At 53.2% G+C, this 57,671-nt stretch carries 51 protein-coding genes and 1 riboswitch (2 of these 52 running past the window's edge); of the genes, 6 read left to right on the plus strand and 45 right to left on the minus strand.

Annotation, left to right across the window (positions count from 1 at the left end; translation table 11 throughout):
* The 9 genes from CHM34_RS04800 to CHM34_RS04840 form a co-directional block, all read right to left on the minus strand.
* A protein-coding gene (locus tag CHM34_RS04800) for a hybrid non-ribosomal peptide synthetase/type I polyketide synthase (protein ID WP_094263434.1) crosses the window boundary here: on the minus strand, positions 1 to 8,449 show its 5' portion. It extends 698 nt beyond the left edge of the window; only the first 8,449 of its 9,147 coding nucleotides appear in the window; its start codon is at positions 8,447 to 8,449; its stop codon lies beyond the left edge, outside the window.
* Between the two features lies 1 nt (position 8,450).
* The gene (locus tag CHM34_RS04805; protein ID WP_094263435.1) at positions 8,451 to 9,638 is read right to left on the minus strand and encodes an acyl-CoA dehydrogenase family protein; all 1,188 of its coding nucleotides are present in this window, start codon (positions 9,636 to 9,638) and stop codon (positions 8,451 to 8,453) included.
* A gap of 1 nt (position 9,639) precedes the next feature.
* Positions 9,640 to 9,894 carry an acyl carrier protein gene (locus CHM34_RS04810; protein ID WP_094263436.1) on the minus strand — a complete coding sequence of 85 codons (255 nt, stop codon included), beginning with the start codon at positions 9,892 to 9,894 and terminating at the stop codon, positions 9,640 to 9,642.
* Positions 9,895 to 9,919: 25 nt separating this feature from the next.
* A complete protein-coding gene (locus CHM34_RS04815; protein WP_094263437.1) occupies positions 9,920 to 10,969 on the minus strand; it encodes an HAD-IIIC family phosphatase in 1,050 nt (349 codons plus the stop codon).
* Positions 10,970 to 10,984: 15 nt separating this feature from the next.
* On the minus strand, positions 10,985 to 11,842 hold the full coding sequence (locus CHM34_RS04820; RefSeq protein WP_094263438.1) for a 3-hydroxyacyl-CoA dehydrogenase family protein: 858 nt from the start codon (positions 11,840 to 11,842) through the stop codon (positions 10,985 to 10,987).
* Entirely contained in the window at positions 11,839 to 12,570 is a 732-nt protein-coding gene (locus tag CHM34_RS04825) for a thioesterase II family protein (protein WP_094263439.1), read from the minus strand. The genes CHM34_RS04820 and CHM34_RS04825 overlap by 4 nt, the downstream gene beginning before the upstream one ends.
* Positions 12,563 to 13,612: a BtrH N-terminal domain-containing protein gene (locus CHM34_RS04830; protein ID WP_094263440.1), complete on the minus strand. Its 1,050-nt coding sequence runs from the start codon at positions 13,610 to 13,612 to the stop codon at positions 12,563 to 12,565. The genes CHM34_RS04825 and CHM34_RS04830 overlap by 8 nt, the downstream gene beginning before the upstream one ends.
* Before the next feature lie 208 nt (positions 13,613 to 13,820).
* Positions 13,821 to 15,395: a serine hydrolase domain-containing protein gene (locus tag CHM34_RS04835; RefSeq protein ID WP_094263441.1), complete on the minus strand. Its 1,575-nt coding sequence runs from the start codon at positions 15,393 to 15,395 to the stop codon at positions 13,821 to 13,823.
* Positions 15,376 to 19,881 carry a non-ribosomal peptide synthetase gene (locus tag CHM34_RS04840; protein ID WP_094263442.1) on the minus strand — a complete coding sequence of 1,502 codons (4,506 nt, stop codon included), beginning with the start codon at positions 19,879 to 19,881 and terminating at the stop codon, positions 15,376 to 15,378. Before CHM34_RS04840 ends, CHM34_RS04835 begins: the two co-directional genes overlap by 20 nt.
* A gap of 364 nt (positions 19,882 to 20,245) precedes the next feature.
* Here CHM34_RS04840 and CHM34_RS04845 point away from each other — a divergent pair, with 364 nt between their 5' ends.
* Positions 20,246 to 20,956 (plus strand): 4'-phosphopantetheinyl transferase family protein, encoded by a 711-nt coding sequence (locus CHM34_RS04845; RefSeq protein ID WP_094263443.1) that lies wholly within the window; start codon positions 20,246 to 20,248, stop codon positions 20,954 to 20,956.
* Positions 20,957 to 21,107: 151 nt separating this feature from the next.
* Positions 21,108 to 22,370 (plus strand): MFS transporter, encoded by a 1,263-nt coding sequence (locus tag CHM34_RS04850; protein WP_094263444.1) that lies wholly within the window; start codon positions 21,108 to 21,110, stop codon positions 22,368 to 22,370.
* Between the two features lie 186 nt (positions 22,371 to 22,556).
* Here CHM34_RS04850 and CHM34_RS04855 read toward each other — a convergent pair whose 3' ends face one another.
* The 24 genes from CHM34_RS04855 to CHM34_RS04975 all read right to left on the minus strand — a co-directional run bounded on the left by CHM34_RS04855 (position 22,557) and on the right by CHM34_RS04975 (position 46,278).
* Positions 22,557 to 23,888 (minus strand): 5'-deoxyadenosine deaminase, encoded by a 1,332-nt coding sequence (locus tag CHM34_RS04855; protein ID WP_094263445.1) that lies wholly within the window; start codon positions 23,886 to 23,888, stop codon positions 22,557 to 22,559.
* A 78-nt stretch (positions 23,889 to 23,966) separates the two neighbouring features.
* On the minus strand, positions 23,967 to 25,136 hold the full coding sequence (locus CHM34_RS04860) for a M20 family metallopeptidase (RefSeq protein ID WP_094263446.1): 1,170 nt from the start codon (positions 25,134 to 25,136) through the stop codon (positions 23,967 to 23,969).
* A 1-nt stretch (position 25,137) separates the two neighbouring features.
* On the minus strand, positions 25,138 to 25,749 hold the full coding sequence (locus CHM34_RS04865; protein ID WP_240511872.1) for a DUF1989 domain-containing protein: 612 nt from the start codon (positions 25,747 to 25,749) through the stop codon (positions 25,138 to 25,140).
* A 15-nt stretch (positions 25,750 to 25,764) separates the two neighbouring features.
* On the minus strand, positions 25,765 to 26,448 hold the full coding sequence (locus tag CHM34_RS04870) for a cyclase family protein (RefSeq protein WP_094263447.1): 684 nt from the start codon (positions 26,446 to 26,448) through the stop codon (positions 25,765 to 25,767).
* Between the two features lie 6 nt (positions 26,449 to 26,454).
* Complete coding sequence (locus CHM34_RS04875; protein ID WP_094263448.1) at positions 26,455 to 28,275, minus strand: adenine deaminase; 1,821 nt, start codon at positions 28,273 to 28,275, stop codon at positions 26,455 to 26,457.
* Entirely contained in the window at positions 28,256 to 28,561 is a 306-nt protein-coding gene (locus tag CHM34_RS04880) for a EutN/CcmL family microcompartment protein (protein ID WP_094263449.1), read from the minus strand. Before CHM34_RS04880 ends, CHM34_RS04875 begins: the two co-directional genes overlap by 20 nt.
* A 15-nt stretch (positions 28,562 to 28,576) precedes the next feature.
* Complete coding sequence (locus tag CHM34_RS04885; RefSeq protein WP_141201632.1) at positions 28,577 to 29,305, minus strand: hypothetical protein; 729 nt, start codon at positions 29,303 to 29,305, stop codon at positions 28,577 to 28,579.
* Positions 29,306 to 29,314: 9 nt separating this feature from the next.
* Positions 29,315 to 29,602, minus strand: coding sequence for a BMC domain-containing protein (locus CHM34_RS04890; protein WP_439116313.1), 288 nt, complete (start codon positions 29,600 to 29,602; stop codon positions 29,315 to 29,317).
* Positions 29,603 to 29,622: 20 nt separating this feature from the next.
* Positions 29,623 to 30,063, minus strand: coding sequence for a BMC domain-containing protein (locus CHM34_RS20340; protein WP_094263452.1), 441 nt, complete (start codon positions 30,061 to 30,063; stop codon positions 29,623 to 29,625).
* 20 nt (positions 30,064 to 30,083) lie between these two features.
* Positions 30,084 to 31,013 carry a hypothetical protein gene (locus CHM34_RS04900; RefSeq protein ID WP_094263453.1) on the minus strand — a complete coding sequence of 310 codons (930 nt, stop codon included), beginning with the start codon at positions 31,011 to 31,013 and terminating at the stop codon, positions 30,084 to 30,086.
* 18 nt (positions 31,014 to 31,031) lie between these two features.
* On the minus strand, positions 31,032 to 31,295 hold the full coding sequence (locus CHM34_RS04905) for a BMC domain-containing protein (RefSeq protein ID WP_094263454.1): 264 nt from the start codon (positions 31,293 to 31,295) through the stop codon (positions 31,032 to 31,034).
* 15 nt (positions 31,296 to 31,310) lie between these two features.
* Positions 31,311 to 32,651 carry a UbiD family decarboxylase gene (locus CHM34_RS04910; protein ID WP_240511873.1) on the minus strand — a complete coding sequence of 447 codons (1,341 nt, stop codon included), beginning with the start codon at positions 32,649 to 32,651 and terminating at the stop codon, positions 31,311 to 31,313.
* Positions 32,648 to 33,211 (minus strand): UbiX family flavin prenyltransferase, encoded by a 564-nt coding sequence (locus CHM34_RS04915; protein ID WP_094263456.1) that lies wholly within the window; start codon positions 33,209 to 33,211, stop codon positions 32,648 to 32,650. The genes CHM34_RS04910 and CHM34_RS04915 overlap by 4 nt, the downstream gene beginning before the upstream one ends.
* 69 nt (positions 33,212 to 33,280) lie before the next feature.
* Entirely contained in the window at positions 33,281 to 33,862 is a 582-nt protein-coding gene (locus CHM34_RS04920; RefSeq protein WP_094263457.1) for a cysteine hydrolase family protein, read from the minus strand.
* A gap of 170 nt (positions 33,863 to 34,032) precedes the next feature.
* Positions 34,033 to 35,454: an allantoinase AllB gene (allB, locus tag CHM34_RS04930; protein WP_094263459.1), complete on the minus strand. Its 1,422-nt coding sequence runs from the start codon at positions 35,452 to 35,454 to the stop codon at positions 34,033 to 34,035.
* 57 nt (positions 35,455 to 35,511) lie between these two features.
* Complete coding sequence (locus tag CHM34_RS04935) at positions 35,512 to 36,849, minus strand: nucleobase:cation symporter-2 family protein (RefSeq protein WP_094263460.1); 1,338 nt, start codon at positions 36,847 to 36,849, stop codon at positions 35,512 to 35,514.
* Positions 36,850 to 37,024: 175 nt separating this feature from the next.
* Positions 37,025 to 37,405 carry a Na-translocating system protein MpsC family protein gene (locus CHM34_RS04940; protein WP_094263461.1) on the minus strand — a complete coding sequence of 127 codons (381 nt, stop codon included), beginning with the start codon at positions 37,403 to 37,405 and terminating at the stop codon, positions 37,025 to 37,027.
* A gap of 273 nt (positions 37,406 to 37,678) precedes the next feature.
* Positions 37,679 to 38,074 (minus strand): glycine cleavage system protein GcvH, encoded by a 396-nt coding sequence (gene gcvH / locus CHM34_RS04945; protein WP_094263462.1) that lies wholly within the window; start codon positions 38,072 to 38,074, stop codon positions 37,679 to 37,681.
* Positions 38,075 to 38,168: 94 nt separating this feature from the next.
* Positions 38,169 to 39,098 carry an L-serine ammonia-lyase, iron-sulfur-dependent, subunit alpha gene (sdaAA, locus tag CHM34_RS04950; protein WP_094263463.1) on the minus strand — a complete coding sequence of 310 codons (930 nt, stop codon included), beginning with the start codon at positions 39,096 to 39,098 and terminating at the stop codon, positions 38,169 to 38,171.
* A 5-nt stretch (positions 39,099 to 39,103) separates the two neighbouring features.
* Positions 39,104 to 39,613 (minus strand): serine dehydratase beta chain, encoded by a 510-nt coding sequence (locus CHM34_RS04955; protein ID WP_094263464.1) that lies wholly within the window; start codon positions 39,611 to 39,613, stop codon positions 39,104 to 39,106.
* A 17-nt stretch (positions 39,614 to 39,630) separates the two neighbouring features.
* On the minus strand, positions 39,631 to 40,881 hold the full coding sequence (gene glyA, locus CHM34_RS04960) for a serine hydroxymethyltransferase (protein ID WP_094263465.1): 1,251 nt from the start codon (positions 40,879 to 40,881) through the stop codon (positions 39,631 to 39,633).
* Between the two features lie 162 nt (positions 40,882 to 41,043).
* A riboswitch (glycine riboswitch) is annotated at positions 41,044 to 41,147 on the minus strand.
* Positions 41,148 to 41,219: 72 nt separating this feature from the next.
* On the minus strand, positions 41,220 to 41,708 hold the full coding sequence (locus CHM34_RS04965) for a helical membrane plugin domain-containing protein (RefSeq protein WP_094263466.1): 489 nt from the start codon (positions 41,706 to 41,708) through the stop codon (positions 41,220 to 41,222).
* 173 nt (positions 41,709 to 41,881) lie between these two features.
* The gene (gene fdhF / locus CHM34_RS04970) at positions 41,882 to 44,839 is read right to left on the minus strand and encodes a formate dehydrogenase subunit alpha (RefSeq protein ID WP_094263541.1); all 2,958 of its coding nucleotides are present in this window, start codon (positions 44,837 to 44,839) and stop codon (positions 41,882 to 41,884) included.
* A 581-nt stretch (positions 44,840 to 45,420) separates the two neighbouring features.
* On the minus strand, positions 45,421 to 46,278 hold the full coding sequence (locus CHM34_RS04975; RefSeq protein WP_094263467.1) for an alpha/beta fold hydrolase: 858 nt from the start codon (positions 46,276 to 46,278) through the stop codon (positions 45,421 to 45,423).
* Between the two features lie 211 nt (positions 46,279 to 46,489).
* Between CHM34_RS04975 and CHM34_RS04980 the strand changes: the two genes are divergently transcribed.
* Positions 46,490 to 46,696, plus strand: coding sequence for a DUF1657 domain-containing protein (locus CHM34_RS04980; protein WP_094263468.1), 207 nt, complete (start codon positions 46,490 to 46,492; stop codon positions 46,694 to 46,696).
* Positions 46,697 to 46,775: 79 nt separating this feature from the next.
* Here the strand turns inward: CHM34_RS04980 and CHM34_RS04985 are convergent, their stop codons facing one another.
* Genes CHM34_RS04985 through CHM34_RS05010 form a run of 6 tightly spaced genes read right to left on the minus strand, consistent with a single transcriptional unit; the run spans position 46,776 to position 50,433 of the window.
* Complete coding sequence (locus CHM34_RS04985; protein ID WP_094263469.1) at positions 46,776 to 47,462, minus strand: DUF421 domain-containing protein; 687 nt, start codon at positions 47,460 to 47,462, stop codon at positions 46,776 to 46,778.
* 20 nt (positions 47,463 to 47,482) lie between these two features.
* Positions 47,483 to 47,833 (minus strand): stage V sporulation protein AE, encoded by a 351-nt coding sequence (gene spoVAE / locus CHM34_RS04990; RefSeq protein ID WP_094263470.1) that lies wholly within the window; start codon positions 47,831 to 47,833, stop codon positions 47,483 to 47,485.
* Entirely contained in the window at positions 47,830 to 48,849 is a 1,020-nt protein-coding gene (gene spoVAD / locus CHM34_RS04995; RefSeq protein WP_094263471.1) for a stage V sporulation protein AD, read from the minus strand. The genes spoVAE and spoVAD overlap by 4 nt, the downstream gene beginning before the upstream one ends.
* The gene (spoVAC, locus tag CHM34_RS05000; RefSeq protein WP_094263472.1) at positions 48,850 to 49,332 is read right to left on the minus strand and encodes a stage V sporulation protein AC; all 483 of its coding nucleotides are present in this window, start codon (positions 49,330 to 49,332) and stop codon (positions 48,850 to 48,852) included.
* A gap of 18 nt (positions 49,333 to 49,350) precedes the next feature.
* A complete protein-coding gene (locus CHM34_RS05005) occupies positions 49,351 to 50,208 on the minus strand; it encodes a DUF421 domain-containing protein (RefSeq protein ID WP_094263473.1) in 858 nt (285 codons plus the stop codon).
* 18 nt (positions 50,209 to 50,226) lie between these two features.
* On the minus strand, positions 50,227 to 50,433 hold the full coding sequence (locus CHM34_RS05010; RefSeq protein WP_169713593.1) for a DUF1657 domain-containing protein: 207 nt from the start codon (positions 50,431 to 50,433) through the stop codon (positions 50,227 to 50,229).
* Positions 50,434 to 50,833: 400 nt separating this feature from the next.
* Here CHM34_RS05010 and CHM34_RS05015 point away from each other — a divergent pair, with 400 nt between their 5' ends.
* Entirely contained in the window at positions 50,834 to 51,259 is a 426-nt protein-coding gene (locus CHM34_RS05015) for a YhcN/YlaJ family sporulation lipoprotein (protein WP_094263475.1), read from the plus strand.
* Positions 51,260 to 51,735: 476 nt separating this feature from the next.
* A complete protein-coding gene (locus CHM34_RS05020; RefSeq protein WP_094263476.1) occupies positions 51,736 to 53,070 on the plus strand; it encodes a tetratricopeptide repeat protein in 1,335 nt (444 codons plus the stop codon).
* Between the two features lie 106 nt (positions 53,071 to 53,176).
* Here the strand turns inward: CHM34_RS05020 and CHM34_RS05025 are convergent, their stop codons facing one another.
* The 3 genes from CHM34_RS05025 to CHM34_RS05035 form a co-directional block, all read right to left on the minus strand.
* Positions 53,177 to 53,527: a hypothetical protein gene (locus CHM34_RS05025; RefSeq protein ID WP_094263477.1), complete on the minus strand. Its 351-nt coding sequence runs from the start codon at positions 53,525 to 53,527 to the stop codon at positions 53,177 to 53,179.
* Between the two features lie 128 nt (positions 53,528 to 53,655).
* Positions 53,656 to 54,813, minus strand: a complete 1,158-nt coding sequence (gene sat / locus CHM34_RS05030; RefSeq protein ID WP_094263478.1) for a sulfate adenylyltransferase — start codon at positions 54,811 to 54,813, stop codon at positions 53,656 to 53,658.
* Complete coding sequence (locus CHM34_RS05035; RefSeq protein WP_094263542.1) at positions 54,810 to 55,622, minus strand: phosphoadenylyl-sulfate reductase; 813 nt, start codon at positions 55,620 to 55,622, stop codon at positions 54,810 to 54,812. Before CHM34_RS05035 ends, sat begins: the two co-directional genes overlap by 4 nt.
* Positions 55,623 to 55,805: 183 nt before the next feature.
* Between CHM34_RS05035 and CHM34_RS05040 the strand changes: the two genes are divergently transcribed.
* Positions 55,806 to 56,246, plus strand: a complete 441-nt coding sequence (locus CHM34_RS05040) for a YtoQ family protein (RefSeq protein WP_094263479.1) — start codon at positions 55,806 to 55,808, stop codon at positions 56,244 to 56,246.
* 179 nt (positions 56,247 to 56,425) lie between these two features.
* On the opposite strand, the gene CHM34_RS05045 is transcribed toward CHM34_RS05040, so the two are convergent.
* The 3 genes from CHM34_RS05045 to CHM34_RS05055 form a co-directional block, all read right to left on the minus strand.
* Positions 56,426 to 56,740, minus strand: coding sequence for a spore coat protein GerQ (locus CHM34_RS05045; RefSeq protein WP_094263480.1), 315 nt, complete (start codon positions 56,738 to 56,740; stop codon positions 56,426 to 56,428).
* Positions 56,741 to 56,752: 12 nt separating this feature from the next.
* A complete protein-coding gene (locus CHM34_RS05050; protein WP_094263481.1) occupies positions 56,753 to 57,175 on the minus strand; it encodes a cell wall hydrolase in 423 nt (140 codons plus the stop codon).
* Between the two features lie 97 nt (positions 57,176 to 57,272).
* A protein-coding gene (locus CHM34_RS05055; protein WP_240511874.1) for an amidohydrolase crosses the window boundary here: on the minus strand, positions 57,273 to 57,671 show its final stretch. The gene runs 1,209 nt beyond the window's last position; the window shows 399 of its 1,608 coding nt (coding positions 1,210–1,608); its start codon lies off the right edge, out of view; it ends in the stop codon at positions 57,273 to 57,275.

Genomic DNA, 57,671 nt, shown 5'->3' on the forward strand with positions numbered 1-57,671 from the left:
AGCGGCTGCCGGCAAAGCTTTTCACCGCCGGCCGAGAGAAATCGGCGGGCAGTTGAAGCGTGGGTAAGTTTTTCATCCGGGACTGCCAGTAGAGGCCCTGTTCCTTGATCGCCGTCTGAAACAACCGGTTTTGCCATTCTGAGAAGTCTTTGTACTGTAACTTCAGCTCCGGCAGTGAATGCCCTTCATACAGGGACATAAAGTCATGGACGAAAATATCCTGGGACAAACCGTCGGAAATGATATGATGCATATCCAGCATCAAGACATGTCCGTTTTCCTCCACTTTGATCAGACCCGCCCGCAACAGGGGGGGACATGCCAGGTCAAAAGGCTGGACAAACTCCCGCACGATCTGTCGGGCTTTGGCATGGGCCTCGGCGTTTCCGTTCCCATCGCCATCCGGGGTGGAAACATCGTAATATTCAACAGCAAAGTCCACCTTGTCATGAATCACCTGAACAGGGGTTCCTTCCACCGATTGAAACGAAGTGCGCAAGCTTTCATGACGCTGGATCATCTTTTGAAAGGTCTCCTCAAAGCGTTTCCGATCCAGTGTACCTTCCAGATAACCGACGGTGATCTCGTTGTAGCCGGTGTGCCCGGGGTCCATCTGTTGCATGAGATAGAGCCGTTTTTGTGCAGAGGACAGCTCGTAATACTCCCGTTTCGGGGCCGGCTCGATGGCCGGATAGGTTTTCTTTTCCGTATTCCGGATGTGAGCGGCCAGCTGTTCAATCGTCGGCATCTTAAAAAAGTCCGGTAAGGCAATTTCCACATCCAGCTCCTGATGGATCTTCGAAATCATGGTGATCGCTCTTAAGGAATCCCCGCCTAGATCGAAAAAGTCATCCTGACGCCCCAAGGGTTCCATCCCGAAAAAGTCCTCCCAGATCCTGACCAAGGTTTGTTCCAGGACGCTCATCCCGGCTTCATTCCGGGAACCCCGACTTTTAGGCGTTCGTCGGGTCCGGTTCGACGTCTCCTTCGGTGCTTCCCGTTTTACATATTTATCGATCCTTGCCTGCAGGTCCCCTGTGGACGCAATCATCTGATCCACGGCGGGAAGAGCGATCGCTCGCCGGAAGACCTCGGCCCCTTCTTCCGGAGTGATCAAAAACTGTTCCAGCGATTTTCCCACAGGGGCGTTTGATGGCCTGTCTTCCTCTTCAAACTGCCAACCGTCAAAGTTGACACTGACCCAAGGGACGGGATGCGTTCGGTTGTGCCGATGTACAAATGCATCGAGAAACAGGTTGGCGGCGGCGTAGGCGGAAAAACCAAGTCCCCCCAAAACCGGCGACAAAGAAGAGGTTAACAGGCAAAAATCGAGGGAACGGTTTTCCAACACTTCCTCCAGGACGTACAGCCCGTAGACTTTGGCTTGGAAATGGTTCTCACAAAACGCGCGGTCCGACTGTTCCGCGATGCGGAAGGATTCCTCCCCTGTCACCCCCGCTGCATAAATAACGCCGTGTACCGTTCCAAAGGCCTGCTCCGCTCTTTGAAACACCGAATGCATCTGTTCCGGATCCTGCACATCCGCCTGCCCGATCAACACCTCGGCACCCAGGGATTCCAACTCCTGCAGTTTTTGAATCTTGCGGCTGATGCGCTCTTCGGGATCATGGGTTTTCAGCCATGCCTCCCACTCCTCCCGCGGCGGGAAGGGAGAACGCCCCACCAACACCAGCCGGGCTTGGACGGTTCTGGCAAGATATTCAGCCAAAACTAGCCCGATATATCCGAGTCCCCCGGTGATCAGATAGACCCCTTTCCGGCGCAACCCCGCTTTCTCGACAGGGGGCTCTTCCACCCGATAAGGCTCATAAGTCCGTACATAACGTTGGTGGTCCCGGTAGCAGACTTGGATGTCGTCCCGATCGGCCCGCCATTCCGAAAGGACTTGATCCGCCACCTTTTCTTCCTGCCATTCCCCTGCTTGCGGCAAGGTAAGGTCGATATTGCGGCACCGGATGTTCGGATTCTCTTGCGCGAGAACCAAACAGGGGCCCAACACCGTTGCTTTTTCCGGATGGAGGTGAGGTTCACCGGCGACGGATTGCATATTGCAGGTGACCACAGATAGATGCAGATTCCGGTGCACGCCCTGTTTCTTCAATCCTTGAGCCAGATAGAGCAGGCTGTAAAAGCCTGTATCCTGCATCGATTGTGTCTGTTCGATGCGCGGGATCCGAGCATTCGGCTTTTGCAACCCCCAGAGGTGCAGGATTTGATCGAAAGCGACACCCCGTTCGCGAAGGTCGGCGAGTAATCGATGGTAATCGTCGGGCTCCCTCGGGTTGATGGTATAGATATCCTCCCCGGCTGATGAGAACCGTTCCCCCGCTCGAACGACCGTGATGGAATGACCCTCGTGACGCAAACGCTGGAGAAGTTTATCCGCAACCCTCGATTCTTGATAAAATACCAGCCAATGAAGGGGGGAACCGGACCCCGGGGCAGACACAAACCCGATCGGCTCCTTCTTCCAAACCGGCAGATAAAACCAATCGGCGATATTCGGACGTTTCCCTTTGGCCAAACGCTGTTCCACGGTCAGAGGGAGGTGACTTTCATTCGACGGCGGTGAAGAGGCATCTTCCACCCAAAAACGCTGTCTCTCAAACGGATACGTCGGAAGAGAGGTCCGGCAAGGTTTCCGTTCCGCTTGGAAAGCCTCCCAATCCACTTTCACACCGTAAAGCCATAACCAACCGACCTTTTGAAGCAAGAAACGGGTATCGGATTGACTGTACAGCGGACTTCGCAACAAATGGAGCGCATACTGGCTGCGTGCCTGGTCCAGGGAACGTTGGACGAGTACACTTAAATCCCGCCCCGGTCCGATTTCGAGGAAAACGGTGTTCGGTTCCGCTGTTAACCGGTCGATGCCTTCAGCAAAACGGACGGTTTCCGTCATGTGGCGCACCCAATAATCCGGATCGGTGGCTTCTTCCCCTCGGACCCACGTACCCGTAAGATTGGAAGGATACGGAATCCCCGGCTCGCGGTAGGTCACCTTGCGGGCCACAGAGGAAAAAGCGGCCGCAGCCGAATCCATCACCGCGGAGTGGGCGGCAAGAGATCCGCTCAGGCGCATGCACAGATACTTGTGATCCTTCATTTTCCGTTCAAAGGCCGCAATCGCCTCCACGGTACCGGAAACAATGCAGGAAGAACGATTCACCACCGCCAGGGATACCCCGGGGGAGAGGTGGGGACGTAATTCTTCCTCCGGCAAAGGTACGCTCAACATGGCTCCTGCGGGCGACTGTTGCATCGCCTTGCCCCGGGCGGCAATCATCCGGATCCCGTCTTTTAATGAAAAGACATCGGCCAGACAGGCGGCCACCAGTTCCCCGAAACTGTAACCGATCATAGCGTGGGGTTGGATGCCCCATTTCATAAACAGGCGGGCCAACGCATACTCCACGATGAATACAGCCGGTTGAGCATACTCTGTCCGTTTCAAGAGTTCCGCCGCCGCTTCCGATGGTTCCTCCGGGTACAGGATCTCTTTCAGATCGGTTCCCGTCACGGAGCGGAACAGGTCGAAACAATGGTCCATCTCGGCACGAAAATCAGGTTCCTCACGATAGAGGTCCCGTCCCATATGGATGTACTGATTGCCTTGACCGGAGAACATAAAGACCACACGGGGCGATTCATCCTCGGCAGAGACAAAGGTGCAGTCTCTGCGATCATCCGGAGATGGTTGATCCTCTTGTTCCGTCGGTTGGAGCGCTTCGAGCGCATCCTGCCGGTCGCCCGCCACCAGCATCCGTTTATGGTTGAAATCCTTACGCCCCACCTGCAGGGTATAAGCGATATCGGCCAGATCCCTTTCCGGATGTTGTTCTAAATAGGTGTACAATTCCTCGGTCATTCGCTCCAGCCCCGATGACGTCCGTGCGGAAAGCGTCAGGAGATTCCACGGTCTCGGTTGTCCCTGTCGTTCCTTTTTCGGTGCCTCTTCCAAAATGACATTGGCGTTGGTACCGCCCATCCCGAAGGAATTGACCGCCGCACGCCGGGGAAAGGAACCTTTTTCCCAAGGAGTCAACCCAGTGTTGACATAAAAAGGACTGTTGTCAAAATCGATATCGGGATTCGGACTCTCAAAGTGCAGGCTCGGCGGAATTTGCCGATGTTTTAAAGCGAGTACGGCTTTGATCAATCCGGCAACTCCAGCCGCCGCATCCAGATGGCCGATGTTCGTTTTCACGGAACCGATCGGACAATAACCCTTTTTTTCCACACTCCATGCTTTGTTCAACGCCTCGATCTCAATCGGATCCCCAAGTTGCGTTCCGGAACCGTGGGTCTCCACATAAGTGATGCTTTCCGGTTCCACTCGGGCCTGCTCCAGCGATCCGCGAATCACTTCAACTTGTCCCTCTACACTCGGGGCGGTATACCCGACCTTTCGGTTTCCATCATTATTGATGTCCGACCCCTTGATCACCGCTTCGATCTCGTCCCCGTCCGCCAGTGCCTGAGCCAGCGGTTTCAATACGACAAATCCAACGCCGTCTCCGCCGATCGTCCCCCGGGCTTTGGCGTCAAAGGCTCGGCAATGGCCGTCCGGCGATTTCACCATGCCTTCTTGATAAAGATAGCCTGCTTTTAAGGGAAGGAGGATGGAGGCACCACCCGCCAGCGCCAAGTCGGATTCGCCGTTCAAAAGGGACTGGCAAGCCAGATGGACAGCGACCAGAGAAGTGGAACAGGCCGTTTGTAAGCTGATAGCCGGTCCATTCAGATTCAACTTGTGGGCAATACGCGTACTGACGCTGTACGTATCATTTAAAGAACCGAGCTCAAATTGCTCCGACAGACTTTGATTCAAATGTCCGGCAAGCCGTTTGATCCAGTGGTAGTTAGATGTGGACCCCGCGAACAGACCGATACGCCCATCAAATTGTTCAGCAACATAGCCGGCATCTTCCAACGCCTGCCACGCGCATTCGTGAAGGAGACGAATCTGCGGGTCCATCACCTCGGCCTGGGCGGGTGAATAACCGAAAAACGCCGGGTCAAACGCCTCCACGTCCTGAAGCGTCCCTTTGGCTTTGACGTAGTTGGGCTGTTTGATCAGATCGGGATCGATTCCGCTCTCGACCAACTCTTCATCGCTGAAAAACGAGATGGATTCCTCACCGTTTTTCAGGTTCTCCCAAAATTCACCCACATTTCGGGCTCCGGGAAACCGGGCGGACATACCGATCACAGCGATATCACGGCTGTCATCCGGACAGGGCCTGTTCCGTGCCTCGGGCCGGCCCGCTCGGGATCTTGCAGGGGGAGCCGATTTCTTTTCATCGGTCAAATATTGGGCCAAACTGCGGATCGTGGGGTGATTGAACATCTCGACGATAGGAATCTCCCGACCGGTTTTCTCCTTCAGCTGGTTGTTCACTTGAATCAGGTTGAGCGAATGGCCCCCCACCTCAAAAAACTTGTCATCAACGCCGACCTGCTCGAGACCGAGCACCGACTTCCACACTTCCGAAATTACCCGTTCCATATCAGTCTGCGGTGTTACATACTCCGCAACCTGCCGGGGACGATCCCCCGGGATCTTCGGCAAGGCTTCTTTGTCCAACTTGCCGTTGGCGGTTAAAGGGATCTTTTCCAGCGGGATAAAGTGAGACGGTATCATATACTCCGGTAATGTCTGCAGCAGATCATCCCGCAATTCCGTCACACTGAACTCTTTCTGTGCCACGTAGTAAGCCGTCAGAAAAGGCTCGCGCCAATCATCCCGCCGCAAAACCGCCACAGCCTCTTGAATGGCCGGATGGTCGCGGAGCCGGCTTTCGATCTCCCCTTTTTCGATGCGATACCCTCTCAGCTTGATCTGTTCGTCCATCCGTCCGATAAATTCGATGATCCCATCAGGCAAAAAACGGGCCAGATCTCCGGTTTTATACATCCGGCGTTCCGGCCGGAACGGATGGGGAACAAATTTTTCCGCCGTTAACTCCGATCGCCCCATGTAACCCCGGGCCACACCGTCCCCGGCTATGTACAATTCACCGACAGCGCCGGGGGGCAAGGGATTTTGGTTGCGGTCGAGAATGTAGATTTCCACATTAGCCGCGGGAACACCGATCGGTACGGAAGGTGCCGTATCTTTCCGGGGGTTGAACCGGTGATACATACATCCGACGACGGTTTCCGTCGGACCGTATTCGTTGCAGATCTCCACCCGGCCCCCGAACTTCTCCACAATCTTGCCCGCCAGGGCGGACTCCAATGGTTCCCCGCCCAGGATGAGGCGCTTGATGGACGAGTTGCGAATCTCCATGTGCTGAATCAGCTTCAAATGGGACGGGGTCAGTTTGACAACCCCCACTTTATTGTCCCGGACAATCCGCTCAATGAGTATTTCTTTGCTGGATCCCGGGTACACCACAATCGTGTTACCGGTAATCAGCGGTGTAAAAAGGGAAGTGACGGTCAGATCAAAAGAGAGAGACGTGTATAATGGAAAGTTCACCTTCTCTCCCCGGACATACTGTTTGGCCGCCCAGCAGAGATAATTGACCAGACCGCGATGTTCGATCATCACGCCTTTGGGTTGGCCGGTCGTCCCGGATGTATAAATGGTATAAACCAAGTGCTCCGGACGGTGTACGATGTCCAGGTTGGCGCCATCACCCCGGTACAACGCCGGATCATCCAGGAATAGACGGGTACCGGTAAACACATCCTTTGTTTTTACATGCTGTTGGGTTAAAAGAATCTCCGCGCCGCTGTCCTGTAAAAGATACCGCACCCGTTCCCGGGGGTAATCGGTGTCAATCGGCAAATAAGCACCGCCCGCCTTGAGTACGCCCAGACAAGCGACCACCATCTCGACGGAGCGGTCGGCCAAAATACCGACACATGCATCGGGGACGACCCCTTTCCGGCGCAAAACCCGGGCCAGTTGGTTGGCCTTTTGATTCAACTCGCTGTAGGTAAGAACCTCATCACCGCACTTTACCGCCGGCAGACGGGGAGTCTGTTCCGCTTGTGCTTCAAAGAGTTCCACCACGGTTTTTTCTTTCGGGTACTTCTCATGCGTCGCATTAAACTGTTCCAGTTGAAACTTCTTTTCTTGTTCCCCCAGCATGCAGATCTCGCCAACGGAAGCTCCGGGGCGCGCGACTATATCTTCGAGGATACGGCGCAGATGATCGGCGCAGGATTCAACCGCGGCCCCTTCGATGACGGCTGAGTTGAAGATCAGGGACAGCTCCATGTTGCCAAAGGTTTTAACACTGACGGTCAGATCATAATTCGTCTGTTCCGTCATGGAATAATCGCCAATGGTTAATGCGCTTGTCGAATCGAAGAGCATTCGGTCCAAAGGATAATTCTCCATGACGACAAGCGTATCGAATGGATCCTGATCATTGGGAATCCCGCCGTAGGTCTTGATGTCCACCAGAGGGGTGTGGTCGTACTCCTCCCTCTCCTGAATGGACCGGTTGATTTCACGGACAAGATCGAGAACCTTTCTCTTTCCGTCCGCTTTCACACGCAGCGGCAGGGTATTGATGAACAGACCGGCCATCTTTTCGATACCTCTGATTTCCGCATTTCTTCCGGATACAGTCGTACCGAAAAGAATATCGTCCCGATCCGCATAATTTTGAAGCAGAAGGCCCCACGCACTATAAAACAGAGAAGCCAAAGTCACTTGGTTTTTTTTGGCATATGTTTTCAGCGCCTCGGTTTGTTCCGGAGACAGGGCCAATCGATACTTTTCCATCCGGGGTGGTGTTTTGACCCACTTTTTTGGTAATGGAAACCGTTCCTCGGCTTCCCAGCCGTCCAGATACTCCCGCCAAAAGGATTCCTGCCGGCCTTTGTCCTGTTGCCGGATCCGTTTGACAAAGGACTTGAACTTCGGTTTTTGCAAAGGGGCGATGGAAGTACCCGAGGCGAGATCGGTATAGGCCTGCAAAAATTCTTTGAGTATGATTCCAGTGCTCCAACCGTCAAGCAGAATATGATGGAAGCTGATAAGGAGAAAGAATTTGGATTCATGCACCTTGTACAGGGTGACACGGAACGGAACTTCATGCAGGTTAAACGGTTCCTCCCGATCCCTTTTCCGAAGTTCCGCCCGCAGTTGACTTTCATCCTCCGTGCGTCCCGAACCGTCGTCATGACGCACATCCACCCTGTGCCGCTTGAGAATCACTTGTATCGGTTGGGATACCTGTTCCCAGCGAAAAACCGTCCGCAAAATCTCGTTGCTCTCCACGACAACAGACCAAGCTTGTTCAAACAAGGAGCGATCGATCGGCTGACGGATCTCCAACCACAATTGTTCAAAGTACGGTTGTCCTTCCCCGTCCATCAGATAATGGAACAACATTCCCTCCTGGACCGGGGTCAGTCCCACAATGTCTTCCACATTGGACTTGTCCAGTTTGGGCGCCTGGTTCATATCAGTGACCGCTCCTTTCTTCCGACAGGTTCGGTCTTTTCACGAAATACTTTTGCAGTCCGTAGTCGGAGATCATCTGTTGTTGCAATTGCGAAGTCCCCTCAATGATCTCCAGGACCTTTGCTTCTCGAAACAAACGTTCCGCCGGGTATTGGTTGCTGATACCGTTTCCTCCGTGAATCTGTACATTGTCCGTCGCCAATTGCATAGCCGCCTTCGATGCGAAATACTTGGCGATGGAAGTCTCGATCACCGCCTCTGCATCACGATCGCGGCGGAGCTCCCCCGCTTTTCGGCAGAGCGCACGCGCTGCGTGGAGTTGTGTGATCGAATCCCCGATCATTCCTTTAATCAGCTGATGCTGGTGCAATCTTTCCCCGAATTGGCTTCGGGTCCTGGCATAGGCCACCATCGCATTCACCGCCTCTTGTGCGATGGCAACGCCGGCCCAGGCGATGCTGTACCGACCGTGGTCAAGGGCGGTGGAAACAATGTAGGCAAAACCGCCGCCCACCGGCCCTAATACATTCTCCGCCGGAACTTCGACATTCTTGAATTCAATTTCTGCGATATGGGAGGCGCGATTCGCCATCATCCCCTGGATCGGAGTGCTGGTGATATCCCCTTGTGTCCGTTCCACGAGAAAAGCGGTCACTTGCCCGCGATCCCCGGCGATGACGATAAAAAAGTCCGCAAGGTCACCGAAAGAAATCCACTTTTTCTTTCCGTTCAAAACATATTTGTTGCCTTCCCGGCGATAGGCGGTCTGCACATTTTTGGCATCGGATCCCACCAGGGGTTCCGACAAGGCAAAGGCTCCCACCTTCTCGCCGGAAGCGATCTTCGGCAACCATTCGTTTTTTTGTTCCTCGGTTCCATACCTTAAAAGCGTCTCCCCGATCAACGACGTATTCACCGTGATCAGCGTACGAACATTGCAGCACGCTTTGCCGATGACCTCCGTGAAGAGTCCGTAGTGAACCGGATCCAGAGCGAGACCGCCATACCGTTCAGGAAAACTGGCTGAAAGATAGCCCCTTTCCGCCATCTTTCCGATTAAGTCCTTGGACAGCTGTCCTCTCTCGTCAAAATCGGCGGCAAAGGGTCGAATCTCCCGATCGGCAAAGACATGCGCTTCCTCCACCAACTGCCGGCGATATGCCTCGATGGAACGGGTTTTCGTATTCATATCAAGAAACCCCTGAGCGCTTTTTTTCGATTAAGCTGACAATGTTGTTGACCGTACTGAAGTTGGCGATATCAAGGTCCTCGTTATCCACGGTAATGCCAAAATCTTGTTCGATGTAGTTCAACAGCTTCATAGCGAACAAAGAATTGACAAAGCCCCGTTCAAAAATATTGTCATCGTCGGAAAACTGAACATTCTCTTCAAAAACAACCAAATTGTTCTCGATATACGATCTCACTTTTGCTTGAAGTTCCATCCGGTCGACTCCCCTTTGCGATTGATTATCCACCGTGAACCTGTTTTTGCGGCGTACAAACTTCTATATGAGGGGGAAAGGGCTGAATCCGGCTCAAATCATTTTCAAACAGGATTTGCCCGGTTTCATCGGCGGATACTTCCTGGAAATTGGCAAAGCGGTAGGTGACATACATCATTCGGTTGCGGTCCGTTCGCTTGAAATCCGCCAACAGCTTCTTGCTCTTCCCTTTGGCCTCTTGCATGATATAAGAGAGGAACACCGTACCCACTCCCCGGGACATCACGCGGCAAGACATGAGAAGCAATCGGAGATGCCAATGGGTCCGGGTCTTTTCGATCAAAGCGAGACCGATCTTTCCGTAAGAACCGTATTTATCGACCAGTTCACAGACCAGCAACCGGTAGTTGTCCGATTGGCGAAAAGCATCCAGCTCTTCATAATCATAGGTGCGACCGGTCGCATTCAGCTGATTGGTGCGCACGGTCAGCTCCTCAGCCCGCTTCAAATCTTCTTCCCGCGCCTCACTGATGATGAATTTCATGTTGAGAGTGGCGAGGAAGGCGTCTGACGGACCGTCAAACGCTTCTTCATCCTTTTTGCGCTGTGACTCCTCCAGATACATCAGCCGGCGCCTTTTTGAGTCTTCCGTGATAAACTGGGGTTGAAGCCGTGAATCATCCAACAGCTTCAAATACTCGCCGGCATCCATACAGGTGATTTCAGGGTGTGCGCTTTGCACCTCATCCCGTTCAAATTCCTGATCGTCGATAAAGAGAATTGTATCCATCCCGATATTGAGTTTTTTCTGGATTTTCCCCACCGTACTGGATTTGGCGTTCCAATTGATTTCCGGATACAGAAAGAAATGATCGATTCCGAACTCCTGCAACTTGTGCATAGCGTCTTCGTAATTGTTGCGGCTGGCGATGGAGAGAAGAATGCCCCGGGAATCGAGTTCCTCCAGAATCTCTCTGACAGACTCTTTCAGAACTACCCGGTCCGACTCCATCAACGTACCGTCCCACAAAGTGTCATCCAGGTCCCAGATCACACACTTAAACTCCTTTTTCATTCAGCCGGCCTCCCCTCAAAGATGGTATTGAAAGAAGCCTTTTCCCGACTTCTTTCCCAGGTATCCGGCATCCACCATTTTCACCAGCAGCGGGCAGGGTCTGAATTTGGGATCTTTGTAGCTGTCATATAAAACCAGAAGTGAGTGGTGTATCGTATCCAGACCGATCAGGTCAGCCGTTGCCAAGGGTCCCATCTTGTGCCCAAAACCCAACCGGAAAATCTTATCCACATCCGCGGGCTCAGCTACTCCATCCTGTACGCTCCAGATACATTCGTTAATAGTGAGCATCAACACACGGTTGGTGACAAAGCCGGGAAAATCATTGACAATGACAGGCACCTTTTTGAATGACTCGAGAAAATGCCGCGAAACGTCGACGGTCTCATCCGAGGTGTGCTCCCCTCGGATCACCTCGACCAATTCTTTGACGGGCACCGGATTCATGAAGTGCATTCCAATCACTTTCTCGGGATCCGGCATCAAAGAACCGACCTTGGTGATCGAAATGCAACTGGTGTTAACGGCATACAGCGTATCCGGCGAACAAACCTCGCGCAGTTCCCGATAGACTTTCCGCTTGGCTTCCCAATCCTCCGTAATGTTCTCAATCACAAAGTCGGCTTCGCCAAACCTGTCATAATCGGACGTAAAGGAGATTTGACCCCATACATCCTCCAGGGTTCGGGACTTCACATCCTTTTTGACCATCTTGACCAGTTTGAAATCGTTGCTGATTTTTTTTCGGGCCCGGTCCATCGCCTCCGAATCGATATCTTTCAAGATGACGTTGTACCCGTAACAGGCAAGATCCAGCGCAACATCGGTTCCCATCACACCCGCTCCAACCACGGCGATCGTTTGAATATTCATGTTCCCTCTCCTCTCCCGACGATGGATGCGACCGGACACAAGGTCCGGTTGATCATCCTGACAATGGATTCCGTCTGCTCGTTGATAAAAAAGTGTCCCCCCGGATAATCGTAAAAACGGCAATTTCCTTTTGTATAACGCTGCCATTCGTTTAAATCACCGACAGGGGTATCGGTATCCTCTTGTCCATAAAGGATGGAGATATCACGATCCATCGGCTCGCTCTCTTGAAAAACATACGTTTCCAACACCTGAAAATCCGCACGCAACACCGGCAGGAAGAGCTTGATCATCTCACGATTTTCGATAAATTCCCTCGGTGTACCGCCCAAAGCCAAAATCGCCTTCTTAAACGACTCATCCGGCAGTTTGTGGTAAACCTTCCCGTCCCTGACGTGAGGCGGAAAACGGCCGGAGAAAAAAGCGTGTACAGGCTCTTCTCCCTTCTCCGCCCGGATCTTGCGGATCACCTCATAAATGAGTAAAGCTCCCATGCTATGCCCGAATAAAGAGAATGGAGTCCCGTCAAGTTCTCCCTGGATCCGGTTGTAAATGTCCTCGGTCAACGGATCGATTTGTCGGCAGAGTGGTTCGGCAAACCTTCTTCCCCGACCCGGCAATTCCACAGGGTGCAGCTCAATCCGTCTGTCGATCCATGGACGCCAGCGGTTATAAATGACACTGGAGCCGCCTGCATAAGGAAAACAAAACAGCTTGATTTTATCCAATATTCTCACCCTCGGATGTTTTCATGTCGGGACGCAAACCAAAGGGTTGAAATAATAATCGCCAAAACTCCTGTTCCAATCGATACAGCTCGTTCAGCTTCCGGATCGTCTCCGCAAAAGCATCTGGCCGGAAAATGCCCGAGAAGAATTGTTTGGCTGTCGTTCTCCGTACAAAAGTCCAATGTTCGATGATGGTATCCATCAGCCGCAGGGGCGATGAACCCGCCTCCATGAAAGCGGCCAACCGGTATCGATCCACCTGTTTGGCATTCAGAATCCGATTCAGGCCCTTTAAAACAGCCTCATGATCAGAAGACAGCCTTTCCGGGGCCGTCGCTGCCCCTTCCAGAGACCGGATATACACCTTCAGCTGATCCAATCCCTCGGCAATCGGGCCGTAATTCTCACCCATTTTTCTAACAAAATCCTCCAGGCGCTTCCCTTGAAAGCCATCGGTTTCACTGCCGCATAGCGAGTCATAATCAAAGGCCGTATAACTCGAAAAGTCCGATCCCGGTCGAAAGGAGTCATGGTATCCTTCATAGGCATCTATCAATTCTTTATAGCGAATGGTTTGCTTTTCATAAGATAGATTGTCGCGATGGCGATGTTCGACGATGAAAAAGGTCTCGCCCGGATCGTCAAAGCCGTATATCAACAGCGAATGCCGTCCGTGATGCTTTCGGTAAGTATCGTCTCGAATCGCTTCGAAATAGGGGTCCACCCAGATGATTACCGGGCGGTCAGCCTGTAAATCGGTTTTCAGATCGCCGACAAGGTCGTCGCTTTTGGATTTCCGAAGCGCCTGTATACCTTGTCCCTCCATGATTCGCTCCGGTTCCACAACAGGAATATAAGCCATGTCCGGCAATCCTTCCCGCTTCATTTTCCCGGCATCGTAAACAATCAGGTCATTGAGCAAATAATGATGAATCTCTTTACCATAGTGGCGAACAATCGGGAAGTATGAATTGAAAAAGCAACTCTTGTAGAAGAGATCGTTAAAAGGTTCAATCCCGGCTATTTGCTTTTGAGTCACCATCCAACCACTCCTCCTGCCCCTTGAGGCAACTTCGTTGACTCCGTGTGGAACCCAACCCTCTCGAAAAGGGGCTTTTTCCTTCCAGAGCGTGTCTAGTCAATCGCCGAAAGTAGCTGAACGCCGATTTCCAGCGTGCGACGTTTTCACTCAGGGAAGTACCAAAGATCTACGCCTGCCACCTCCCCCGCTCGTTTTCCGATAGGTCACCTCATCCGGAACGGATCTGGCCTTTGCCCGGATCAACAGCTGTATGATCATCTGCTTGAACCGTCAACAGGGTGAGGAGAGTATAGAAGAAACAGGCGCTCCCCAGGAAAAGAACGGTTCCGACCGCAACCATGACGGATGAAGGCCCCCACACTTTGACAAAATCCCAAGGCAAACCCTGGAACAGGACTTTCGGGGCGTTGTAGATGCTCAGGAAAAAGAGCACGGACAAACCTGCCGCAAGACCCAGAAACACCGTCCGTTTCCGATCAAGACGAACAAACCTTCGTTTGCCCTGAACGATGCGTCGTACCCGCATCCCGGCCCCAATGATGACGAGCAACAGGATTGGCGCTAGGACGGACAAGATTCCCACTGCCGCCTTATCCACGGGTTGGAACGAGTCAGACAGCTCCGGCGATTCCCGGGCACCGGTGACCGCGTTCATGATCTCCCTCGCCGCCGAGTGGGCATGGGCAGAATTCAGATTGGCCAGGATCCCGACGGCCATCCGATCCTCCGGCCGGACAATGAAGAAGGAAGAGTAGTTGGGGTTGGATCCCCCATGGAACAACTCGCCGTTGTCTCCCGGACGAACCATCCACCCGGCCCCATAAAACGCACCGTCATCAGAGGGCCTGACACTGCGGTCCGGTCGATGGGAATCATCGATCAACTTTTGATCAATCTTCGTTCTTTCAGTTTTTAACTGAACCTTCAGCCACTGTGCGACGTCATCCGCATTGGTGATGATATAGCCGGCAGGTGTGTTTCCGCGATAGGTCGGCGCCTTGTACAACCTGGGGCCTAAAAAGCCGATTTTGTACCCCTGTGCCAAAGGCTCCCTGTATCCGCCATCCTGACGACCGACATATGTATGCCGGAGACCCAGAGGTTGAATAACCTGTTTTCGCATATAGGTTTCATAGGGTTGTCCCGTCACCTGCTGAATGATCAGACCCAAAACATCGTAGTTGATGGTGGCGTAATGATATTTTTTCCCCGGCGGGTGCTTCAGTTCGCCGCCAACCAGAGTGCGCACCGTGTTCTCCAGTGCATCCTCACCGGAACCGGCCGGAATGCGGCCGATGGATTCAAAAGGAATACCGCTGGTATGATGAAGCAATTGCTCGATGGTGATCGGCTGTTTTTTTCCTTTGTAATGCAGGTGAAACCAGGGCAAATACCGGCTGACCGGATCCTGAAGACGGATGAGCCCCTGCTTTTCCAATTGCAGAACAGCGAGTCCAGTAAAAGCTTTGGTGGTCGAACCGATTTCGAACAGCGTGGAAGGGGTGACCGGTCGCTGAGCCCTTCGATCCGCGTAGCCGAATCCTTTTTTATAATCCACCTGATCATCCCGGACGACGACCACTGCCATGCCCGGGATTTTCCCTTCATCCATCCGTTTCTTGACGATCTGCTCCATCTGATTCACCGGAAGGGAATCCCCGGCCGCCCAAGCGGCCGGCATTTCCGGGAAAAAGGTGAACAACGATCCGATACAAAGGAGGGTGAAAATCGCCTTCACTTGTTTCATCGCTTCCATCATTCCTTCACTTTTCAAACAAGGCATCCAGCTCGTCCAGGGTGACTGTCGCCGCGTCAAAATCTGACGGGGTGAATTCGGTTTCCCCTTTCCCGCAACAATGGTTGATCATCGTATCGATCTGCTCCATATAGACGTCCATAAAGCGCTCCATCGTTTCGCGACGGTACTTATGCCGGCTGAATCGGACCGTTAAACGCAGTTTTTTCTCCTTTACAAAGGCGATCACTTCCATCCGCGTGGACAGCTGATTGCCCGGGAAAGACTCCCGCCCGGCTTGGAAGAGGAAGGGTTCAAAATCGGGAAACGGGGAAGCGTCCACCTCCCCTAGGTAATTGAACCGCAGATCCGGCCGAGGGTGGGTCGGAACCCTTTGATTCAGATCGGCGAGCAGGCCGTATCCGATCCCTTTATTTGGAACCCGGCGCAATTGTTCTTTCACGGACTTAATGTGACCGGCCAAATGACCGGAGTCCATGTGGAGTGTGACTGGGAACATGGCGGTAAACCAGCCCACTGTCCGGGATACGTCCAAATCCTCTGTCACCGCCTCGCGACCGTGACCCTCCAGTTCCATCGATACGCTGTTTTGACCGGTCAATATTTGACAAGTCCGGGCCAAGGCGGTCAGCAACAGATCATTGGGTTGCGTATGGTACGCTCGATGCGCCGGTCCCAGCAGATTTTTCGTCCTTTCTTCACCAAGCTCCCGGGAGACCGTCATCCCATCCGCAACGGTCTCCGCTCCCTGATGATCATCCGGGGGAAAAGCCGTTGTAATCTTCTCGACAGCCGTCTGCCAGTAGGGGATCTCTTCCTGAATCATCCTGGATCGGCCATAGGCTTCGAGAGCTTCGGCGAAATCCTGGAAGGAACGGGTTTTACTCGGCAAATGCAACGGCTCTCCCTTTCGGATTCCCTGCCACAGCATCGCCAAGTCCTCCATGATCACTCGCCAGGAAACCCCGTCCACCAACAGGTGGTGGGCGGTCAACAACAGACGCTGTCCCTGAGAACCCTGTTGAAACAAGACAGCTTGAAACAGGGGGCCCTTCTCCAAATCGGTTTGTTTCTTGACTTCTTCCCCGATTCGCTCCACTTCCCGCTTTTGCTCTTCCTCCGTAAGGGAGGAAAGGTCATAAACCGTGACCGGCGCCCCCTCATCCAACATATCCGAATGGTAAAAGAGTTTCCCTTCCGCCGGGTCATACCGCAACCGGAGACTGTCATGATGGCGGATCAAGCGATCCATCATCCGGGATAAATCACCGGGGTCAAGCGGCCGCTTCAGATCCAACAACAGGGATTGATGCCAATGGTGCGGATGAGTAAACCGCTGGGCAAAAAACCAAGCCGAAATCGGCGTTCTCTTCACATAGCCTTCAACCGGGACTTGCGGTTGTTCGACTCTTTGCCGCCGCCGTTCAACCACGGCCCCCAGTTCCCGGATGACGGGATAAGTTAAAACATCCTTCGTTTTCAGGTGAAACCCATGCTCCTGCAGTTTGGAAACGATCTGAATCGCCTTAATGGAATCCCCGCCCAGCAGATAAAAGTTATCATCGGCCTTCACCTGCGTGACACCCAGTGTCTCCGCGATCACCCGGATCAAGACAGCCTCCAGCTCCTCATCCGAATGCACTTTTGCTTCCAGTTGCCCTTCCTGCGACTCCGGAGACGGTAAAGCGTTACGATCCACCTTCCCATTGGGAGAAAGCGGCAAGGCATCCAGGGAGACAAAAGATGCCGGAATCATATAGGACGGCAGTCTTCCGGACAGATAACGGCGCAACTCAAAGGCATTGCAGGCCTGCCTCCCCACGATATAGGCAACCAGCTGCTTTTTCCCCTGCTCATCCTTCCTGTCGATAACCACCGCATCGGTAATCCCATCGTATGACAAAAGTTGACTCTCAATCTCCCCCAATTCAATGCGGTAACCCCGGATCTTGACTTGAAAATCACTCCGTCCGATATATTCGAGTTCATCATTGGGAAGACGTACCGCCAAATCTCCGGTTTTATACATTCGTCGGCCCGGTATGAAGGGATTTTCCACAAACCGCTCCCGTTGCAATTCGGGCCGGTTCCAATATCCTCTGGCTACCCCGTCACCGGAGATATAGATTTCACCGGCCGTACCGGCAGGTACCGGCTGCCACTGCGGATCGAGGAGGTAAATTTGCACATTTTGAATCGGAAAACCGAGAGATACCGATGAACGGGTATCCTGCTCCCGGTTGAAACGGTGAATCATACATCCAACCACCGTCTCGGTGGGCCCGTATTCATTAAAAACCTCCATTCTTCCACCGGATGCACGGTCAATCTTCCGGGCGAGGGACGTTTTCAAATCATCCCCGCCGACGATGAACCTTCTCACAGTCGCATCCTTCAATTCCTCCTCACTCAGAAGGGAGAGATGGGCCGGAGTCAGCTTGACCACAGTCGCCTTTTTGTCGTTCAGAATTTTACGGAGCACAAAACTTTCGCCATCCTCCGCATAGACCACCACTTTCACCCCGCTGATCAAGGGAGTGAAGATGGAGGTGACGGTGAGGTCGAAAGCGATCGATGAATACAGGGCGAACGCGTCGTCCGTTCCCTTGACATAGGATGTACGAGCCCACCAGATATAGTTGACCAGCCCCTGGTGTTCGATTTGCGTTCCTTTGGGAAGACCCGTGGATCCGGAAGTATAGATCATATAAACAAGATCCGCCGGTTGATTGATCAACTCCAGGGTTGACGAATCTCCTGTGTACACCCCGGGATCATCAAAACGTATCACGTCGCCGGAAAAGGAAACGTCAGCGGGCAGAGGAAGATTGGTCAATAAAACGGAGGTCCGGCTGTCCTCCAAGATGAATTGAATCCGTTCATCCGGATACTCCGGATCGATCGGCACATAGGCCCCTCCAGCCTTGATCACCGCCAGGATGGCCGCGACCATATCCGGTGAATGCCGGGCCAACAAGCCGACAACTCCATCGCGCCCTACGCCTTTGGCACGGAGAAGTCGGGCCAACTGGTTGGATCGGCGGTCGAGTTGCCGATAGGTCAACCTCTCCGCTCCGGACTCCACCGCAATACGATCCGGTGTACGTGCGACCTGTTCCTCAAACAGTTGTTGAATTACTTGATCTTTGGGATAATCCGCTTCCGTCCGATTCAGCTCATACAGGTACCGCTTCTGCTCGCCTTCGGTGAGAAGCTGTAAATCCCTGATACTCTGCCGGGGGTTCCCGAGCATCTGCTCCAACAGATGCATCATATGATCATGCATTCGCTCAATGTCAGAATCCGTATAATCCTTTCGCTTGTAATCGTAGTAAAGATCGATTCTCCCCGTGTTGGACCATTCCTTGACCACCAATTGCAAGGAGTAGATCTGGGATCCGTTGTAGAACTCCACATTTTCCATAGACATGCCGTCTATCTCGTCGATTAACTTTGTATTGTAGTAATTGACACAAACTTGAAAGAGTTGGTCGTATCCTTTTTGGTTCAGCTCCAGATCCTGTACCAGCAAATCATACGGATATTTCTGATGGAGAAAACACTGCATCAAATCCCTGTTGACTTGCCGGATCAACTCCTCAGGCGCTTGATTATCATCCAAGGAGGCACGGAAAGGCATGGTGCTGGTGAACATGCCCACCATCTTTTTTTCTTTCACTCCTGATCGGTTTAACACGGGAATCCCCAGAATAAGGTCGTTTTCTTGAGTCACCTTATTCAGATAGAGAAGCATCAAGCTGACAAACAGCGTGTTCAATGAACAGCCATTCGCTTCGGCAAACCGGCGAATCGTTCGGGACCGGTCCCCGTCCAACTGAAACCGTCTGCGTTTCCCGGATAAATCCTCTGAACTTTTATGTAAAAAACGTTCCGGCAAAACCGAAAACTTCCGATTCCAAAAATTTTTATCCTTCCGGCACCGATGGGAGCGGAGATAGGTTTGTTCTTTTTGCAAATAATCCATATAGGTGAATGCAGGCTCTTCACGGATCGGCTCATTCTTCTGCAACTTCATGTAAAAGTCATGGATTTGATCAGTCAAGAGCAGAATCGTCCAACCATCTGACACCAAATGGTGAAGTTTAATAAAATAAGCGCTCTCTTCAGCCCCCAACTGAAGGATCGCAAAATCATACAACGGTTGATCATACAACGGGAATCTCCGCTGAAACTCCCCTTCCGCCCACCGATTCATTTCCCCTTCCGGATCTTCACTGGAGGAAAAACAAATCCTGCGAAGCGGACTCCGTTGAAAAGGTTGCACATACTGTGAAACAGAGCCTTTTTCCTCTTTCAGTTGTAACCGGATCCCCTCATTTTTTTGAATGAATAAATGGATCGCTTCTTCCAGCAGTGAAAAATCGACACGGCCCTTGATTCTGACCACACCGCCAATATTATGCACCGGTGTTCCAGGGTAAAGCTTTTCTATGTACCAGATTCGCTTCTGGGGATGGGACAGAGGGTAACCAGTTACAGCTTGCTTACTCATTCGACCCCTCCTGGATATCAAGCGGTTTACAAATATTTTTGTTATGAAAAAAAGAAACCATTTTCTGTTTTTATGTCAATTCCTGTAGAATATATCATGTGATGGCTCTCCCTGTCCACCGTATTTAACAATTTTTAAATATTTTTCTATGAAAAGTTTAAATTTGTTTTGCTTCCAATATAGTATAATGAAACCACTCTTTTCGAATTTCTTTTCCCCGGTTAGCCATATTTCGGGCAGGGAAATCGTGTTCTGCCATCCTTCTCCTCCCACCTAAAGGATTCCGATCATTTGAAAGCGAACAGCTAATTAGACGGATACAAAGGCCGGAAGGGATATCGGGAAGATGAATCGGAGGCTGTAGATGTTGATACCGGTAGACACTTTTTATGTGAAGATGCCGACCGATGTAAAAAAAAACGAACTTGAACACTATCTGCACTGGTTAACCCGGGAGGAGACCCTGAGATATGAAAGGTATATTCCCGCAAGGAAAATGGAGTTCATCACTGGAAGAGTGCTCATGAAAAAGGTTTTAGCCGCTTACCTGGACGTATCCCCTTTCAAGATCCAATTTCGGGCCAATCGGTTCGGAAAATTATTTATCGATGGTGTACATACGACGAATATCGGGTTTAACTTGTCTCATTCCCGCCGCATGATGGTTCTGTCTTGTTCTAAAAAAAGGAACATCGGAGTAGATGTTCAGTATATATGGGATGACCATCTGGAAGTCATGTCCAAGGTGTTTACGGATGCTGAAATCGATCAAATCGAGCAATGTAAACGGAAAGAGGATCAACTAAGGACTTTCACTTTATTGTGGACCCGAAAAGAAGCCGTGATGAAAGCGACAGGCAGAGGATTTTCCCTCTCCCCACAATCCTTTTCCGTACCCACTGACTGGGGAAAATGTAAAGTCGGAGATTGGTTCTATATCTCTTTTCCTCTCCAATCGGATTATGTGGTCACCATTGCCTTAGAGAGTCAAAACCATGAAAAACAAAATGGACCCATCCGAGAGCGAGTGAAGCAAATACCGTTTGAAACTCTATTTGCCGGAAAGACACGTTGATGAACCGTTTATCGATCAAGGAAATCGTATGCCGCCGCGCGGCCGTTGCACCCGGAAGGCACAAGCCGGCCCGGGGGTCGCTTCTCTTCCCCGATCGCACGATCGCGGAAGATTCCTATAACCATTCGTACCCGTGAAAGAGGGAAGCATCATGCTCAAGAATATCTCCTTTCAATTGCTTTGGATTGGACAATCCCTTGCCAATCTTAGTGATTCACTATATATTCTGTCTCTGATCACCTTGATCTATCAGTCATCGGGATCGGTCACACTGGCCGCACTGTTTACGGTTTTACAGGTGAGCGGCCAATCGATCAGCGGATTGTTAGCTCCTTTGATCATCGATCGCTATCGTTTACAGGTGATCCTAATCATATCCCAAGCCAGTCAAACGATTTTACTCGCAACGATGATCATCATTTCCCTGTCTCTTTCATCCGAAACCCTTTTAATGATCGTTTCACTCTTATTTGTTTTTACCATTTCAATCCTGGACGGATGCACGACACCCTCCCGAAACGCTTTGGTTCCAAGACTCGTTCAAAAACAGCAATTAGTGAAAGCCAACAGCTTGTTGGCAACCTCCGATCAGATGGTTCGACTGATCGGATGGTCACTGGGAGGAATCCTCATTGCGTCTATGGGAGAAATCAACGTCCTTTGGGTGACGGTCGGGATGTTCACGATCTCCACCGTTTCCTTATTGTTTATTAAAGAACCGGTCAAACCGGTTCAATTGAAAAAAGAAACGAAAAAGAAGTGGGATCATATCAAGGAGGGATGGGTCACCATCTGGCAAAGTCCCGTATTGAGGCGGGTTTCTTTGATGGAGATGATCGAAATATGCGGAAGGAGCATTTGGGCCGGAGCCATTGTCCTCGTATTTGTAGAGGAAGTTTTAAATAAGGGAGAAGTTTGGTGGGGATTTATCAATTCAAGCTATTTTGCCGGTACGATCATCGGAGGGATGCTTGTCTGGCTCTTTTCGAAATGGGTGAACCGGCAGATCTTTCGAAGTATGTTTTTCGGGTCACTGGGGGTTTGTGTTTTCACTCTGTTCTTTGCTTTCAACACCATCCCCTTGGTCGCCCTCTTGTTGACCCTATTCATGGGCCCTGCATACCAATTGCGCGGAATTGCACAAAAAACGATATTTCAAACGAAAGTCCGTCCTGATTTATTACCGAAGGTATTTACTTCTCAAAACACGCTCGTTAATCTCACCTTCGGCTCTTCGATTCTCCTGATGGGTTTTATTTCTGATGTTTTAGGGGTTAGAATGGTCTACTTTGTAACAGCCTCTTTATTTGCCGCATCCGCATTGTTGGCACTCACTATGAAACAAGAGAGGGTAACGGAAGAACACAGTTCCCCCTCTGAAAACCAAGTTGGGGAGGGCGGCAGATCGTCGTAGATCCTTTGTACTCAGGGAAGCACAAGTCTCGCCTCATTCGCTTCGCTCACGGTCTCGCTATGCCTTACCTGAAGGGGCCAGTCGAATGGTAAAAAATAGTTCCTGATCGAGAAAACACCCAGTGAACCGGTTGAGGGAACGCTGGGTGTTTTTTTGCCGGCCCTGATGGATAAAAAGGTCCGTTTTTCACACTTTTTCGCAAATTCTTTTTAAAAGGCGCTGGATGGATCGGTTGCTTTCCTTGAGTACGTTTTTCTTATCCACCGTACATACGAAGCGGTTCTCCATCACCACCTTTCCATCGATGATCGTCGTCTCCACATCGGCACGAGTCGCCGAATAGACAATCCGGGAGATGGGATCCACTTCACTGGAGGGATAAGTATGAAAGTCATTCAAGTCCAGAATGGCCAGATCGGCTTTTTTGCCCTCTTCCAGACTCCCGACCTCCCGGTCCATCCCCATCGCTTTTGCGCCGCCGATCGTCGCCATCCGGAAGACTTCCCGCGCCCTCATCGCCGTCGGCCCGTGGGCGGGTTTCTGAATCAACGCGGCCAAGCGCATCTCGTTGAACATATCCAGGTTATTGTTGCAGGCGGCCCCATCGGCTCCCAGGCTGACTCTCGTCTCCCGGCCCAACATCTCGGGGACTTCCGCAATCCCGGAGGCCAGTTTCAGGTTGGAACCGGGACAGTGGGTCACCTTTACGCCCCTTTCTCTGAGCACTTGGTGCTCCTCCTCGTTCAGCCACACGCAGTGGGCCAGGATGAGCCGGGGACTGGCCAAGCCGATATGATCCAGGTAGAGGATATTGCGCATCCCCCGCTCCCGCTCCACCCACTCGATCTCCCCCCGGTTTTCCGAAGCATGGCTGTGAATGCGTACATCGTATCGCTCCGCCAAATCCCGAACTTCAATCAACAGTTCTTCTGTGCAGGAGATGACAAACCGGGGACAAAAAGCGTATTGAATCCGGCCTCCGTCATAGCCGTGCCATTTTTCCAAAAGATCCACGCTCTTCCGGATCGATTCCTCCGTCTTCTCCCGCAGGGAAGGCGGGGTATCTTCACCATGATCCATCATCACCTTGCCCGATAAAACGCGGATACCCCCCTCTGCCATGGCTTGAAAGGCCGCATCGGTATGATGCACCGTCTCCATATCGACGATGGAAGTGGTTCCGCTCTGGATGAGTTCCCCGATCCCCAGCATCGCCGAATAGTAGATGGATTCCTCGTCATGGGCACCTTCCAGGGGCAATACCCGCTGTTTGAGCCAGTCGAGCAGTTCCATATCGTCGGCCTGCCCCCGAAATAAGGTTTGGCAGAGATGGATATGAGTCTGGATAAAGCCGGGGATCACGGTTTTCCCCGTCCCATCGATCACCTTGTCCGCCCGTTCCCTGAGTCCTCGACCGATCTTGGCAATCCGATCGTTTTCGATGAGCAAATCGCCGCAAAAAATCTCCTCACCCCGGTTCATCGTGATCAATTCCGCATTTTTGATTAGTATTCGCATCGCGTCGCACTCCCTTCACCAAAAATCAACGGCCATCCCCCATGATCTGAGTGCCTCTTCAAGCAGCTTTGATCTGTTTCAGCGGATCGAAGTGTCGCTTCCCAAATACCGCAAAACCAGCTCCCGGTAAAAAGTGATGGAGCGCAAGTAGGCTCCAATATCCACCCATTCGTCGGGTTGGTGAGCCAGAGCCTCATCTCCCGGGCCATAGATCAGGGTGGGGATTTCACTGTTCGGGTTCAAAACCGAACCATCGGTATAATAAGACACCCCGTGAACTTGATTCTCGTGTGGCCCTTTCAATTCCTGGGCCAGTCGAATCAACGGGTCGGCGGCGGGAGTCCGGATGGAAGGCCGATCCAATAGGGTCCGTATCTGATACCGGAACCCTTCGACCTTTTCCGCCCCTTCCGACAAACGTTTTTCCGTTTCCCGGATCAAAACGCTGTGTTCCCGGGGCGGAACCGTTCGGATATCCACCTGCAACCGGCAGCGGTCAGGGATCACATTCGTCTGAATGCCGCCGTCGATCCGAGTGAAGGACAGACTGCCCGAACCCAGAACGGGGTCTTTCATTTCCCAACTCAACCCCAGGGACTGCAACCATTCGGCCACCCGCAGCATATGATCGACGGCATTGATCCCCCGGGCGGGCATCGAACTGTGAGCGGTTCTTCCATAGGTGGTGATCTCCAACCACAGAGCTCCCTTGTGGCCGACCACCACCTTCTCTTTGGTCGGTTCACCGATGACGAGGGCGTTCACCCCCTTCATCCCACCGAGTTCCTTGTATTGCCGGGCTCCACAGCTGTCCACTTCTTCCCCCGCCGTCGCCGTCAAGATCCATTCTCCCTTCAGTGATTCCTCCTCATTCGCCAGGGATTCCAAAGACAGAACCATCGCGGCCAACCCGCTTTTCATATCGGATGCTCCCCGGCCGTACAGCCGGTTGCCCGCGATTTCACCGGAAAAGGGCGGATAGGTCCAGCGATCTGTCGAGCCCGGAGAAACCGTGTCCATATGACCGCAAAAGAGAAGCTTTTTCCCTCCGCCGCTCCCGATGCGGACTTCTAAATTGCTCCTCCCTTCCTCTACGGGAGTCACTTTCACCGGCAAGCCCTTCCGCTCCAGATGTCCCGCCAACCACTGGGCCACCCGGTGTTCATTGCCTGGCGGATTGGTGCTGTCCAACCGAATCAACTCCTGCAACAGATGCACAGCGCTTTTGGGATCCGGGAGTTTCGCCATTTCACGATCCTCCCGAAATTTGCAATTTCAACGGCGTCACCTTAAACCCATTAACCGGAGCCATGTCCTGGGAACAAGTGGAAACGGCGACCACAACATCCTCGAGTGCTTTCAGACGGACATAATCACCGGGTCTGGACAGGGGCTCCCGAATCTCGTAGTCCCAATTCTCATCCAGAAGATTATTCATAAACCAATTGATCGGGTCAGGGAGAAGCCCGGGCCGGATTCGATATTTCTCCAGGGCTTTCATCAGATTATCGTGGCAGTTGGGATGATTCTCTTCACCATAATCCACTTGATAGCGGTAATAGTCACAAGCGGGAAAGAAAAAATCATGTCGGCCGACGGTGTCCCGCACCAACTGCATCAGGGGGCGCCGACGATTGCTGTAAAGGGGGTCTCCCTCCTTCAACCGGATACTGCTGAGAGAAGCTCTCATATGAACCGGAGAGACATATTCTCCGGTGTCGCGGTGGTTAAAGCAGACAAAATCCCCCACCTGCTTTCCCTCTACGTCGATGATGCAAAGCTCCTCCCCTTCCTTGACCGACACACTCCGCCCCTCATAGGGAGGGATCAAGACCTCTTCCTTCATCGCACGGTTGATCAATGCGGCTCCCCCTTCTCAATCGATAAATACAGCCACGGCCCGCACAGGCGAACCCGTCCCTTTCCGGATTCGCAACGGCAATCCGAAGTAAACAAACCGCTTGCCCGCCACCCGGTCCAGGTTGCACAGATTTTCGGTGTTACTCATGCTGTACTCCCGGCAGACGAGGTGTCCGGAATACCGGGGATCTTCCGGTTTGTCAACGGAGGGAGAGTCCACCCCGATATTGACCACCCCTCGCTCAGCCAGCCACTTGGCCGCCTCGTAGTCGAGTCCGGTATACCGGGTTAACCACTCCGACGTTCCATAGGCCCGGTTATAATGGCCGGTATACAAGAGAACGATATCCCCTTTTTCGATGGTGAGGGACGCCCGATCAAGGGCCTGCTGCAAATCGCGCGGCCGGATGTACTCGTCAGGGGACACCCGGGAGACATCCAGACAGATTGCCGGTCCGTAAAAATAATCCAGGGGCATCTCGTCGATGGTTTTCCCTTCGGGATCAAACTCGTAGGTCGCATCGGTGTGGGTGGGACCGTGTTCATTAATAAGGAGGTTGTTGGTCGCAAAGGGAAACCCGATCTGCTCCTCACTCTCTTCATGAGAAATATTAGGGAAAATCATGGTCTTCTGATGCAGGGGGAAAACCGGCATCCCCTGATAAATCTCCTGAGACAAGTCGATCAAACGAAAACCCATCCCGGCTCACCTCCCGTCGATAACCGTCGGCAAGACTTTGAAATCATCCACTTCGATCAGACCGACATCGGTAATCTTCCATTTGGGACTGGTCACCAGAGAGAGGAAGGAAAGATGCATAAAGGGCACATGCAAGGTACAGCCCAATTCCTCCTCCGCCAACCGGTGCAATCGGGTCACTTCTTCGCTCAGCTCTTCGCCGGTCAACTCGTCGGTCATCAGTCCGCCGATCGGCAGCCGCAGGTCACCGACCACTTTTCCGCCGGCAATCATGGCAATACCGCCTCCCATGGAGATGACACGGTTGACGGCCAACACCATATCTTCATAATCAGTGCCGCAAACAATGATATTATGGGTATCGTGAGCGACACTCTCCGCGATCGCTCCCCGTTGGAGGCCCATCCCATGGACGAAAGTCTTTCCGATACGTCCTCCCCGACCGTGCCGTTCCACCACTGTCAGGGGCAGAATATCCCGTTGCAAACAGGGTTGGACGACACCGTCCGATGCGTTCATGTCGAATTCCAGGGCTTCGGTTAAGTTTTGATCGGGAATCACTTCGATCGCCCGAACCTTTACCCGGGGGTGATTGGGGGCGGTAATGCGGAGCTCCTCTTTTTTGACGGGACTCCGTTTTACCGAGTTTTTCACCGAGTCGGGGTACGTGTAGCTCGGAATGTCCAGCACCAGGCGCCCCTGTTCCGCCGCTTTCACCCCGCCCAGATACACCTGATCGACCCTCATCCGGTTCAGATCGCCGATCACGGCGATATCCGCCCGCTTTCCGGGTGCCAGCACCCCGACGTCGCGAAAGCCGAAATGGGTCGCCGGATTGATCGTCGCCATCTGTATCGCCTCGACGGGATCCACTCCCTGGTCAATCGTACGCCGAACAATGTCGTCCAAATGTCCGTCCTTCATCAGGTCTTCCGGTACCATATCATCGGAGACGAGGACGGCCCGCCGGGAATCCATCCCCTCCTCGGTGACGGCTCGGATGCATTCAGCCATGTTGCGCTGGGAGGAACCCTCCCGCATAAAAACGGTTACGCCGTAGCGCAGTTTCTCCATCATCTCTTCCTTGGTGGTGGTTTCGTGACAAGAGACATGTGTTCCCCCGCTGATGATGTGGGCGGCCAACTCCTTACCGAAGAGAGCCGGTGCATTTCCTTCCACCGTTTTGCCCTGCCGGTGAGCATGGGAAACCGAAGCGATCTGATCATCAAGGATGTCCGGAGCATGTCGGTAAACGGGGTTGACATTGCTGAATCCCTGGATTTCACCAATCCCCTGCACCCAGGGGTCATTCAGCAGCTCCGGCATATCCTTGGAGGAAATGTCATGACCGGCTGTTTCCAACCCCGGAGCATCCGGCGTCCGGCAAGGAACGGTGAACAGCACCCGATTGGGCAATGTTTTCGCCTCGTCAACCATCGCTTTCATTCCCTCCACCCCGAGGACATTTCCGATTTCATGGGGATCTGCCACCAGTGTGGTTGTCCCGGTTGGAATGGATAGTTTGGAAAACTCGGTCACCGTCAGCATCGCACTTTCAAAATGCATATGGGAATCGATGAACCCCGGACTGATAAACTTTCCTTCCACATGGTCCACCGTGGTGGAGGGACCGATCAGGTCGGAGCAGTCCCCCACCATCAGGATTTTTTCCCCCTTCACCGCCACATCCGCCTGATAAATCTCCCGGGTGACTACATTGATCACATAGCCTCCCTGCAGCACCCGATCGGCATGGTACCCGGGATCCAACAGGGTATCGATCAACAAGCGCCAATGAACCGCCTCTTTAATCCGTTGCGTTTCCATTTGCCGCGTCTCTCCCTCCCGTTTCACATTCGGTATTGTCGATAATGCCGACAATCGCCGCGTCCACGGGAGCGTCCGCCCGTTGCACCGCCCGGGCGGCCACGCTCCCGATCACATAGATCACCTGTTCACCGATGCCGGCCCCCACGGTATCCACGGCGATAATCGGCTGTCCGGTCAAGCTCCCGTCCAGCTGGACAGGTTGCGTGATCAGGAGCTTACTCCCCACCAGTTTCTCGTCTTTTCTCGTCGCCACCGCCATTCCGATCACCTTGCCCATGTGCATCGCTGTACCTTCTTCCTATCGCTTTTCGATTCTGACTCCGTATTCCTCGGCCCGGTCGGCGGCCAGCGGGGTAATCAAAGCCTGACGGGATACGGTCAAAACACCTTTGCCGTCTTCGGAAGCGGCCGCGCGGATATCTTCCTCCGTCACCAGCCGCTTTCCGGCGGAATTCGCGGTTTGAATCCATTCCCCGACCTCATCCGGTTCTAACAGGGAGACACCGTATCCCCGCAATGCGTCCCTCTTTTTTCGAAGCTCCCTTTTCAACAAGGGGGAGCCACGGTCCATCCCCGCCCGCTTCCAGCTGCGGTGATAAGGATCGACGGCGGTGTTCAGCACCCCGACCGGCTTTCCGGAAAAAAGCGCCCACAGAATTAAGGCAACGAAGGGATGGGAGTCATCCAGGTCGATCACCCTGGACAGGAGAGAATAAGAAGGCGCCGGGAGAAGGAGAAAGTCGAAAGAATCTTTCGCCTCCTCCAACCACTCCCCCTCGTCTCCTTCGATGCATCGGATGGGCTCCGGACTCCCGTCGGGAAAACTTCGGCGATCCGTCCATAAGTGCGGCACCACTCGCTTTTCCCGCAGGGTTTCAAGAATGAGACGCGTCGAATCGGGACCGGCGCTCCATCCCGAAAGGAGTACCATCACCTGCGGAAAGGTGCGATACAGCCTCTCCCCCCTGCTGCGATGGAGGATCTCCAGCAGAACCCGCTCCATGTAGCGTTCTCTTACCTGAATCATCGTTGACGATTACTCTTTGCTTTTGGATACGATGGCCCGCTCCACTTCTTGATGAGGGCGCGGGATGACATGGACGGATACCAGCTCGCCGACCCGGCTGGCGGCGTTGGCTCCGGCGTCCGTAGCCGCCTTGACCGCCCCGACGTCTCCCCGGGTCATCACCGTCACCAGACCGAACCCGATTTTTTCATAACCGCAGATTTCCACGTTGGCCGCCTTCACCATGGCGTCGGCCGCTTCCACCGCTCCGACCAAACCTTTGGTCTCCACCAGGCCCAATGCTTCACCCATCTTCATTTCCTCCTTCGCGGTATCGATTATTGTTCGTTGGCACGCTTCGGATCGGACCCCGTCTCCTCCGCCTTGTCGTTCCGGTCAGTGGACGGTTCCTTTTTCGAAACCGCCGGCTTCTTTCCTCGCCCCCGCCCGTTTTTTCGCGGAGAGGACGAAGGGGCTTCCCCTTGCAATTGAAAACGGGTCAGGATTTTCTGATCCACCTCCGTATGCGCCCTCGGGATCACATGGGAGGAAATCACTCGGCCCACCTGTTCCGCCGCCTCCTTTCCCGCCTGAACGGCGGAAGTGACCGCAGCCACGTCTCCGCTCAAGTGGATGGTTACACCCAAGGCACCGCCCGCTCCGATCACCCGTTCCACTCCGGCCATGGTCACGTTGGCCGCTTTCAATGCGGCATCGGCGGCGGACACCGCCGTTGTGTAACCGACTGTTTCGATCATTCCCAATGCTTGCTGTTTCATCGCGACCTCCCCTTATCCGCTTACAAGAGCCGGTCCGCCTCTTGTTTCAATCGTGTCAACATCGAACGTACCGCTTCCCCTTCTCCCTGAAGCAGGAGTGCCTTCTCCTCCACTGCAAACCGGACCGGACACTCCGGCTCTTCCTTCAGGACACGGTCCAGCAAGGCGACGGCTTCATACCGGGAAACTCCCTCCAGAACGGCAGCGGAACGGGAATCCTGCAATCGGAGAGTTTCCGAAAGCAGAGCGGAGGGCCTCCGTGAGAGATGAGCGTTTACTCTCCGCAGGGCGGACCGGTTCAACCGCAGGTAAAATTCCCGCAAAATCCTCTTCAGCCGATCCGGTTCCTCCGCCTCCAGCCGCAATCGAAAGGGCTCTTCCCGGGATTCTCTCCAGGCGATCGCCGATTGAATGTCCGGTTCATCTTCCAGAAGCGCTTCCGCGATGAAAAGCGATCCGAGGCGGAGAACCGCAGAGGAAACGATACCGACACAACGGCGGGAGCCGGAAGCATTCAGCCATTCCGCCAGTTTCGGATGCAAATGCGGATAAAACCAAACCTCGGCCCCTTCCCTCGATTTTCCGATCAGCTCCCCGGCGTCTCCGTCCGCGGAAGATCGGTGCAACCCCTTGACTTGAAACAGGGAAAGACGCTGTAGAGAGGAAAGCATATCCTTCTGTCCATCCGCCTTTTTCTCGGGGGGCTCTGACGGGGTTCGGCCCCCTGTGCCCGCCGTGAAGGTCGGCCTGCGGGAATCGCGGTACAGTGGGGAAAGGCGTTTTTTCGACTGTTCCCGTTGGTAATTCGGCCGACGGATATCCACCGGCCCAGCCGCTGATGAAGGGCTCGATTCTTCCTGTGCCGGGGTCTTGCGGGAAGGTGGATTCCTTTTCGGCGAATGTTGCTTGCTCAATACTTCGTTGACCATCTGTTTCATAAACTCTGACAAGGCGGTTTACCTCCCTCCCTAGAAAATCGCCGCCAACTCGGGGTGCGGGTGGGGAATGACATTGGCGGAGATGAGCTCCCCACCGGTTTGGGTATAAACTTCTTTGCCCGCTTCGACCGCAGAGTTGACCGCCGCCACGTCTCCCTCCACGATGACGGTGACCAGGCCGGAACCCACCTTTTTTAACTCGATCATCTGCACATTGGCCGCTTTACACATGGTATCCAGCGCTTCCAGGGCGGCGACCAAACCCCTTGTTTCCACCAATCCGATGGCTTGCATCACGATTCTCCTTTATTAGACATACTGGCTCAGATCGATGTTTTCAGCCCCGGGAATCGATGTTCGCCGGAAGGCTTTCGCCTCTTGCAACGGGTAGGTGGCATCCAGACCCATCTTGGCGGATAAACCGCGAAGATTGTGAGAAGCCTCCAGCGGGGATCCGTTGGCTCCGGAGACGATGAACACATCCCGGTCCGCCTGCACCCGGGTGGCGATCGCCCATTCCACATCCGCCGGATCCCAGATATCAACATCTTGATTGACCACCACCGCATGTTTCAAATCCTTGTCGCTGGCAAAGGCGGCGAGGAGAGCCTGTTTCCCGTCTCCTTCGTGCCGCTTTTCGATTTGAATGATTGCGTGACAGCGAGCGACGGCCGGCAGGGTGATGTGAACATCCTTCACTCCGGGGACCACCTGACGGACAGTACTTAGAAGAGTGGCTTCCCGAACCAATGCCATCGGCAACTTTTCCTCATGACTGGAGGGGAAAATCGTCTGCCACACGGGTTGGTTGCGGTATGTGATGGCGGAGATCTCAACGACAGGCTGGGGAGCCTCGCCCCCGTAGTAATGCCCCAGTTCGCCGAAGGGTCCTTCCATCTCCCGCTCAATCGGGAGCATCCTCCCTTCAAAGACCACTTCCGCCTCGGCCAGGACATCCAAATCCACCGTCTGACAGGCGACCACATCCAGAGGCGATCCCACCAAAGCGCCGGCGATATCCAGCTTGTCGGTGTGGTACAGGTGACTGCTCACCTGGGAACTGAGCACCACCGCCGGAATCACCCCGAACATAACCGCCACCTCCATCGGCTCCCCGCGGGCTTCGATCTGTCGGTACTGATCCATCAGTTCCGGAGACGTAATCAGGATATTGGTCCGGTTTCCACCCAGGTATTGCATCCGGCGGATGGAGGTATAGCGCTTCTTTCCGGAGAGATCCTTCACCACCAGGACTCCGGACACGTAGTAGGTACCGGAATCCTCCGCATGGTACTGACAGACGGGAAACAGATCGTCCAGCTCTTCCGGTTCCAGGATGACATTTTCCTGAACCGGACCTGTGGACCGGGATCGGGTCGCGATTGGCTGGACAATGGATTGGATCAGACGTGGAACGATCTCCGGCGCCCGAATCCCCATACTGTCCGCCATTCGTTCCCGATCCCCTCCGAATCCGGCCACCATCGGGACATCGTACCCTTTCACTTTCTCGAAAATCATGGGTTGCCTGCCCTTCAAGTGATTAACGACGGCCCCGAGCTCGAAAACGGGATCCACCTCTTTTTGGATCCGCATCAGGTCGTTCGTCTCCGTCCAATGTTCGATCAAGTCTCGAATGTTGGTGATCATTTCACTTCTCTCTCCCCCCATCGGGCCAAGAGTTGATGATCGATCCGGAAGGCATCCAGGATGCGGGCCACCATGAAGTTCACCAGTTCCCAGATCTCCTTCGGCCGATGGTAAAACCCGGGGGCCGCCGGCATAATCACCGCTCCGGCCTTGGCCACCTCCGTCATATTCTCCAGGTGAATCAAGTGGAGCGGAGTCTCTCGAGTGACCAGAACCAGCTTTCTCTGCTCTTTCATGACTACACTGGCGGTTCGGCTGAGCAGGGTGTCCCCGACCCCGTTGGCGATGGCTCCCAACGTATTCATGGAGCAGGGTGCGATCACCATACCGTCGGTCAGAAAGGAGCCGCTGGCCACCGAGGCAAACAGGTTCCGGTTATCCATCAGCGTGGCATACGGCTTCAGCTCTTCCATCGTGATGCCGCATTCAAACTGCATCACTTTTTCACCCATCTTCGTAGCGATCACATAAGTCTCTACACCGAGTTCCTGAAGTGCCCGGATCAGGGTGTATGCATAAATCGATCCGCTGGCTCCTGTGATCCCGACTACGATTCGCATAAAATTGCTCCTTTTTTATACGCCGGAGGTCCGGAGCCCCGAACCTCCGGCCGGGTTGAACGGTTCCCCTCACACCGTCGATCCGGCGGGGAATTTCTTTTTGGCTTCCTCGATATATTGATCCACGGTCATCACTTCTCCGAACAGACCGATGTCCCGCAGGCCGGAACGATGCATGTCGTCATCCTTGGAAGCGGTCCCGTCAGACAAGCAGATGATATTGTACCCGTGGTAAAGAGCATCAGAGGCGGTACTGCGGACACATACGTTGGTCCACACGCCGGTCAGGACGACGGTATCGATCGCCTCCTCCCGCAAGAACAGGTCGAAATCCGTATAGGAAAAAGCGCTGTGGCGACGCTTCTGCACGACGTAATCCCCTTTGGATTCGTCGGGGCGCAGTTCCTCGATAAAGTCCGAACCCCAAGTCCCCTTGATAGCGTGAACCGGGCGCACCCGGAAGTCGGCATCGTTTTTTCGGTGGGCCTCCTGGATATAGACGACCTGAATGTCGTGATTGTAGGCGAAATCGACCGCTTTCCGAATGTTGGCAACGATTTTCTCCCCATTCTCGCAACGGAGCGCCGCCTTGGGTCCGATGAAGTCATTCAGCATATCGATAATGACCAAAGCATGTTTGTTTCCTGTCATTTTTTCTCCCGCCTTCCCATCAAATTTGGGGCTTTCTAGAGGCGTTGTGATTTTAGCACATCCTTGGTGGGTCGGGGTGGGGTTCCACACTCCGTTTCGTTGTTCTGACGAGCCAAAGGCACTCCGTGTGGAACCCCACCCTCCCGAACAGGAGCTTTTTCACAACGCTTCTAGTAAACGAGCTCTCCCTCGACGCGGTTCAATTGTGCGTTGCTCTGCCGGGTGACAAACTGGCCATAGCCGGAACAACCGACGATGCCGCCGTTGTCCTCGTCATAGACTACTTCTCCCCGTACGATGGTCATGACGGGTTTTCCTTTCAGTTTCATCCCGTGGAAGGGCGTGTATTTGGCCATGGACTGCACTTTCTCCTGATCGACCACATACTCCCGCTCCAGGTCGATCACCGTAAAGTCAGCGTCACTGCCCAGCTCCATCGATCCTTTCTTCGGATAGAGACCGAAGTGAATAGCGGCGTTGCGGCTGGTCACCTCCACAAACCGGGACAGGGAAAGACGACCTTTATTCAATCCTTCACTGACCATGACCGGAACCATCGTCTCGACACCGGGAATGCCGGGGAAGCTGTTCCAGATATCCAGACCCTCTCCCACTTTTTCCGTCGCGATCTCGTAAGGGGCATGATCGGTGCCGACGAAATCGATGGTACCGTCAGCCAGCGCTTGCCAGTGCACTTCATTGTCTTCGGTTCCGCGCAAAGGCGGAGCGATCTTGGCCAGCGTCCCGAATCGGGTCATGTGCTCCTCCGCATTCAGAGTCAAATAATGGGGACAGGCCTCAGCCGTGATCTTAACTCCGCGTCTCTTGGCGTCGCGCACCAGCTCCGCTCCCTCTTTGGTGCTCATGTGGACGATATGCACCCGGGCTCCGGTCTCCTCGGAAAAGGCGATAATCAACTGGATCGCCGTTTTTTCCGCCAGAGCCATCCGCGCTTCCGCCCAAGCCGGAGCATCGGTGCGGCCCATGTTTTTCAGCTTTTCCGTGTAGAAGCTGCAGATGTCGAAGTTTTCGGCGTGAATGCCTACCGGAAGCCCTGTCTCGGCGATTTTGTAGAAGATCTCCAACATCTCGGCGTCGGTCACTTTGGGAAAAGTGGGAACCGATGGGGTCATATACACTTTAAAGGCGGTTACCCCTTCTTCCACCTGCCCCCAAACGTTGTCCAGCTTGCCCTCCCGGACGTCTTCTCCGGTCATGCCGCCCCAGAAAGCGAAATCGATATAAGCTTGATCCTTCAAAGGATTCAACTTCTGATGAAGCTCCCCTTTGCTTCGCACCGAGGGCTTACTGCAACAAGGCATATCCACGTGACAGGTGAGACCCCCGGCCGCCGCCGACCGGCTACCGGTGGTGAAGGTTTCCCGGTGGGTGAATCCGGGATCCATGAAATGAGTGTGGGGATCGATACATCCCGGGACAACCAGTTTTCCGTCGACATCGATCACCCGATCCGCCGCGAATCCGTCAGCGTCGCTGGTCACCCCCGTGATCTTACCGTCACGGACGAGAATATCGGCTTTTACCTGGCGATCTCCTTGCGGAATATTGGCGTTTTTCAATAAAAGGTTCATGAAAAATCCACTCCTTAAGGAAATAAAGATGATTTATTTGAGCACTTTGTAACCCGGTTACAAAGTGGCCTCAACGGATGAATCTTCTTGAAAAGAGACGCGATTCGAACCCCGCCCCTCCGACGGTGAATCCTGCCGGCGGTTGAGCAGCAGGTTCATCGCAAAGGCGGTAAAGCTCCCGACAACGATTCCGTTTTCCACCAGAAGCTTCACTGACTGGGGCACTTGACTGAAAATATCGGGAACCACCGCCGCTCCCAGCCCGACTCCCACGGAACAGGCCACAATCAACAAGTTTTCGTTTCGGTGAAAGTCTACTTTCTCCAACATGCGGATTCCGGAGGAAATGACCATCCCGAACATGGGGATCATCGCCCCGCCGAGGACGGCGGTTGGAATTATCATGGTGAGGGCGGCCACCTTCGGCAAAAAGCCCAATAAAATCAGGATCAGGCCGGAAGCGACGACGACACTGCGCTTAGTGACTTTGCTGAGAGCGACCAGCCCCACGTTCTGCGAAAAACTGGTATGGGGAAAGGAGCTGAAAAATCCGCTGATCACAGCGGCCATCCCCTCGGCCCGCAAGCCTTTTTTCAAACGATCCGGGCGCATTTTTTGGTCACAAACTTCGCCGAGAGCCAAAAAGACACCCATCGATTCGACCATGCTGACCAAGGCCACCAGCGTCATTGTCAAAATGGCGGACAAATGGAATTCGGGGACCCCGAAGTACATCGGCTGAATCAGCCGGACCCAACCGGCATCCATCACCGGTCGGAGGTCGACCATCCCGAGGAAAAAGGCGATAATGGTGCCGATCACCAAGGAGATCAAGACAGAAATCGCTTGAACATACCCTTTGAAAAAGCGATTGATCAGAACCACGGAAAGAATCGTGACCACTGCCAAAAACAAGTTTTCGATGTGGCCGAATGTGGGGGAACCTTCTCCACCGGCGGCATTTTTCATCGCCACCGGGATCAGGGCAACCCCGATAATCACGATCACGGATCCCGTTACAACGGGGGGAAACCACTTCAGGACCTTACTGAAGAATTGAGAGATGATCATCACCGCAACCCCTGACGCAATCACCGCTCCAAAGACGGCTTCGATCCCCTGCATTTTTCCGATGGCGATAATTGGGGGTACCGCTGTATAGGTACAACCTAGGATCACCGGCAATCTGACACCGAAATGGCGGCCCCCCACCACCTGAATCAACGATGCGACACCGGAAGTAACCAAGTCGAAGGCGATCAGGTAGGACACTTCGGCGGCGTTCATATGGAGTGCAGGTCCGACAATAAGCGGGACAATAACAGCGCCGGCATACATCGCCAGTACGTGCTGAAAACCCAGAAACCCGACCTTCCAAGTGTTGAGCTTCTTCATCCGGCTTCCTCCCCAGCTTTTTTGGTATCGTTTCCACTCTCTCACTCCAAACAAAAAGCCGTAGAAATAGAAGATTCACTCTTCTACTTCTACGGCGTTAAGCACTCCGTAAAACAGAGTTTAAACATCCGCACTGTTGGCGGATCGGCCGACCTTTTCGACCGATCCCCGACATCTATTCGATATGTTGTTTTTGCTCAAAGGGATGATCCAGATAAATGACGATACAGGCCGCTTCCGACAGGGGATCATAGTCCTTTAAAATCGTCCGGACCTTCAATCCGAATTTTTCCTCCAGGCGATCCTTCAAGCGGATTTTAAATTCCCTGACCAGAGCCGCATCCACGTTGAAAGTCAGCTCCGAATATTTTTCGCCTAAGACCGTCAAGGCCTGAATTCGCTTTTGTTCCGTAAAGATAATGATCTTATCCCCGAGGATTTCGATCTTTTGCTTTTTGACTCCGATCCGGTACATTTCCTGGGAAATCTGATTGTTCAGCTGAGCCAATTCTTTCTTGAAAACACTTCCTCCGGGAACAACATCGAGGCTTTTCATCTTGAACAGCCTCCCTGCTCTCCATAAATTACGGATGATCAAAGATTCGATTTGTTATTTCTTATTTTATTATTCTAATTTTCATTCGTCAAGGGGTCTTGTTTATTCCCCATTCAGCCCATAACATTTCAGAAAAGCCTCCGGAAGGCCCAAACCGGCGCTTCAACCGGATCTTTTCGGGAATGTCTGCAAAAAGTTCGTCGAGATCGGAAATGCCCAGGAACCGGCACATTTCCGACTAATTCTGTTCAATGGCGGGAAGATACTGGTTGTTCATCCCTCTTCTCCCTCGATGAGTTTCCGGTATTGATCGGCGTTCAAAAGCGCCTCCAATTGCCCCGGATCCTTTAGCTGCACTTCCATCAACCAACCTTCATCAAACGGACTCTCATTGACAATCTCCGGTAAATCTTCCAGCGACTCGTTCACCTGAAGAACGGTTCCGGACACAGGAGAATATAAGTCGGATACCGCTTTGACGGATTCAATACTGCCGACGCTTTCATCGGCTTCGACAGCGGAATCGGATTCCGGCAGTTCTACAAAGACGATCTCTCCCAGCTGTTCCTGGGCAAAGTCGCTGATTCCCACCCGAACCCTGCCATCTTCCACAACCTGTACCCACTCATGATCCTTGCTGTAATAGAAATCGGCGACGATCCGACTCATATTTCGCTCCTCCTTATTTCCTCAAATCCCTTGTTTTCCACAGTCCCGGCGGACGGGATAAAGAGAAGTCGTTTCCGCCTCTGATCCGTCGGGTTCATGTCTCCACTTCCCGGCGATTGGATGAACCGCTGGAGCAGGTTTGTTGTTCCCTGTTGTTAAACAACCGGTCTTTCACGTTTTGCCCCGTCGGAGTGACCGCCAACCCGCCGAGGGCGGTTTCCCGCAGGGTTCGGGGCATGTTTTTGCCGATGTCGTACATGGCGTCAATCACTTCATCGCAGGGGATCCGACTTTCCACACCAGCCATGGCGATATCCGCTGAGGAAAAAGCGATGGCTGTCCCGATCGCGTTGCGCTTGATGCAGGGGACTTCCACCAGACCGGCCACCGGGTCGCAGACCAGCCCCAGCATCGATTTCAAGGAAATAGCGGCGGCATGAACCGCTTGAACCGGTGTTCCTCCCCTCAGTTCCACGATAGCGGCGGCGGCCATGGAAACGGCAGACCCCACTTCCGCCTGACATCCGCCGGCGGCCCCGGAGACAAAGGAGCGGTTAGCGACAATATAGCCGACAGCGCTGGCCGTCATCAGCCCCATTACCAGTTTTTCGAAGCTGTAACCGGCATTGTCGTGAAGGGAAAACAAACATCCGGGAAGAACCCCCGCCGAACCGGCGGTGGGGGTGGCTACAATCACCCCCATCCGGGCGTTGTGTTCCGAAGTGGCGAAGGCCAAACGCATCGCATCGGCGATAAAATCACCGCTCAAAGGACGGCTTTCTTTCCTGTACTGCCCTAAACGGCAGGCATCGCCTCCGGAGATATCACTGGGTGCCGCCGATCGATCGACCGTACCGTGATCAACGGCCTCCTTCATCTTCACCAAACGCTCCTTCATCCTTCCGAGCACTTCTTCCCGGTTTCGGTCGGACTTGTTCACTTCAAACTCCAGCATCACTTCGCCAATGCTCTTTCCCCTCTCTTCGCAACGTTGCAATAACTCTTCCATCGATCGGATTTTCATCGGGATCAACTCCTTGCAGGTGCGGGATTTAACGGCTTCCGACGATTGTTTCGCAGACTCCACGCATCGACGGTACCGTACAACAGATCAACCGTGGAACCGTCGAGCATGAATATCCGGGAAAGCCCGCCGCCCAGGGAAACCCCGCCGACGGTAAAAATCTCTCCCCCCCGTTCAGCCCAAACCAGAACCGTATTGGGGTGATCGTAGAACGGACAGGATTCTTCCAGGCGGAAGCGGATCTTTACTTTCCGCCGATGGGCCTCTTCCAATGCATACCGGATTCGGGTGTCGTCCGCACCCATTCCCAACAGTCCGCCCACGATCGCTTGATCCGTCCCGTGCCCTCGATACGTCTCCGCGAAGGAATCATAAAAGACGATCTCCACCTTTTCCGGCGGTCCGCCCATATAATCATGAGCAAATTTTCCGATGGAAACGACTCCCGCTGTATGGGAGCTGGAGGGTCCAACCATAATCGGGCCGATAATATCGAAACAGCTTTCAAACGCCATGGAGTCCGAGCCTCCTTTTATTTCACCAAAGCATTCCGGTGGAGAGAAAAGCCTCCACACAATTCCCCGATTCTCTGCCTCACCCCTCGTACGACATCGGGGTCACCCTTGCTTTTTAAAACATCGGCGATGGATCGGCCCACGATCTCCATCTCGGCCCGCCGCATCCCCCGCGTCGTTGCGGCGGCGGTTCCGATCCGGATGCCACTGGTGACAAAGGGACTGGCCGGATCATAGGGGATCGTGTTTTTGTTCACCGTGATTCCCGCCTGATCCAGGAACTGTTCCGCTTCTTTCCCTGTCAAGTTCCAAGGGCGAACATCGACGAGCAATAAGTGATTATCCGTTCCCCCGGAGACAAGGAACGCCCCCGCCCGCTTCAGGGTTTCCGCCAGACAGGAAGCGTTTTCAACTACTTGAGAAGCGTACTCCCGGAAGGCGGGGGAAAGAGCCTCTTTGAAGGAAACCGCTTTAGCGGCGATGATGTGCATCAGCGGACCTCCCTGGATCCCGGGGAAAATCGCCTTGTTGCATTTTTTAGCCAGCTCCTCGTCATTAGTGAGGATGATGCCTCCCCTGGGCCCTCTCAGCGTTTTATGTGTCGTACTCGTCACGATGTCCGCGTGGGGAATAGGGGAAGGATGGACATCCGCCGCCACCAGACCGGCGATGTGAGCCATATCCACCAGAAGACGGGCACCCACCCGATCGGCGATCTCTTTAAATCGGGCAAAATCGATGGCCCGGGGATAGGCGCTCGCACCGGCGACGATCAGCTTGGGACGCTCCTTTTGAGCGATCGCTTCCACTTCGTCGTAGTCGATCCGGTGCGTATCCTCCCTGACCCCGTAATCAACCACTTTAAACCATTTCCCGGAAATACTGACGGGGCTCCCATGAGTCAGATGACCGCCGTGGGACAGATTCATGCCCATGATTGTATCCCCCGGTTGCAGGAGCGAAAAATAGACCGCGGTATTCGCCTGGGCGCCGGAGTGAGGCTGAACATTGGCAAACTGTGCGCCAAACAGCTTCTTCACCCGTTCAATGGCCAAGTTTTCCGCCTCGTCGACAAATTGACAGCCCCCGTAATATCGCTTGCCGGGATATCCTTCGGCATACTTGTTGGTCAGCTCCGATCCCATCGCCTCTAGCACATCCCGGCTGACAAAATTTTCTGAAGCAATTAATTCCAGGGTTTGATGTTGCCTCTTCTTCTCCCCTTCGATCGCATCAAACAGTTCGCGGTCATTTTCCATCAAGCTCATAACAACCCCTCCATTCATTTTGCCATCCTCATCGACACAAAAAAGACAGAAGAAAGGTGGTATAACACCGACCTTTCCTCTGTCTTTTTACCTGAGAGTTTAACTCCCCCCGTGAATACGGAAGTGTTCCCCTTGGGTGGCCTGCGGCTCTTTCCAGAGGTGCGTCCCATTGTGGTACGGGTTGCCTGAGAGATTTGTCCCAAGGTTTTTTGGGATTTGCTCCTTCGGCGCCGAATCCTTTGTTCGATCTCTCCCACAACGGTCATTCGCAGTATTCAGTTTAATGTGATAATCATGATAAAGGGTGACGAATCGTATGTCAATATTGATTTTAAAGGTTATACTTTTTTCCCTTCGGACAAACTTTGGCCCAGACCTTGGAGCAATGCCAGCAGGGCGGATAAACCGCGGGCCACTTCCGGATCGCGCAAGGCCCGCAACAAATCCCACACCCCGTTCACCCGGAGACCTTGCTCCGTCTCCATCTTATTCAGCCCGTAATAAACTCCCTCACCAAGCCGGGTGATCATCTGCTCATCCAGACGAGTCAAGATTTGTCCGAAGGCGATCGCACTCTTAATCCCGTCAGTGGCCCCCGGTTGGCGGGCCTGCCGGAGCATCACTTCAAGCAAATTTTCTCCTTGCTCCAATACAGCGTTGGCCATTTCCAACAAACCGTGTCGATGCAGCTGATTCAAAAGTATGACAGCTTCTTTCACACTGCCTTGATGATCCGCCAGAACACACAATAGTTTGTCGATCTGTCGGCGGCGAATCTGCTCTTCATCCGGCTGAATGCTGACCATCTTCCTCGTGGCTTTGGCCATCGTCCCTCCTCCTCTTCAAACGCCGATCGCCAGACACACGCTAGGCCTGTCTGATCATGAACGACAAACTGGGTGCAGAAGCGACCGAGACGAGACTTGTGCTCCCCTGAGTGCAAAGGTCGCTACGCCGGAAATCGGCGCCCAGCTACTTTCGGCGATTGACCGGACACACCTTAGTCCATGTCTTTCTCGCCCTCGGCGGACACGATCGGTGTATAATCGTCACGCGCCCACTTCCGTTCCACGCGGACACCGGGCTGGGGATTGGGTTGCCCGAGGCGGTAGTTGCCCCGCTTGATCGGCGAGGTTCCCTGTACATCCAGCACTTCCATCCGCACAGCGATCTCTTTATACGCCGGTGTGTGGGTATGCTGATCGTGATGACTGCTTGTCAAAAAGTTGACAGCCTCCTCCGCCTTGGAGGTATTCATCGGCATGTACAATTCCTTACCCTTGACATCATCCGTCACAACCACTGAAACGTTGACCGCTCCGTAGGGAGAGACCAGGCGCACCCGGCTCCCGGTCCGAATCCCGCGTTCCTCGGCCAACGATCCGGATACTTCGACATAAGTGTCCGGAACTTTCTCCCGGAGCCCTTTTACGCGATAAGTCAGGTTTCCTTCGTGAAAATGTTCCAGCATCCGGCCGTTGTTCAAATGTAAATCGTATTCTTCCGGCAGTTGAAGCGGCGGTGTCCAGTCGACGGGAACCAAACGGGCCTTGCCGTCATCAAAGGCAAACCGGTCCGCATACAAAAGCGGTGTATCAACGCCGTCATCGGATACCGGCCACTGAAGACTATCGTATCCTTCCAGTCGACTGTAAGTGATCCCGGCCATCAACTCTGTCAGGGAGACCGCTTCAGCCAGGATCTCACCGGGATGTTGATAATTCCAATCCGCTCCCAAGCGATTGGCGAGTCCCATGAGGATTTGCCAATCCGGCTTCGACTCCCCCAACGGTTCCAGTACCTTGTACAACCGCTGAACCCGTCGTTCAGTGTTGGTAAAAGTGCCTTCCTTCTCCAGGCTGGGACAGGCCGGCAAAACCACATCGGCATACTGCGCCGTTTTACTGAAGAAAACATCCTGAACAACGAAAAAGTCCAGCTTTTCAAGCGCTTTGCCGACGTGATTAGCGTTGGAGTCAACCAGGGCGATCTCTTCCCCTTTAAGGTACATCGCCTTCAGCCTGCCTTCATGAATCCTCTCCACCATCTGATGGTTATCCAGCCCCCGACGGTCGGGCAGTTTCACGTTCCAGGCCTGTTCATACTCCGCTCGGACCTTTTCGTCAAAAACGCTCGCATAACCCGGTAACACATCCGGTGCGCAACCGAAATCCCCAGCCCCTTGGACATTGTTGTGTCCCCGCAAGGGATAGACGCCGGTTCCCAGACGACCTACTTGACCCGTGATCAGAGAAAGGTTGCAGATCGCCGTACTTGTATCACTGCCGCCCATGTGCTGGGTGACCCCCATCGCCCACAGCAGACACATCCGGTTCGCATCGCGAATCATTTCCGCCACCCGAATCAGTTGTTCCTTTGAAATGCCCGTCACTTCCTCGGCGTAGTCCAGGGTGTAGCGTTGTAAAGAAGCGCGGTATTCTTCAAAATGACGGACCCGTTCGGCGACAAAGGTTGAATCGTACCATCCCCGGTCAATCAGCACCTTCGTCACGGCCGCGATCCAGACCAGGTCCGTACCCGGCTTCGGCTGCAACCACTGGTCCGCACGCTCAGCCATGTCGTTTTTGCGCAGGTCGGCGACGATCAGCTTCTGATCGTCTCTTTTATGCGCCTGCCGGATCCGGGTCGACAAGACCGGATGAGACTCCGCCGGGTTGGCCCCGATAATGAAGACCAAGTCCGCAGCCGCGATATCCTCGATCGATCCGCTGTCCCCCCCATATCCCATCGTTTGGCGCAGGGCGTATGTCGCCGGGGATTGGCAGTACCGGGAACAGTTGTCGATGTTATTGGTACCCATGACACTCCGGGCGAACTTTTGCATTAAGTAGTTTTCCTCATTGGTACACTTGGACGAAGAGATATAACCGATAGCATCCGGTCCGTACTCGCCGCGGATATCGGAGAGGCGTTCTGCCACGTAGTCGAGAGCCTCCCCCCACTCCACCGGATAGAAGGCATCTCCTTTGCGGATCAGGGGTTTGACCAAACGCTCGGAGCTATTGACAAAATCCCAACCGAACTTCCCCTTCACACACGTGGATATTTGATTGGCAGGGGCCTCCATCTGCGGCTCCACCTTCAGGATCTTGCGGTCCTTCGTCCAGATATCAAAACTGCACCCGACACCGCAATATGTGCACACCGTTTTCGTTTTCCGGACCCGGGATTCGCGCATTTGTGCCTCCAGTTCAGAAACGGCAAAAATGGATCCGTACCCCGGTTCCACTTCCTTGGTTAAATCGATCATGGAATTCAAGGTATCCGGCTGGATGCCGGTCAAGAAACCGGCTTCCCCCAGCATCGGCTTTTCCATCAGCGCGTTGCACGGGCAAACCGTTACACAATGACCGCAGGAAACACAGGACGATTCATTGATGGGCACATCATTGTCCCAGATGACCCGGGGATGATCCCGTTCCCAGTCGATGGACAACACTTCACTAACCTGAAGATTTTGGCAGGCCTCGACACAACGGCCGCATAAGATGCATTGATCGGGATCATAACGATAAAACGGATTCGTATCGTCCTTTTCGTAGGGCTTGGCGGAAAAGGGATACTTTTGTTCCTCCACCCGCATCATCATTGCGGTGTTGTGGATCGTGCAGTTGCCGTTGTTGTTGTCACAAACGGTACAATAAAGTTCGTGATTTTGAAGCAACCGGTCCATGCCCTCTTTGCGGGCCGCCCGCCCGGCCGATGAATGGGTGCGGATATCCATTCCCGGTTTCACCTCGGTCGAGCAAGCCCTAACCAGCCGCCCGTTTACTTCCGCGATACAAGTGTCACAAGTTTCGATGGGGCCGAGAGCGGGATGGTAGCAGACATGAGGAAATTCCTGTACTTCCAGAATCCTCTGCAATACCGTATCGCCCTCTCGGGCCCGAATCCGACCTCCGTTGATCCGGATGTCAAACGCCAAACGTGCGCTCACTCCATCACCTCCGCCAACGTTCTGTATCAGATCCCGTCCTTTCTTTTCGGTCAACCTTTTCTTCCTTTTCGAACCTCGTTATTTAAAGCGTCGGACATCCCCCCTTGACCCAATAAAAAAGCCGTAGAAACGAAAGGAAACCCTTTCATTTCTACGGCGTCTAATACTCCGTTCAACAAAGTTTAAACGTCCGTCAGGAAATCGATGATGGGTGAGTCGATCGAAACATTCGATCCACTCCCGCTCATATGATCCACATGGATCCATTCCGACGCATCCAGTCATGGAACACCGAACGAGACTGTCCGGTGATTCCGATTCTTATCATATATTCTGTCTATTCCTCCGTCAAGGTGGTCAACGGATCAAATTTTCCCTTTCGCAGACAAAAAACCGGGAGAACAATGGGCCTCATATCATAGCCAAAGGCGAAAAATATTAGCCCATCGTTTCCCGGATACTCAAAGTGTGACCGGCAACCGGGGTTTATATTCCCGAGAAAAAGCGGGTTGACCCCGGTACGCGATCAGGCGATCCGATGCACTTAAGGAAATAAGCTTTGCGATCTTTATCGGATCAGGCTACCCTTTGATCCACTCGACTAACGTATCGATCACCTGGGTCGGCCGTTCGGAGTGAAGGAGGCAGTGCCCTTCACCGGGAAGCAAGATCCATTTCTTTTCCTTGGCGGTTAAACGGTCAAAGAAGGAACGGATCGTATCCGGATGGATCAAAGGATCCTTTCTGCCACAGATACAGAGAGTGGGGACCGCGACGCGTTCCGCGTGTTTCATCGCTTCATGGATATTGGCGAGCAATTCCTGCACCCATCGGACAGAGTACGCAGGCGGAGCAGGGTCGTTCAATTTTCGTTCCAGATAATCAGAGACCATGGATTTGATTCTCGGAATTCGATAAACCCTTTTCAACCAACGATAAGGATTCACACTAAACATCGGAACCCTCCGGCTGAAGAAACGAATCACCCGATTGGCGGTATGCGGAATACGAAAGCGCAGTCCCAAGGCGGGAGCGGATAAAACGACTCCGTCCACGTCTCCGAGCCGGGATTGCACATACCGGGTCACGATCAGACCCCCCAGGCTGTGGCCGATCAGGTAAAAGCGAAGGTTTCCCAGCTTTTGTTTAAACAGGCGAACCAGTTGATCCACGTCCTTCAAATATTCATGAAAGCAGGTGACATGGCCGCATTTTCCCTCGGATCGACCAAATCCGCGCAAGTCAAAGGCGACAAAGGCAATTCCGTCCCGGGAGCATCGATTCCCCAGGTGTTCGTATATTTCCAGATGCTCTCCCGCTCCGTGAACCAGCACCACCACGGAGATGGGGTTATCAGGAATCCATGTGCGGTAACGGAGGCGGATTCCATCCCGTGTTCGGATCATATCTTCGTAAATGTCAACCGTAGAGCGCTCCACACCGTATGTCTCCCTCGAAGTTTGTTATTTTAAGTATGTGCAATGGAGCGAAAAACAACGTTTCCCACTGTGGAATTGGATTATTTTCCAATATGGGGGTTGCGAAAGACTCTCCGGGGTTTCGACTCCGCTTTGCACATATTTTTATCGCTGGGTGTGCATGATATCGATTGTCCGACCTTTAATCACCATGCCATAAGGAGGTATAAACATGACTGTCGGCACCAAAATTCAACAAACCGTTGCCAGTGCGGAAAGCGTTGCGTCCAACCTGAAAACCTTCGCATTGGACACCAATAATCAGCAGGCCAAACAGATGTACAACCAGCTGGCACAGAATATGGATTCCGTCGTACAACAGCTGAAAAACCGGGAACAACAAATCATGTCCGAAGAGCCTCAGTACAACCAACAGTAATCTTTTTCAAACGAAACCCCGTACCGGAAGGTACGGGGTTTTTCTATACGGGATCTGTCCGACGGAGGATTCGGTCTTTCTATCGTTTATCCCCGTGCATTTGGCCTCCTCCGTTATCGACATAGATGTCGGGTTCGTGATCCATGGTTGCGGCATACATCACCTGGCGAATATCGTCATATCCTTTCCGCTTCAATTCCTGCTTTAACCAATCGGCGTCTTCCCCAATCAATTCCAGGTTGTGGGTTTGAATCTGGCCGTCGACGACCAGAGACAGGGCTAAGCCCCGGTAGGGAACATCGATTCGCAAATCCTGCGGGGTCGCCGGATACAACTCTTCCTTCGGCAAGACACTGACGGTTCCTGTAGGCTCCAGGATGGCGTATTGGACCTCCCGGACGTCCGGATATCCTTTGGAACGAATGTCCGCCAATAACTCCGACAAGGAAAGTTCACAGCGCCGGAGATTCTCCTTGATGATTTTCCCGTGCTTGACCAAAATCGTCGGTTGACCCAGGATGAATTGTTTGGTCCACTTGTAAAGCGTCAACCGGGCGTAAAGGATGTGGATCACGGCGATCAGAGCGATGGCCAAAAGCGATTGCCCGTAATCGTCCACCAGGATCGGGTTGGTCGCCAAAGCGGCAATGATGACAATCGCCATCAAATCGTGGGGCGTCACCTGGGCCAATGTCGATTTTCCCATAAAGCGAATCGCGATAATCGCTATGGTGAACAGACTGATGACTTTCAGAATGTAAAGCAAGAGTCTTCACCTTACCTGCTTTATCCCTTGGGTTTAAATAAGATCGCCGCCAAAAAACCGAACACGATCGCCGCAGATATACCGGCGCTGGTCACTTCGAAAATTCCCGTGATCACACCGACCAACCCGTTCTTTTCCGCTTCCGCCATAGCACCGTGAACCAAGGAGTTGCCGAAACTGGTAATCGGAACAGTAGCCCCCGCTCCGGCAAAATCGATTAACGGCTCATACAAGCCCAAGCCGTCCAAAACAGCTCCGGCGACAACCAACATACTCGTCGTGTGCGCCGGGGTGAGCCTGAGTCCGTCCAGCATGAGTTGGCCGATCACACAAATCAGCCCGCCCACAACAAAAGACCAGAAAAAGATCATGATCCGCCGTTTCCTCCTTCTGACTCCAGGGTTACCGCATGGGCAATACAGGGAATGCTTTCTTTCTGCTGATAGCTGAGGGGAGAAAGCAAGGCCCCCGTCGCCACGATCAACACTTTGCACAGCTCCCCTTTTCGCATCCGGTTAAGGATGTGCCCGTAAGTAACACAGGCAGAAGAGGCGCAACCGCTGGCTCCGGCCTGCACCGGCTGATCCTTGCGGTAAATCATCAATCCGCAGTCTCCAAAGCGGTCTTCAGGCAATTGCAAACCATGTTTAGCCAGCAGGTCGGATGCGATCGGGTGACCGACCCGTCCCAAATCCCCGGTGAGAATCAAATCGTATTCAGTCGTGGACAGGTCCAAATCGCGAAAATGGGCTTCAATCGTATCCACCGCCGCAGGTGCCATCGCCGCCCCCATATTGAAAGGATCCTGTATTCCCATATCGACCACCCGGCCAACAGTGGCTCTGGTGACACGAACGCCGTCTCCATTCGGCTGAAGAACCGCGGCTCCGGCTCCGGTAACCGACCATTGGGAGGTCGGCGGCTTTTGCGCCCCGTATTCGGTCGGATAGCGAAACTGCTTCTCCACCGAAGCGTTATGACTGGATGTCCCGACCAGCACGCGCTCCGCATAACCGCCGTCCACCAGCAACGCCCCCAACGCCAGTCCTTCCATCGATGTGGAACAAGCGCCGAACAATCCCAGATAGGGGACAGCCAAAGTGCGCGCCGTAAAACTGCTGGAAATCACTTGGTCCATCAGATCACCGGCCAAAAAAAACTGAATATCTTCTTTTCGCATTCCCGCCTTGTCGATCGCCCGCTCGCAAGCCTGCTCCAACAATTTCTTTTCGGCTTTTTCATAACTGTCCTGACCCAGCCACAGGTCCTGATGCAGTAAATCAAAATCATCGGCCAGGGGGCCCTGGGCTTCGAAGGGTCCCCCCACCGCCGATGAAGCGGCGATGAAGGGCGGGTTTGCAAAAGTCCAGGTTCGTCCTTGAATCACCTAAAATCCTCCCATAAATTGCATGATAACCACCTTTATAATCGCGATGACAAAGGCGGAAAACACACCGAAAACAATTACGGAGCCCGCCAGTTTAAACATATTGCCCCCGACTCCGAGTACAAATCCTTCTGTTCGGTGTTCGATCGCGGCAGAGGCGACGGAATTGGCAAAACCCGTTACCGGGACGAGTGTACCGGCGCCGGCCCATTGGGCGAAATGGTCGTAAATCCCCAACCCCGTAAACAGCGCCGATAAAAAGATCAGCGTAGCGACCGTGGGATCCCCCGCCGTCTTTTCCGTAAAGTCGAAGTATGTCATATAAAACATGGATATCAGCTGACCCAGAAGGCAAATTGATCCTCCGATCAAAAAGGCCAAAATGCAGTTTCTAACGATCGGACGCTTTGGCTCCCGTTTGTTGGCGAAGTTCTGGTACTCCTGTTGAGTGGGAGTCAGCTTTTTTTTCTTTTTATCGGACATGTTCAGGCACCTCCGGATTTATTTCAAGAGCGGTCGTAGATCCACCGTGATCGACGCCAGCTCTTTGGCACAATGCTGGTACATGTTCTTAGCTTTGGGATCTTGCGTATCCAGAGAAAACGTTTCCATATCCGCCTTGGCTTTTTCCAGACTGGTCAACAACAATTGTCGCGTCGTCGGTTGCGGTGTCTGAATGGCATCATCAAACAAATCCAGGTACAATTCGCCCATGGCGTCCACTTGAGCGACAAAGACATTCTCCGGCGAAACCCCGATCTTATCCAATTCCGTGTGCAGCCAACCCCGGTTTAACCCCAGGGTCGCCAAGGGTTCGTCCATAATGTTCCCATCTAAGATGACCGTCTGTGTCCCGGTTTGGGGTGTGGTTTCCACTCCCAAATGCTGAGGGGTGATCGGTTGTCGGTTCGCTTTCAACAAGGCGTTGACCTCACCGTCGGATTCCATCACAGCAAACTCTACATCCGCCACGTTAAATACTTGTTGATGCCTCAGCTTCTGCAACAAATCCTCGGGTGTGTAACGCATTTTTTTCAACTGCTCTTCCATGATTTTGCCGTGCTTGATAACGACTGCTTCCCGCCCGTGAACCAGGTTCCGCACCCATTGACTCTTCAAGGCGAGAAAGCTGATCCCGATCCCCGTCAACACCCATGCAAAAAGGACAATCAGCCCATTTATCACATTGGAGACGATATTCAGTGATACAGCGGCGGCAATCACCCCCAAGCCGACGGCAAAAGCGACATCAAAATAGGTCATCCGTGCGGCGATTTTCCGTCCGAGCAACCGCGTTACCAGAATGAGTAACACGATGAAACCGACGGAACGCAATATAAGCTGAAGCCACTCCGGCACAGGTCTCACCTTCTTTCTTTAAAAACCTTTGTATTGAGGTTCTTCCAACTCCAACGTTTGAAGCCGTTGTCTCAACAGCTCCAAAACCTCCTCCAACCGCTGAGCATTGCGGCGAAACGTTTGACGGGCTCCTTCTTCCTGGGAGATTTGCCCGTACATCTCCATCGTCGCCTTGGCTCCTTCCAAACTGGCCAAGGTTTGCTTGACATTGGAAGCAATCGTCATACTGTCATCTCCTCCCGGCATGTAAATTTTGGCACCGATAGGCTCTTTTTATACATCCAAAATGGGAACAATAAATCCGCACAACGGAAAACGTTGATGATCCAGTAAACAGCGGTTAAAAAGGAGTCGTATTTTGACACAGCGACATTTGCATCCTATTCAGAGGAGAATCCAAAGGGCGGCGTTTAAGGGGTAAGCTTCTCCCTTGTAACGCTTTCTTAAAAAAGCTTTGCCTCTCCCCGACCGAAAGATTCGGAGCGAACAGACTTTACTTCCTCGTGTATGGCATGAGCGCGATCGGAAAGCCACCCGGGAGACTGGTGCCCCTTGGATGCAACCTACACTCCCTGCCCATCTATGGTTCATCAATACACCTGGCCGGATAAGGAGGAAATTCCAAATGAATCGTTTCTGGATTGCGGGATTGACGATTTTGGCTCTGCTTTTCGCCGGATGTACCCCGACGGCGCAGGAGAAATCGGGATCGCCTTCGGCCGCCGGTCAACCGGTCACCGTTCGACCGTATCAAGCACAGATCGCTAAAAAACTGGCTGAAAAGGACCCCAGGGTGGAGGAGGCGACCGCCGTCAGTATCAACAGCGAATTGTCCGTCGGACTGAAAGTGAGCAACTTTGACCGGTTCTTTCTGAAAAGCACTCGGAAACGGGTTCACGGAAAATTGAAGCATCATTTTCCCGGAGAAGAGATTCACGTGACCACCGACAACAAGCTTTTTGGTGAACTGCAAAAAATCGCCGGATTCCCTGCCGATAAGCAAGAAGTGTATCAAAAACTGCAAAAGATCAACGAAGACATGAAAGGATAAAGCAGGACCGGGCTGTTGATGATCCTAAATAGGGTGAGTGGGGAATATCCGCGGGAAAGTCATCTTTCCAACCGGTTGTGAATATACTGCAAAAGACGGTGGACTGGTCTTCGGCACGCACCGGTTCATGGTCGAGGTTTTCAGGGGATTATCCTTTAAAATCCCCTGGCTAATTTACCCCTTCAGGCAACTTTGTTCTGTCTATCTGGAAGGATGGTCACGGGGACGGTCAAGGCCGGTTTTCCCCTTCGCTCCGCATCGGCAGATGAAGCACTGTGAAAACCGGTCCCTCCCTCTTCGGAAAATACGATTGACTTTTTCAGCAGGGGCAGAGAGAAACCAGACGGTTTCTCTTTTTTTTAGTCTGCTTGCGGTGGAAAAGCCCACGGATAAAATTACAAAACTTTTCAATCTTCCCAGGCGAAGTTCTCTGATGTAGTATAGGAGAGAAACAACTACTAAGGGGAGAGCGGAACATGGACCCTTTGGAAATCAATGAAATGGGAGAGCTGATTCGAAAAAAGCGCAAAGAGCGCAAACTTCGTTTGGAAGACCTTGCCGACGATCATATCTCGCCGGCTACGATCAGTAATATCGAACGGGGTGTCCCTCATGTCAACCCGGAAAAGATCCGCTATTTGATGAGCAAGCTGGAGATGGACGTAGACAGGCTTCCGGATTTGATGGTCAATGAACAAAAGCAATTGCAAAAATTGCGTTTCCAACTGAGCGCCATCGAAACGATGCAGGAAATGGGCCACAGCCGGGAAGCTGTCCGGCGAATGGATGAATTGGACTTGGAGGACAACCATCCCTTCGCCCCGGTCACTTATTTTATCAAAGGGAAACATTACCTTTACTCGGGAAGATATCGCCGGGCGGAGCGCGCTTTTTTCAACGCCATCCGCTTGGCCAACCTGACCCCCTACGGAAAAAAATCCAATATCGAAGCGGCCGGTTTCAACGAACTGGGTCGAGTCGGCTTGGCCCGGAACGATCTGACCCAAGCGCTTCATTATGTAGAAAGCGGCCTGGATTCCTTTGTCGAAGACGGCGAACAGACCGAAATCCGTTACACCCTGGCCCATTCCAAAGCCTCCTATCTGGAAAAACTGGGCCGCATCGGTGAAGCGATGCGGGTCGTGGAGGAACTTTGGGAAGAAATCCCCCGGATCCGCCAGATGGACACCATCCTGGATCTGTACCGGATGCGGACGGATCTCCTTCGCCGAACCGGGATGGTGGACGAAGCGATCAAGTGCGGCAAGGAGGGACTGGAGATCGCCCGCTTTAATCACCTCCCCCAGCGGACATTCGATCTGTGGACTTCCCTGGGCGGTGTCTACCTTTTGAAAAAGGATTGGGAAGAAGCGGAGCTCTCTTTTAATATCGCTCTTAAACTGAAAGGTAAAATCGGTGACGAAAGCGCCTTCGTCCACACCTATACCCGGCTCGGCACCCTGTATATGAATCAGGAAAAATGGGAGCAAGGAGAAAAAATGCTGGCTGAAGCCGTTCGACTGGGAAAACGGCTGGGCAACCACCAGTTGCTGTTGGAAGCCCTGCTGGCATCCGGGAAATTGTACAAACAAAAAGAGGAAAATTCTAATGCCATCTCTTACTTCCAACAAGCTTTGGATATGGCGTCCAAGTACGGCTTGAAGAAAAAGCAGTACACGGCCTTGTTTCAATTGGCCCAATGCTGGGAAGGACGCGACTCCCAGGAATTTGAGCATTGCATGAAACAACTCTTCGTCGTTCAGAAAGAACTGAAAGACGGTGAACTGGACGACCTGGAGGCCATCGTATAACGGCACACGAAAACCCCGGCAAAAACCGGGGTTTTTTCGCCTAGGTGGTCCGGAAAACCTCAATTGTCGTCACGCAACGATTCATCTGATGAGTCCATCTTAAAAATCAATCCGTCTCCGAGTCCCGTTCCTTGTCATGCGATGTTCGCAGTTCCGCCACCCTGCGAGGGAGCATTTTTTCATAGGCCATCAGGCTGCCGTCTACAGAGGCCAGAAACAGCTCCTTCTCCGAGGGGGCGATTCGGGAAAGAGTCTCCGACTCTTCCACTACTTCTTTCAACGTTTTTGCAAACTCTTCCAGTAGGCACTGAGCCCGTTTGAGTTCTCCCTGACATGACCGGTCCAGCGCTGTATCCAGCAGAAGGCGGGAAAGATCCGCTCCCTCCCGTTCCGCCAACTGGTGCAGTAAACGGTGAGTTTGTGAATCCAGAACGATTTCTACAGTTTCTTCCGCCACCATCGTTCCTCCTCTACTCGGTTCATGGCATTCTCGTCCAATCCGAGTATAGCACACCCCATTCGATAGCAGTGACGCATCCGACAGCAAAAAACCGGAGGTACCCGACCCCCGGTATGTAGCATCATCTACTTCTTGTCTTTCAACCCGTCGATCAGGACCTGAACCACTTCCGGCCTGGAGAACTCCCGGGGAGGCATCTCTCCATGCTTGAGCATCCAGCGGACTTTCGTCCCCGAAAGAACCACATGATCATCCGACGGGTGGGGACAGGTTTTATAAGAAGCCATTCCCTCACAACGGCGGCAGTAAAAACTATGTTCGAAAAAGAGGGGAGTAAGACCCAGCTCTTCCCTTGTAAAAGAGCGGAAGATTTCCTGGGAATCGTAAGTCCCGTAATAGTCTCCGACCCCGGCGTGGTCTCTGCCGACGATAAAATGAGTACAGCCGTAGTTTTTACGGGCCAAAGCATGAACAACCGCTTCCCTCGGTCCGGCGTAACGCATCGATGCCGGGAAAACACCGAGAAAAACCCGCTGTTTTGGATAATAGGCTTTTAAAATCGCTTCGTAGCTCTTCAGACGGACATCGGCGGGGATATCATCCGTCTTCGTGTCTCCAACCAAGGGGTTGAGGAAAAGGCCATCCACCGTTTCCAGAGCGGATTTCTGGATATATTCATGAGCCCGGTGAACGGGATTCCGGGTCTGAAAACCCACCACTCGTTTCCATCCCTTCTCCGCAAACCGTCTCCGGGTCTCTGCAGGTTCGTACAGATAAGGCGTAAATATCCCGTGGTCGGGCCGGTTGATCAGCAAGATCCGCCCTCCCGCCCGAAGGGAGGAGTTCTGATAGAGGAGAGCCACTCCCGGATGTTTCTCTTCCTCGGTCCGATACACTTCCCGGGCTTCTCTGCGCAAATCGGCGCGAAACAAACTTTCTACCTTCATCACAGCATACAACACGCCGTCCGTTCCCTTCAGTGCGATCCATTCTCCTTCCCGAACACCGCTTTCTTCGGGAACGAAAAGGGAAATAGGAAGGCTCCAAACGCTCCCGTCGGCCAAGCGCATCTCATCCCGCACGCGGAGATAATCCTCTTCCGACATAAAGCCGGTCAGGGGTGAAAAAACTCCTGTCGCCAGGCATTCCAAGTCGGACAAAACCCTCCGCCCTACTGTGATGGAACGGAGCTCACCCGCCCGTGCCAGCCACTCGGCCCTTTCCTCAGGGGTCGCTCTTCGGTCGACCAACCCCTCATGGTGAGATCCAACTTCCGTTCTCATTGGATTCCCTCCTGATCGCTGTTCTTCCTTTCGCCAGGATGACGGACGGTTGAACGCTTCCTCCCCTGCGAAGATCGGTTATGGAGCCCGCACTCCGTTTTAGCCGTTCCCGCCCACCGGCCGGAGCGAGGATCTTCGCCGGGCATCACCTTCCGGGTGCAAGGCATACAGCCGATACTGGGATACATTCGATCGTGCATGGGATTATAAGGAATCCCATGAGCGTGAATCAAATCCCATACCTGTGACTCTTTCCAGAAAGCCAGTGGGTTGAGTTTCACCATTTTCAGGTTATCATCCCACTCGACAACCTCCGTGTTCACCCGGGTGGGGGATTGTTCCCGTCTGATACCGGTACACCATGCGGAATATCCCGACAAAAACCGCTTGAGGGGTTCCACTTTTCGCAACATACAGCAGGTGTTGGGATCCCTTTCCCACAGTTTCTCTCCCCACCGGTTCGCTTGTTCCTCGATGGAATAACGGGGCGAAACCCGAATAAAGGAGATTCCGTATTTTTCTGCGAGCCGGTCCCGGGTCTGATAGGTTTCAGGAAAAAGGAGATCCGTATCCAAATAGAAAATATCCGTTTCTGGCCGAATGTCCATCAGCAAGTGAACGAGAGCCACATCTTCATACCCGAAGCTGCAGGCCAAGGCCAGAGAACTCCCGAACTGTTCCGTTCCCCATCGAAGAATCTCTGACGGCGAAGCATCCTTTAATTCTTTCGCCACTTTGGCCAGCTCTTCCCGGGATCTGTACGCAACCGTCTCCGGTTCCTTTTTTTCGCATTCAGTACGATTCCGCATCGAATCCCCCCTCCCTTTCTTTCCATATTCGAAAAGCTGCGCATCGGTCACTACAAACCGGAAAAATTTTTTTGTGGATCGACTGAAAAGGCGGGAAGCCAATGAATGTTGGGATTTTCCTCCGCCGTTTTGTTACAATAACAGCGAATCGGATATAAAACCTATCGAAAAAGGAGCATGGATATGGAACTGGTCGTTTATCTGGCGGGGCAGATTCATGATGATTGGCGCGAACAACTGCGCAAAAAGGCGGAGGAAAGAAATCTTCCCATTACCTTTAAAGGACCCCAGGAAAACCACGAGCGCTCCGACGACATCGGGGAACGGATTAAGGGCCGGCAGCCAAACCAGGAATTCCGGGATCAGGCCGCCTCTGAGATGAACAATCTGCGCACCCGGGTCTGGATGGAGAAGGCAGACGTGGTTATCGCCCTTTTCGGAGAGAAATACCGGCAGTGGAACACAGCGATGGACGCCGCGGTCGCCGTTCAATCCGGCAAACCCTTGATCCTGGTCCGTCCGGAAGGGTTAATCCACCCGCTGAAAGAATTGGCTCAGCGGGCCCAGGTTGTTGTCGAAACCCCGGAGCAGGCTCTGGACGCCCTGGCATACGTACTGGAGTAGAAAAAGGAAAGCGAAAAAGACGGTCGTACTCCGCAGGGAACGGCCGTCTTTTTTAGGGCGTGTTTTCTGCGGCGGAATAGAAAATAACCGGCCCCCGATCCCGGAAACCGGTTATCTTACTGAAGAATGTCGGAATCATCCTTCTTCCCTTCCACACCGGGCGGATCAACCCCTTTCCATCAACCCTCTCGGACCAAAGAAGCGGGCTGATCTTCAAAAACATAGAAATCCACATTGATGTTCATAAAGATATGGTCTTTTCCGGTTCGCCGATCCCGAATCAGGACAAAGTCCCGACCCACTTCCCGCAACACACCGGTGATCACTTTAGCATTCCACTGTTCGTTGTTTTCAAAGGTTAAGTAAATGGTGATCAACTTTCCGATGTTTCGCTGAAGCAAATCCTCCGTGAAAACCCGCATCCTGCGCTGCTGAGACACCTGTGAATCCAAACCCCAGGACGCCGTGGTGAAATAAGGCTGGTTCCAATACACGCCTTTCCCTCCTCAATAAACATTGGGACATTCGCCAGCGGGTGCAAGAAAGAAGCAGTGGCTTTTATACCGTCCGCTGAGGGCCTGCCCGAACCACTCCGGGGGGCAGTTTCCGTCAGGGGCGAAAAACCAAAGAGCGAACCGGGCCGGATCAAATCGGGCGCCGTTAATCACCTGTCGGGCCAGACGGATTTCCCGTTCCCGCGCTCTCTGATAAAAGTACGATCTCTGCACCGCCTCAAACCCGCCCGGAGCCTGGAAGATCATTTCCTTCAACGTCCGTATATCCTCAAAATCCAAACATCGGGCGATGACCCGGTTTACCCCCACGTTCCCCACCAACAGCATCCCCATCTCGCCGTCTTCTTCCGCCTCCGCCCGCATCAGCCTCGCCAACAATTTGGTCTGTTTGCTGTTTGTCCTCACAACCGCCATCAGATCACCTCACAGGGTAAACGTATTCGCCGCATGACAAAAAAAGAACCGGTCAAAGCCGGTTCATACTGATAAGGATGATCCAAAAGCAACGGGGTTAACGGCGGTACGCGATTCGACCGTTAGTCACTGTCATCACTGCTTCGGCACGGAGCAGCTCCTCGGGATGAATCCGCAATAAATCCCGATCGAATACCGACAGATCCGCTCTCTTACCCACCTTCAGCGTCCCCCGTTCTTCTTCCTCCGAAGCCGTACAGGCGCTGCCGAAGGTATAGAGGAGGAGCGCCTGCTCCGGAGTCAGTTTCTGCTGTGGTAAATACGCCTCCCGGGAGGGGTGATGCGGAGAAGTTCGGGTGACCGCGGCATGAATCCCCAGCAAGGGATCGATCGGTTCGATCGGAGCATCACTGCCTGCTCCGCAAGGAATCCCCGCCTCCAACAGCGTCTTCCATGCATAAGCATACTCCAGGCGCTCCGGACCCAACCGCCGGAT

This window comes from Paludifilum halophilum, from assembly GCF_002245355.1.
GTDB classification, from domain to species: Bacteria; Bacillota; Bacilli; order Thermoactinomycetales; family DSM-45169; genus Paludifilum; species Paludifilum halophilum.

What these genes read in the sequence shown, in the direction of transcription:
- CHM34_RS04805 (WP_094263435.1), bottom strand. Translation starts at nt 9,638, where the DNA reads ATGAATACGAAAACCCGTTCCATCGAGGCATATCGCCGGCAGTTGGTG.
- CHM34_RS04810 (WP_094263436.1), bottom strand. Translation starts at nt 9,894, where the DNA reads ATGGAACTTCAAGCAAAAGTGAGATCGTATATCGAGAACAATTTGGTT.
- CHM34_RS04815 (WP_094263437.1), bottom strand. Translation starts at nt 10,969, where the DNA reads ATGAAAAAGGAGTTTAAGTGTGTGATCTGGGACCTGGATGACACTTTG.
- CHM34_RS04820 (WP_094263438.1), bottom strand. Translation starts at nt 11,842, where the DNA reads ATGAATATTCAAACGATCGCCGTGGTTGGAGCGGGTGTGATGGGAACC.
- CHM34_RS04830 (WP_094263440.1), bottom strand. Translation starts at nt 13,612, where the DNA reads ATGGTGACTCAAAAGCAAATAGCCGGGATTGAACCTTTTAACGATCTC.
- CHM34_RS04835 (WP_094263441.1), bottom strand. Translation starts at nt 15,395, where the DNA reads ATGCCTTGTTTGAAAAGTGAAGGAATGATGGAAGCGATGAAACAAGTG.
- CHM34_RS04840 (WP_094263442.1), bottom strand. Translation starts at nt 19,881, where the DNA reads ATGAGTAAGCAAGCTGTAACTGGTTACCCTCTGTCCCATCCCCAGAAG.
- CHM34_RS04845 (WP_094263443.1), top strand. Translation starts at nt 20,246, where the DNA reads ATGTTGATACCGGTAGACACTTTTTATGTGAAGATGCCGACCGATGTA.
- CHM34_RS04850 (WP_094263444.1), top strand. Translation starts at nt 21,108, where the DNA reads ATGCTCAAGAATATCTCCTTTCAATTGCTTTGGATTGGACAATCCCTT.
- CHM34_RS04855 (WP_094263445.1), bottom strand. Translation starts at nt 23,888, where the DNA reads ATGCGAATACTAATCAAAAATGCGGAATTGATCACGATGAACCGGGGT.
- CHM34_RS04860 (WP_094263446.1), bottom strand. Translation starts at nt 25,136, where the DNA reads ATGGCGAAACTCCCGGATCCCAAAAGCGCTGTGCATCTGTTGCAGGAG.
- CHM34_RS04870 (WP_094263447.1), bottom strand. Translation starts at nt 26,448, where the DNA reads ATGGGTTTTCGTTTGATCGACTTGTCTCAGGAGATTTATCAGGGGATG.
- CHM34_RS04875 (WP_094263448.1), bottom strand. Translation starts at nt 28,275, where the DNA reads ATGGAAACGCAACGGATTAAAGAGGCGGTTCATTGGCGCTTGTTGATC.
- CHM34_RS04880 (WP_094263449.1), bottom strand. Translation starts at nt 28,561, where the DNA reads ATGCACATGGGCAAGGTGATCGGAATGGCGGTGGCGACGAGAAAAGAC.
- CHM34_RS04885 (WP_141201632.1), bottom strand. Translation starts at nt 29,305, where the DNA reads ATGATTCAGGTAAGAGAACGCTACATGGAGCGGGTTCTGCTGGAGATC.
- CHM34_RS04890 (WP_439116313.1), bottom strand. Translation starts at nt 29,602, where the DNA reads ATGAAGATGGGTGAAGCATTGGGCCTGGTGGAGACCAAAGGTTTGGTC.
- CHM34_RS20340 (WP_094263452.1), bottom strand. Translation starts at nt 30,063, where the DNA reads ATGAAACAGCAAGCATTGGGAATGATCGAAACAGTCGGTTACACAACG.
- CHM34_RS04905 (WP_094263454.1), bottom strand. Translation starts at nt 31,295, where the DNA reads ATGCAAGCCATCGGATTGGTGGAAACAAGGGGTTTGGTCGCCGCCCTG.
- CHM34_RS04910 (WP_240511873.1), bottom strand. Translation starts at nt 32,651, where the DNA reads ATGATCACCAACATTCGAGACTTGATCGAACATTGGACGGAGACGAAC.
- CHM34_RS04915 (WP_094263456.1), bottom strand. Translation starts at nt 33,211, where the DNA reads ATGCGAATCGTAGTCGGGATCACAGGAGCCAGCGGATCGATTTATGCA.
- CHM34_RS04920 (WP_094263457.1), bottom strand. Translation starts at nt 33,862, where the DNA reads ATGACAGGAAACAAACATGCTTTGGTCATTATCGATATGCTGAATGAC.
- allB (WP_094263459.1), bottom strand. Translation starts at nt 35,454, where the DNA reads ATGAACCTTTTATTGAAAAACGCCAATATTCCGCAAGGAGATCGCCAG.
- CHM34_RS04935 (WP_094263460.1), bottom strand. Translation starts at nt 36,849, where the DNA reads ATGAAGAAGCTCAACACTTGGAAGGTCGGGTTTCTGGGTTTTCAGCAC.
- CHM34_RS04940 (WP_094263461.1), bottom strand. Translation starts at nt 37,405, where the DNA reads ATGAAAAGCCTCGATGTTGTTCCCGGAGGAAGTGTTTTCAAGAAAGAA.
- gcvH (WP_094263462.1), bottom strand. Translation starts at nt 38,074, where the DNA reads ATGAGTCGGATCGTCGCCGATTTCTATTACAGCAAGGATCATGAGTGG.
- sdaAA (WP_094263463.1), bottom strand. Translation starts at nt 39,098, where the DNA reads ATGAAAATCCGATCGATGGAAGAGTTATTGCAACGTTGCGAAGAGAGG.
- CHM34_RS04955 (WP_094263464.1), bottom strand. Translation starts at nt 39,613, where the DNA reads ATGGCGTTTGAAAGCTGTTTCGATATTATCGGCCCGATTATGGTTGGA.
- glyA (WP_094263465.1), bottom strand. Translation starts at nt 40,881, where the DNA reads ATGAGCTTGATGGAAAATGACCGCGAACTGTTTGATGCGATCGAAGGG.
- CHM34_RS04965 (WP_094263466.1), bottom strand. Translation starts at nt 41,708, where the DNA reads ATGGCCAAAGCCACGAGGAAGATGGTCAGCATTCAGCCGGATGAAGAG.
- CHM34_RS04980 (WP_094263468.1), top strand. Translation starts at nt 46,490, where the DNA reads ATGACTGTCGGCACCAAAATTCAACAAACCGTTGCCAGTGCGGAAAGC.
- spoVAE (WP_094263470.1), bottom strand. Translation starts at nt 47,833, where the DNA reads ATGATCTTTTTCTGGTCTTTTGTTGTGGGCGGGCTGATTTGTGTGATC.
- spoVAC (WP_094263472.1), bottom strand. Translation starts at nt 49,332, where the DNA reads ATGTCCGATAAAAAGAAAAAAAAGCTGACTCCCACTCAACAGGAGTAC.
- CHM34_RS05010 (WP_169713593.1), bottom strand. Translation starts at nt 50,433, where the DNA reads ATGACGATTGCTTCCAATGTCAAGCAAACCTTGGCCAGTTTGGAAGGA.
- CHM34_RS05015 (WP_094263475.1), top strand. Translation starts at nt 50,834, where the DNA reads ATGAATCGTTTCTGGATTGCGGGATTGACGATTTTGGCTCTGCTTTTC.
- CHM34_RS05020 (WP_094263476.1), top strand. Translation starts at nt 51,736, where the DNA reads ATGGACCCTTTGGAAATCAATGAAATGGGAGAGCTGATTCGAAAAAAG.
- sat (WP_094263478.1), bottom strand. Translation starts at nt 54,813, where the DNA reads ATGAGAACGGAAGTTGGATCTCACCATGAGGGGTTGGTCGACCGAAGA.
- CHM34_RS05035 (WP_094263542.1), bottom strand. Translation starts at nt 55,622, where the DNA reads ATGCGGAATCGTACTGAATGCGAAAAAAAGGAACCGGAGACGGTTGCG.
- CHM34_RS05040 (WP_094263479.1), top strand. Translation starts at nt 55,806, where the DNA reads ATGGAACTGGTCGTTTATCTGGCGGGGCAGATTCATGATGATTGGCGC.
- CHM34_RS05050 (WP_094263481.1), bottom strand. Translation starts at nt 57,175, where the DNA reads ATGGCGGTTGTGAGGACAAACAGCAAACAGACCAAATTGTTGGCGAGG.